The 57,146-nt window shown below is 58.5% G+C and carries 55 protein-coding genes (1 of these 55 cut by a window edge); 42 read left to right on the top strand and 13 right to left on the bottom strand.

The window, feature by feature from the left end:
• The 3 genes in view from D7M11_RS15695 to D7M11_RS15685 are tightly spaced (at most 53 nt apart) and all read left to right on the top strand, a layout consistent with a single transcriptional unit that may run on beyond the window.
• Positions 1–1,450, top strand: partial view of a putative thiazole-containing bacteriocin maturation protein gene (locus tag D7M11_RS15695; protein WP_120748183.1) — the 3' portion only. Its footprint begins 488 nt before the window's first position; only the last 1,450 of its 1,938 coding nucleotides appear in the window; its start codon lies beyond the left edge, outside the window; it ends in the stop codon at positions 1,448–1,450.
• Positions 1,451–1,503: 53 nt separating this feature from the next.
• Entirely contained in the window at positions 1,504–3,414 is a 1,911-nt protein-coding gene (locus D7M11_RS15690; protein WP_240041135.1) for a TOMM precursor leader peptide-binding protein, read from the top strand.
• A gap of 21 nt (positions 3,415–3,435) precedes the next feature.
• Complete coding sequence (locus D7M11_RS15685) at positions 3,436–5,019, top strand: SagB family peptide dehydrogenase (protein WP_120748181.1); 1,584 nt, start codon at positions 3,436–3,438, stop codon at positions 5,017–5,019.
• A gap of 82 nt (positions 5,020–5,101) precedes the next feature.
• On the opposite strand, the gene D7M11_RS36900 is transcribed toward D7M11_RS15685, so the two are convergent.
• Positions 5,102–5,206, bottom strand: coding sequence for a sporulation protein YjcZ (locus D7M11_RS36900; RefSeq protein ID WP_193556206.1), 105 nt, complete (start codon positions 5,204–5,206; stop codon positions 5,102–5,104).
• A gap of 144 nt (positions 5,207–5,350) precedes the next feature.
• Here D7M11_RS36900 and D7M11_RS15680 point away from each other — a divergent pair, with 144 nt between their 5' ends.
• The 5 genes from D7M11_RS15680 (at position 5,351) to D7M11_RS15660 (ending at position 11,816) form a co-directional block, all read left to right on the top strand.
• Entirely contained in the window at positions 5,351–7,318 is a 1,968-nt protein-coding gene (locus D7M11_RS15680; protein WP_120748180.1) for a TOMM precursor leader peptide-binding protein, read from the top strand.
• 126 nt (positions 7,319–7,444) lie between these two features.
• Positions 7,445–7,774: a nucleoside triphosphate pyrophosphohydrolase gene (locus D7M11_RS15675; RefSeq protein ID WP_120748241.1), complete on the top strand. Its 330-nt coding sequence runs from the start codon at positions 7,445–7,447 to the stop codon at positions 7,772–7,774.
• 55 nt (positions 7,775–7,829) lie between these two features.
• Complete coding sequence (locus D7M11_RS15670; RefSeq protein ID WP_120748179.1) at positions 7,830–9,299, top strand: serine hydrolase domain-containing protein; 1,470 nt, start codon at positions 7,830–7,832, stop codon at positions 9,297–9,299.
• Between the two features lie 176 nt (positions 9,300–9,475).
• Positions 9,476–10,714, top strand: a complete 1,239-nt coding sequence (gene pepT, locus D7M11_RS15665; RefSeq protein WP_120748240.1) for a peptidase T — start codon at positions 9,476–9,478, stop codon at positions 10,712–10,714.
• Positions 10,715–10,868: 154 nt separating this feature from the next.
• Positions 10,869–11,816 (top strand): hypothetical protein, encoded by a 948-nt coding sequence (locus D7M11_RS15660; RefSeq protein WP_120748178.1) that lies wholly within the window; start codon positions 10,869–10,871, stop codon positions 11,814–11,816.
• Between the two features lie 262 nt (positions 11,817–12,078).
• On the opposite strand, the gene katA is transcribed toward D7M11_RS15660, so the two are convergent.
• Positions 12,079–13,542, bottom strand: a complete 1,464-nt coding sequence (katA, locus tag D7M11_RS15655; protein WP_120748177.1) for a catalase KatA — start codon at positions 13,540–13,542, stop codon at positions 12,079–12,081.
• A gap of 175 nt (positions 13,543–13,717) precedes the next feature.
• Between katA and D7M11_RS36740 the strand changes: the two genes are divergently transcribed.
• The 4 genes from D7M11_RS36740 (at position 13,718) to D7M11_RS15640 (ending at position 16,757) form a co-directional block, all read left to right on the top strand.
• Positions 13,718–13,885, top strand: coding sequence for a hypothetical protein (locus D7M11_RS36740; protein ID WP_168928309.1), 168 nt, complete (start codon positions 13,718–13,720; stop codon positions 13,883–13,885).
• Positions 13,886–13,997: 112 nt separating this feature from the next.
• Positions 13,998–14,519, top strand: coding sequence for an ankyrin repeat domain-containing protein (locus D7M11_RS15650; RefSeq protein WP_120748239.1), 522 nt, complete (start codon positions 13,998–14,000; stop codon positions 14,517–14,519).
• 275 nt (positions 14,520–14,794) lie between these two features.
• Positions 14,795–15,712 carry an aldo/keto reductase gene (locus D7M11_RS15645; protein WP_120748176.1) on the top strand — a complete coding sequence of 306 codons (918 nt, stop codon included), beginning with the start codon at positions 14,795–14,797 and terminating at the stop codon, positions 15,710–15,712.
• Positions 15,713–15,902: 190 nt separating this feature from the next.
• On the top strand, positions 15,903–16,757 hold the full coding sequence (locus tag D7M11_RS15640) for a DMT family transporter (RefSeq protein ID WP_120748175.1): 855 nt from the start codon (positions 15,903–15,905) through the stop codon (positions 16,755–16,757).
• Positions 16,758–16,839: 82 nt separating this feature from the next.
• On the opposite strand, the gene D7M11_RS15635 is transcribed toward D7M11_RS15640, so the two are convergent.
• On the bottom strand, positions 16,840–17,739 hold the full coding sequence (locus tag D7M11_RS15635) for an AraC family transcriptional regulator (protein ID WP_120748174.1): 900 nt from the start codon (positions 17,737–17,739) through the stop codon (positions 16,840–16,842).
• A 176-nt stretch (positions 17,740–17,915) separates the two neighbouring features.
• Between D7M11_RS15635 and D7M11_RS15630 the strand changes: the two genes are divergently transcribed.
• Both D7M11_RS15630 and D7M11_RS15625 read left to right on the top strand, forming a co-directional pair.
• Positions 17,916–18,944 (top strand): Gfo/Idh/MocA family protein, encoded by a 1,029-nt coding sequence (locus D7M11_RS15630; RefSeq protein ID WP_158606642.1) that lies wholly within the window; start codon positions 17,916–17,918, stop codon positions 18,942–18,944.
• 156 nt (positions 18,945–19,100) lie between these two features.
• Positions 19,101–20,093, top strand: a complete 993-nt coding sequence (locus tag D7M11_RS15625) for a Gfo/Idh/MocA family protein (RefSeq protein ID WP_120748172.1) — start codon at positions 19,101–19,103, stop codon at positions 20,091–20,093.
• A 103-nt stretch (positions 20,094–20,196) separates the two neighbouring features.
• On the opposite strand, the gene D7M11_RS15620 is transcribed toward D7M11_RS15625, so the two are convergent.
• Complete coding sequence (locus tag D7M11_RS15620; RefSeq protein WP_120748171.1) at positions 20,197–21,471, bottom strand: CynX/NimT family MFS transporter; 1,275 nt, start codon at positions 21,469–21,471, stop codon at positions 20,197–20,199.
• Between the two features lie 21 nt (positions 21,472–21,492).
• Positions 21,493–22,170, bottom strand: a complete 678-nt coding sequence (locus D7M11_RS15615) for a FadR/GntR family transcriptional regulator (protein ID WP_120748170.1) — start codon at positions 22,168–22,170, stop codon at positions 21,493–21,495.
• A 253-nt stretch (positions 22,171–22,423) separates the two neighbouring features.
• Between D7M11_RS15615 and D7M11_RS15610 the strand changes: the two genes are divergently transcribed.
• From D7M11_RS15610 to D7M11_RS15590, 5 genes are all read left to right on the top strand, one after another.
• Positions 22,424–23,425, top strand: a complete 1,002-nt coding sequence (locus D7M11_RS15610) for an NAD(P)-dependent oxidoreductase (RefSeq protein ID WP_120748169.1) — start codon at positions 22,424–22,426, stop codon at positions 23,423–23,425.
• Positions 23,426–23,604: 179 nt separating this feature from the next.
• Positions 23,605–24,525, top strand: coding sequence for a type I pantothenate kinase (gene coaA / locus D7M11_RS15605; RefSeq protein ID WP_120748168.1), 921 nt, complete (start codon positions 23,605–23,607; stop codon positions 24,523–24,525).
• Positions 24,526–24,635: 110 nt separating this feature from the next.
• Positions 24,636–25,091: an NUDIX domain-containing protein gene (locus D7M11_RS15600; protein WP_120748167.1), complete on the top strand. Its 456-nt coding sequence runs from the start codon at positions 24,636–24,638 to the stop codon at positions 25,089–25,091.
• A 19-nt stretch (positions 25,092–25,110) separates the two neighbouring features.
• A complete protein-coding gene (locus tag D7M11_RS15595) occupies positions 25,111–25,590 on the top strand; it encodes a GyrI-like domain-containing protein (protein WP_158606641.1) in 480 nt (159 codons plus the stop codon).
• A gap of 331 nt (positions 25,591–25,921) precedes the next feature.
• A complete protein-coding gene (locus tag D7M11_RS15590; protein WP_120748165.1) occupies positions 25,922–26,521 on the top strand; it encodes a DUF2087 domain-containing protein in 600 nt (199 codons plus the stop codon).
• Positions 26,522–26,638: 117 nt separating this feature from the next.
• On the opposite strand, the gene D7M11_RS15585 is transcribed toward D7M11_RS15590, so the two are convergent.
• Positions 26,639–26,908: a YciI family protein gene (locus D7M11_RS15585; protein ID WP_120748164.1), complete on the bottom strand. Its 270-nt coding sequence runs from the start codon at positions 26,906–26,908 to the stop codon at positions 26,639–26,641.
• Between the two features lie 100 nt (positions 26,909–27,008).
• Positions 27,009–29,276 (bottom strand): LuxR family transcriptional regulator, encoded by a 2,268-nt coding sequence (locus D7M11_RS15580; protein WP_120748163.1) that lies wholly within the window; start codon positions 29,274–29,276, stop codon positions 27,009–27,011.
• A 242-nt stretch (positions 29,277–29,518) separates the two neighbouring features.
• Here D7M11_RS15580 and ilvB point away from each other — a divergent pair, with 242 nt between their 5' ends.
• The 9 genes from ilvB to D7M11_RS15540 all read left to right on the top strand — a co-directional run bounded on the left by ilvB (position 29,519) and on the right by D7M11_RS15540 (position 36,910).
• On the top strand, positions 29,519–31,285 hold the full coding sequence (gene ilvB / locus D7M11_RS15575) for a biosynthetic-type acetolactate synthase large subunit (protein ID WP_120748162.1): 1,767 nt from the start codon (positions 29,519–29,521) through the stop codon (positions 31,283–31,285).
• On the top strand, positions 31,272–31,751 hold the full coding sequence (ilvN, locus tag D7M11_RS15570) for an acetolactate synthase small subunit (RefSeq protein WP_120748161.1): 480 nt from the start codon (positions 31,272–31,274) through the stop codon (positions 31,749–31,751). The genes ilvB and ilvN overlap by 14 nt, the downstream gene beginning before the upstream one ends.
• Positions 31,752–31,984: 233 nt before the next feature.
• Positions 31,985–32,491, top strand: coding sequence for a hypothetical protein (locus tag D7M11_RS15565; protein WP_120748160.1), 507 nt, complete (start codon positions 31,985–31,987; stop codon positions 32,489–32,491).
• Between the two features lie 148 nt (positions 32,492–32,639).
• The gene (locus D7M11_RS15560; protein ID WP_120748159.1) at positions 32,640–33,782 is read left to right on the top strand and encodes a winged helix DNA-binding domain-containing protein; all 1,143 of its coding nucleotides are present in this window, start codon (positions 32,640–32,642) and stop codon (positions 33,780–33,782) included.
• Positions 33,783–33,784: 2 nt separating this feature from the next.
• Entirely contained in the window at positions 33,785–34,108 is a 324-nt protein-coding gene (locus tag D7M11_RS15555) for a thioredoxin family protein (protein ID WP_120748158.1), read from the top strand.
• Positions 34,109–34,240: 132 nt separating this feature from the next.
• Complete coding sequence (locus tag D7M11_RS15550) at positions 34,241–35,089, top strand: CPBP family intramembrane glutamic endopeptidase (protein ID WP_120748157.1); 849 nt, start codon at positions 34,241–34,243, stop codon at positions 35,087–35,089.
• A gap of 277 nt (positions 35,090–35,366) precedes the next feature.
• Positions 35,367–36,392 carry an NADH:flavin oxidoreductase/NADH oxidase gene (locus tag D7M11_RS15545; protein ID WP_120748156.1) on the top strand — a complete coding sequence of 342 codons (1,026 nt, stop codon included), beginning with the start codon at positions 35,367–35,369 and terminating at the stop codon, positions 36,390–36,392.
• Positions 36,393–36,462: 70 nt separating this feature from the next.
• Positions 36,463–36,600, top strand: a complete 138-nt coding sequence (locus D7M11_RS36430; RefSeq protein ID WP_158606640.1) for a hypothetical protein — start codon at positions 36,463–36,465, stop codon at positions 36,598–36,600.
• A 58-nt stretch (positions 36,601–36,658) separates the two neighbouring features.
• Positions 36,659–36,910, top strand: coding sequence for a hypothetical protein (locus D7M11_RS15540; protein WP_147433443.1), 252 nt, complete (start codon positions 36,659–36,661; stop codon positions 36,908–36,910).
• A gap of 103 nt (positions 36,911–37,013) precedes the next feature.
• Here D7M11_RS15540 and D7M11_RS15535 read toward each other — a convergent pair whose 3' ends face one another.
• Positions 37,014–37,427, bottom strand: a complete 414-nt coding sequence (locus D7M11_RS15535) for a VOC family protein (RefSeq protein ID WP_120748154.1) — start codon at positions 37,425–37,427, stop codon at positions 37,014–37,016.
• A gap of 641 nt (positions 37,428–38,068) precedes the next feature.
• Here D7M11_RS15535 and D7M11_RS15530 point away from each other — a divergent pair.
• From D7M11_RS15530 to D7M11_RS15510, 5 genes are all read left to right on the top strand, one after another.
• Positions 38,069–39,502 (top strand): RtcB family protein, encoded by a 1,434-nt coding sequence (locus D7M11_RS15530; protein ID WP_120748238.1) that lies wholly within the window; start codon positions 38,069–38,071, stop codon positions 39,500–39,502.
• Positions 39,503–39,629: 127 nt separating this feature from the next.
• Positions 39,630–40,931: an AAA family ATPase gene (locus tag D7M11_RS15525; protein WP_420818379.1), complete on the top strand. Its 1,302-nt coding sequence runs from the start codon at positions 39,630–39,632 to the stop codon at positions 40,929–40,931.
• A gap of 37 nt (positions 40,932–40,968) precedes the next feature.
• Complete coding sequence (locus tag D7M11_RS15520; protein ID WP_120748152.1) at positions 40,969–42,195, top strand: RtcB family protein; 1,227 nt, start codon at positions 40,969–40,971, stop codon at positions 42,193–42,195.
• A gap of 38 nt (positions 42,196–42,233) precedes the next feature.
• Positions 42,234–42,788 (top strand): RNA 2'-phosphotransferase, encoded by a 555-nt coding sequence (locus tag D7M11_RS15515; protein ID WP_120748237.1) that lies wholly within the window; start codon positions 42,234–42,236, stop codon positions 42,786–42,788.
• A gap of 52 nt (positions 42,789–42,840) precedes the next feature.
• Complete coding sequence (locus D7M11_RS15510) at positions 42,841–43,299, top strand: MEKHLA domain-containing protein (protein ID WP_120748151.1); 459 nt, start codon at positions 42,841–42,843, stop codon at positions 43,297–43,299.
• Between the two features lie 77 nt (positions 43,300–43,376).
• Here D7M11_RS15510 and D7M11_RS15505 read toward each other — a convergent pair whose 3' ends face one another.
• Positions 43,377–43,571 (bottom strand): hypothetical protein, encoded by a 195-nt coding sequence (locus D7M11_RS15505; RefSeq protein WP_120748150.1) that lies wholly within the window; start codon positions 43,569–43,571, stop codon positions 43,377–43,379.
• Between the two features lie 151 nt (positions 43,572–43,722).
• On the opposite strand from D7M11_RS15505, the gene D7M11_RS15500 reads away from it, so the two are divergent.
• The 4 genes from D7M11_RS15500 (at position 43,723) to D7M11_RS15485 (ending at position 48,714) form a co-directional block, all read left to right on the top strand.
• Positions 43,723–44,979: an FAD-dependent oxidoreductase gene (locus tag D7M11_RS15500; RefSeq protein ID WP_120748149.1), complete on the top strand. Its 1,257-nt coding sequence runs from the start codon at positions 43,723–43,725 to the stop codon at positions 44,977–44,979.
• A gap of 179 nt (positions 44,980–45,158) precedes the next feature.
• Positions 45,159–46,046, top strand: a complete 888-nt coding sequence (locus D7M11_RS15495) for an AraC family transcriptional regulator (protein ID WP_120748148.1) — start codon at positions 45,159–45,161, stop codon at positions 46,044–46,046.
• Between the two features lie 255 nt (positions 46,047–46,301).
• On the top strand, positions 46,302–47,627 hold the full coding sequence (locus tag D7M11_RS15490) for an ABC transporter substrate-binding protein (RefSeq protein WP_158606639.1): 1,326 nt from the start codon (positions 46,302–46,304) through the stop codon (positions 47,625–47,627).
• A gap of 22 nt (positions 47,628–47,649) precedes the next feature.
• Positions 47,650–48,714 (top strand): M14 family zinc carboxypeptidase, encoded by a 1,065-nt coding sequence (locus tag D7M11_RS15485; protein WP_120748146.1) that lies wholly within the window; start codon positions 47,650–47,652, stop codon positions 48,712–48,714.
• A gap of 479 nt (positions 48,715–49,193) precedes the next feature.
• Here D7M11_RS15485 and D7M11_RS15480 read toward each other — a convergent pair whose 3' ends face one another.
• A complete protein-coding gene (locus tag D7M11_RS15480; protein ID WP_120748145.1) occupies positions 49,194–50,414 on the bottom strand; it encodes an NAD(P)/FAD-dependent oxidoreductase in 1,221 nt (406 codons plus the stop codon).
• 210 nt (positions 50,415–50,624) lie between these two features.
• Between D7M11_RS15480 and D7M11_RS15475 the strand changes: the two genes are divergently transcribed.
• Positions 50,625–51,113 (top strand): RrF2 family transcriptional regulator, encoded by a 489-nt coding sequence (locus tag D7M11_RS15475; RefSeq protein ID WP_120748144.1) that lies wholly within the window; start codon positions 50,625–50,627, stop codon positions 51,111–51,113.
• A 304-nt stretch (positions 51,114–51,417) separates the two neighbouring features.
• The gene (locus tag D7M11_RS15470) at positions 51,418–52,032 is read left to right on the top strand and encodes a transglutaminase-like domain-containing protein (RefSeq protein WP_120748143.1); all 615 of its coding nucleotides are present in this window, start codon (positions 51,418–51,420) and stop codon (positions 52,030–52,032) included.
• 127 nt (positions 52,033–52,159) lie between these two features.
• Here the strand turns inward: D7M11_RS15470 and D7M11_RS15465 are convergent, their stop codons facing one another.
• Entirely contained in the window at positions 52,160–52,657 is a 498-nt protein-coding gene (locus D7M11_RS15465) for a DinB family protein (RefSeq protein WP_120748142.1), read from the bottom strand.
• A gap of 132 nt (positions 52,658–52,789) precedes the next feature.
• On the bottom strand, positions 52,790–53,878 hold the full coding sequence (locus D7M11_RS15460; protein WP_120748141.1) for a phosphotransferase: 1,089 nt from the start codon (positions 53,876–53,878) through the stop codon (positions 52,790–52,792).
• A gap of 276 nt (positions 53,879–54,154) precedes the next feature.
• Between D7M11_RS15460 and D7M11_RS15455 the strand changes: the two genes are divergently transcribed.
• Complete coding sequence (locus D7M11_RS15455; protein ID WP_193556205.1) at positions 54,155–54,961, top strand: aminoglycoside phosphotransferase family protein; 807 nt, start codon at positions 54,155–54,157, stop codon at positions 54,959–54,961.
• Positions 54,962–55,221: 260 nt separating this feature from the next.
• Positions 55,222–55,857, top strand: a complete 636-nt coding sequence (locus D7M11_RS15450) for a phosphatase PAP2 family protein (protein WP_120748139.1) — start codon at positions 55,222–55,224, stop codon at positions 55,855–55,857.
• 42 nt (positions 55,858–55,899) lie between these two features.
• On the opposite strand, the gene D7M11_RS15445 is transcribed toward D7M11_RS15450, so the two are convergent.
• The gene (locus D7M11_RS15445; protein WP_120748138.1) at positions 55,900–56,424 is read right to left on the bottom strand and encodes a GNAT family N-acetyltransferase; all 525 of its coding nucleotides are present in this window, start codon (positions 56,422–56,424) and stop codon (positions 55,900–55,902) included.
• Between the two features lie 115 nt (positions 56,425–56,539).
• On the opposite strand from D7M11_RS15445, the gene D7M11_RS15440 reads away from it, so the two are divergent.
• Positions 56,540–56,890: an ASCH domain-containing protein gene (locus D7M11_RS15440; RefSeq protein WP_120748137.1), complete on the top strand. Its 351-nt coding sequence runs from the start codon at positions 56,540–56,542 to the stop codon at positions 56,888–56,890.
• Positions 56,891–57,146 lie beyond the last annotated feature (256 nt).

The raw sequence follows: 57,146 nt of genomic DNA, 5'->3' as shown, positions 1-57,146 counted from the left end.
CGCCGGCACGAACCGGAAGCGGCTTGCGGAGCTGGAACGTCACGCGCGGGTAAGTGATCCCGAGGTGGAAGTTAAGGAGACGGTTTTGCCGGAGAGAACGGAGGAAGCCTGGAGAGAGAGGGTTCGTCCTTTCTCGTCCGTCCTGTATGTTTCTGCGGACGGCGATGCCGATGAGCTGCGTCTTATACAATCGGCCTGCATCGCGGAGGGGAAGCTGTTCATTCCGGCTACGGTCGTACGGCATACGGGTTTGGCGGGTCCGCTCGTACAGCCGGGCAGCGGCCTAATCTGGGAAACGGCGTACCGCCGTCTGCATCTCACGGCGCTAGAGAAAGATCCGCTGCAGCACGCCTTCTCTCCTGCAGCGGGAGCGATACTGGCCAATGTCGCCGCGTTCGAGCATTTCAAGACGGTGACCGGAGCCGTTCGCCCGGAACTGAGCGACGCCGTCTATACGCTCGATCTGGAAACGTTCGAAGGGAGCTGGCACAAGCTGCTTCCGCATCCGCTCGTTCAAGCGGACGGCCGCGGGCGGGAGGAGACTGCGTGGCTCGAGGATTGGGAGGCAAGGCTGGATGAGGGTACCGTGGGGCATGATGTGGGGGCGTTGTTCGCTTACCTAAACCGGATTACGTCGAAGAGTACGGGCATTCTCCATCTGTGGGAGGAAGGGGAATTATTGCAGCTTCCGCTTTCCCAGTGCCGCGCGATCGCGGCGGATCCGCTGAGTCCCGGGCCTGCCGAGCTGCTGCCGGAGCTTGTGGCGAGCGGCTTCACCCACGAGGAGGCGCGGAGGGAGGCGGGGCTTGGCGGCCTTGAAGCGTATGTGTCGCGACAAACGGCCGGACTTGCGGGCTTCCGCGAGGGCGGCGCCGGGATCGGCGCCGGAGGGAGCACGGCAGAAGCCGTCGCCCGCGGCTTGCAGGCGTGTCTGTCGGAGCGGCTGAGGCGGCGGCATGCGGCCGGAGCGCCGGTCCTCGCGCCGGTGCAGCTCGGCGAGCCTGAGGACGACCGGTGCAAGTTTTATTTGCAGGCGCTCACTAGACTGCGGGGGACGCCTGTGATAGGCGCGGGCGAGGAGCTGGCCGGTTTCCCGGTCGTATGGGTCGGAACCGGGGGCCGCTGGTACGGCAGCGCCGGGCTGAACGGGACGCTGGCGCTCAGAGGAGCGCTGCAAGGGGCGCTGCTGCGAGTGCAAAACGAGTCGCGGTATGAGTCGCCGCATACGGTGGAGGCGGGGGCAGCGCTGGTGGGCCGGAGGGAGCCGCTGCGTCTGGAGGCTCCCGCCTGCGAGCCTGTCGCCCGGCCGGATACCTTGCGGGCCGCACTGAACGTGCTTGCTGCCCGCGGCCTGCGGCTTGAAGCCGCCGATATGGCGGCGGAGCCGGCCCTGAAGGAATGGCCGGGAGCGATAGTCGGCGTCAGGCTGCGGGAGGAGGGAGCGAAGTGAACAGCATCGATAATGGCAAACAAAGCGGCGTCGTGGCGATTTTCGGAGAAGGGATGTTAGCGGATGCCGTCCATGGAGAGCTGGCGGAGACGGTCGAAATCGTCCGTCTGCCCGATATTGGCCAAGACATACCGCTATCTGTCGCTTTGGCGCTCGTGCTGCACGATTCGTGGCAGCCTCGCGACCACGGCCGGGCGGAAGCTTACTTACGGCAGGCAGGCGTTCCGTGGCTGCGCGGCTTTATCGCGTTCGGCGAAGGCATCGCCGGCCCGCTAGTCTCCCCCGGACAGCCGGGCTGCTCCCAATGTGCGGATACCCGCATGCTGATGGCGGGCCGCGACCGGCGGGAAACTTGGCAGCTGCGGCAGCATCTGGCCGAGGGCGAGACCAGGCCGCGCGATGTGTGGGCGTCTCCCGCCGGCTTGCGGCATATGGCGCAGCTGCTTGCCGTGGAGACGCGAAAAGAGCTGCGCGGCGTCCGGTCCCGGCTCCGCGAAAGCATGTATATTTTTGAGCTAAAGACACTGGCCTGCACGAGCCACTTTTTCCTGCCGGACCCGTCGTGTCCCGTCTGCGGCTCGCTGCCGGACGATTCGCCGGAGCTTGCGGCGCTTGCGCCGAAGCCCAGCCCGAAAGTCGGCGGCGGTTACCGCAGCCGCTCTTTGAGTGAGCTGAAGGGTGTTTTGCCGGAGCTGTACGTGGATTACCGGGCCGGTTTTCTGAACGGCAAAATGCTGGATCTCGCCTCTCCCTTCGCCGATGCGAGCGTTAATCTCCCGCTTCTCGGGTATGACGAGATGACGGCGGGCCGCACACATCGCTATGCGGACAGCGAACTTACCGCGATCATGGAAGGCTTGGAGCGGTACTGCGGCATGGCGCCGCGCGGCAGGCGGCCCGTTGTCCGCGCCAGCTACCGCGAGGCGGCCCGGGAAGCGCTGGACCCGGCGTCGGTAGGGCTGTATGCGAAGGAGCAGTACGAGCGGCCCGGCTTTCCGTTCTCCCCCTTCCACCCTGACGAACCGCTGGACTGGGTGTGGGGCTACTCGTTTGGGCGCCAGCGCCCGATTCTGGTGCCGCAGCAGCTCGCCTACTACAGCTCGGGCTGCGGCGGCAAAGGCTTCGTTTACGAAACCTCCAACGGCTGTGCGCTCGGCGGCAGTCTGGAAGAAGCGATATGGTACGGCATGCTGGAAGTGATCGAGAGGGATTCGTTTCTGCTCGCTTGGTATGCCAGGCTTCCGCTCCCGCGCCTCGACCCACGCTCGGCAGACGACGCGGAGCTCGATCTGATGCTGGACCGTTTGCACGCCGTCGCCGGGTTCGAGCTGCATCTGTACGACGCGACGATGGAGAACGGGGTTCCCGCCGTTTGGGCCATTGCCAAAAATACGAAGGCAAAGGGCATTCATCTCGTCTGCGCGGCCGGGGCGCATCCCGACCCGGTACGGGCGACGAAGGGGGTGCTGCACGAAATATCCGGAATGACGCTGACGCTTGACGGCAAGATTGAAGCGAACCGCACGGAGTACGAGCGGATGCTGGAGGATCCGTGGAGAGTTACGGGGATGGAGCACCATTCCATGCTGTACGGCCTGCCGCAGGCGGAAGACAGGCTCGCGTTTCTGCTCGGGCAGAACGCTCCCTTGCACACCTTTGCCGAGCAGTTTGGGCGGCCTTCGGCCCATGCGGATTTGACCGACGATCTGTTGGAGCTGCTTGGCCGGTTCGACCGTCTCGGGCTCGATGTCATCGTCGTCGACCAGACGACCCCGGAGCTGGAGCGAAGCGGACTGCACTGCGTCAAGGTGCTCATTCCGGGGATGCTGCCGATGACGTTCGGCCATCATCTCGTCCGTCTGGAAGGGCTGGACCGGGTGCTGAACGTGCCGATGGCGCTTGGGTTTACGAAGCGGCCCTTGCGCCGGGAGCAGCTCAATCCGCATCCGCACCCGTTTCCGTAGCCCGGACGAGGAGGAAGATCGATGAGTCTGGACGATTTTGTGCGTGAGCTGCATGGCGACCCTCGCAAGTCGCCGCAGCCGGAAGCGCCGGTCGACTGGGACGACGCTCCGCTGAAATATAAGCTGTACCGGGGCTTGCCCGCGATCCCGCTTTGTCCGGAGGTGCCGCTCGCGCTGCCGGGCCGGAGCGCCGCTCCGGAGCCCGGACTGAAGGCGCTGGGGCATATGCTGTGGTATACGTACGGCCTCACGATGTGGAGTCAGACGTATAGGGCCGATCCGATCCGGCAGTCGGCAGAACTCATGCAGACGCCCCGCCGCTATGTTCCCTCGGGAGGCGGGCTGTACCCGAACGAAATCTATGTGTATGTGCGAACGGCAGATGCGCCTGCGGGCGTGTATCATTACGACGCGGCGCACCATCGGCTGCTCCTGATTCGTGCAGGCGAGTTCGATGAATATGTGTCCGGCGTTCTCGGCGGCCGCTGCCGCATACCGGACTGCTTCGCCGTTTTGTTCGTATCGGCCGTATTTTGGCGCAATTTCTTCAAATACGGCGATTTTTCCTATCGGCTGCAAGGTCTCGATACCGGCGCTCTGATCGGGCAAACGCTCGAGTCGGCTGCGCGGTTCGGATTTTCGGCCGGCGTGTATTATCAGTATCTGGACCGGGCTGTCAACCATTTGCTCGGGCTGTCCGAACGCGAGGAGAGCGTGTATGCGATCATTCCGCTTTCTGTGAAGTCCCCGGATACGTGGTTTGCCGCCGGGGGGGACAGGACAGCAGACGGGGGTGAAGGCTCCCGCGAGCTGTGCCGGGAACTGGAGACAGTTCGCCACCGTTTTTACGAGCGTTCGAAACGGATCAAGCCGTATCCGCTGCTGCTCCGCATGAACGAGGCGTCCATGCAGGAGTCCGCAGAATCGTTCCGCGAGTCCGCTCCGACGCTCCATGCCGACAGCGGGCTGCGGGCGTCCTACTTGCCCTGTGCGGAAGCGGCGGAACAAGATTTTGCGGCGATATGCCGAGCCAGATATTCGCCGGAGACCGAGTTTTCGCTTCGCCCGGTTACTGGCGAGCAGGTATCCGCCCTACTGCGCGGAGCCGCCTTCTCTTGCCGGTATCGCAGCGATCTGGGCGGCGCCTCCGAGCACCCGCTGTCGCGCGTTTCGCTGCATGTGTGCCTATACTCGGTGGAAGGCATACCGGACGGGGCCTATCGGTACGAACCGGTCTCGCATGCGCTAAGAAGCCTGCTACCGGGGGATCACCGGAGCAGGCTGCAATACGGCATGTTTTTACACAACATAAACTTGTTTCAGGTCCCGCTTTGTTTCCATGTAACGGGCCGAGCCGATTTTGGCAAGCCGGAGTGGGGCTATAGAGGATACCGCATCCAGCAGATGGAGGCGGGGGTTGTCGTCCAGCGTCTGCTGCTGGCCGCGTCCGCTGTCGGAATGGCGGGGCGGCCGCTGCTCGGCTTCGATGCCGGCGTCTGCGATGTTATGTATGCGATCCGGCCGCAAGGCGGAACGAGTCTGATCCAAATTCCGGTCGGGTCATGCCACCCGGTGACCCGGCTGCAGGGAGCGCTTCACGGCTGACGGTCGGCGCTAGCGGCGGAACAAAGCAAACAAGCCGGCGCCAGGCGCCGACTCGTTTGCTCCTCGCTTTACCGCAAAGAGATTAGAATACAAACGCCCGCGACACGATTACGAGAAGGATGAACAGAACGAGAATGACTCCCGTGCTGGTAAAACCTCCACAGCTGAAACCGCCGATACCGGACATGTTGGTCACCCCTTTGCCCTTCAAGATAACTTACAAACACATTGTATGAACGTGAATCCGTATAGGATTGGACCAATGACTCCTATCGCTTGCATAAATCGCCCATATTCGCCGCCCGGGCTTCATAACGCTGGAGGTGCTGTCGTGAAAAAAACAATCGCGGTTGTCGGCACAGGAAGGCTCGCCGACAGGGTGCGCAAGGAGCTAAGCGGCTCGGACGAATGCGCGGTTGCGAGCTTGCCGGATATAACCGAAGGCGTACCGGAGGCAGCCCAGCTCGTCATTATCGCGTTCGACGAGGAGCCCCCTTACGAATACGGGGAGACAGAGGAACGACTGTGGGGCGGCGTCGTCCCCTGGCTGCGCTGCTTCGCCGGGCCGGATGAAAGCATCGCGGGTCCGCTCGTGCACCCCGGCGCCCCGGGCTGCTCGGTATGCTCCGACCTTCGCCGCCGGCTGGCGGGTAATCCTCCCGGGGAAAAGCAGGAGCTGCTTGACGCCGGCTGGACGGCGGCTGCCGAAGAGGCGAGCCGCGAGCGTAGCTTGTGCGATTACGGAATCGGGCATACGGCGAAGCTGATCGCAGCGGAGGCAAGGAGGGTGCTGCAAGGCCGCGAAAGCCGGCTGCAGGGCCGTGTATGTTTCATCCGGCTGAGTACGCTGGAAAGCACGCTCCATATTTACGAGCCCGACCCGCTATGTCCGGTGTGCGGCCGGTTGCCGGACGATTCGCCGGAGACAGCTCGTTTGACGATCCAGCCGAGAGCGAAGGCTGAGGCGGGCAGCTACCGGTACCGACGCTCGGCTGAGGTGAAGGCGGCCTTGACGCGCGGCGGTTTTACGAGTGCGCGGACGGGGATGATGAACCGGATCTGGCACGACCCAGCCGCATCGTTCGCCGCAGCCTCGGCGAGCCTGCTCTCCTTCGCGTCCGGGAGCGAGGTGACGGCCGGCCGCAGCCATTCGTACGCGCATAGCGATCTGACCGCCATGCTGGAAGGACTGGAGCGTTACTGCGGGCAGGAGCCGCGGGGCAAAAAGACGGTCTGCAGCGGCAGCTACCGCAGCTTGGCGGAGCACGCGCTCGACCCGGTGCAGGCAGGACTGTATGACAGGAAGCAATATGAGCTGCCCGACTTTCCGTTCGAGCCGTTCGACCCGGACGCCGAGCTTGATTGGGTATGGGGCTATTCGTTTATGCGGCAGCGTCCGATTCTGGTACCGCTGTACTTGGCGTATTACAGCGGGTACTTGGGTGGCGGCTTCGCCATGGAGGGGTCGAACGGTTGCGCGCTCGGCGGAAGCCTGGAGGAGGCGATCCTGCACGGCCTATTCGAGGTTGCCGAACGCGACGCGTTCCTGATCGCGTGGTATGCACGCTTACCGCTCCCGCGTCTGGACCCGGACTCCGCTGGCGACCCGGAGTTGTCGCTTATGCTGGACCGGCTGCGGGCGACGGACGGCTGCGAGGTGCAGCTGTTTAACATGACGATGGAAAACGGCATACCGGCCATCTGGGCGCTAGCGAGGAGCCTCAGACCCGGGACGTTGAATCTGCTTTGTGCGGCCGGAGCCCATCTGGACCCGCTGCGGGCGGCGAAAAGCGCCGTTCACGAGCTTGCGGGCATGCTTCCCTTCGTCCGCCGAATGTTCGAAGAGAACCGTGAGGAGACGGAGCGCCTGTATGAGGAGCCGGAACGGGTTGAGCGGATGGAGGATCACGTGCTGCTGTACGGGCTGCCCCAAGCGGAGAAGCGGCTGCGGTTTCTGCTGCGGCCGGGACGTCCGGCGCGCACGTTCGGCGACGCATTCGGCGGCACGATTGCCTCTTCCAGCGCCGATCTGACCGACGACCTGCGCGACGTATTGGAACGGTTTCACCGGCTGAAGCTCGACGTCATTGTCATCGACCAGACTTCGCCCGAGCTGGCGCGCTGCGGGCTGCACTGCGTCAAGGTGCTCGTGCCGGGCATGCTGCCGATGACGTTCGGTCACCGCATGACCCGGCTGGCCGGACTGGGGCGTGTGTATCACGTTCCGGTCCGGCTCGGGTACAGGAAACGGCCGCTTCGCAGGTCGGAGCTGAATCCGTTTCCGCATCCTTTTGCGTGACAGTTTCTCCCTTGCCCCTTTGCCGCGTATATGCAAAAATCGAGAGGAAACAACCCGCAGGTTGCGGCCGAAAACGCGCGGCGGCAGCGGGGCGCACGGCTGAAATGGACAAGGGAGCTGATGAGCATGCCGGTGTATAACAAGCTAGTTCGCGATCATGTTCCATCTGCGATCGCGGCGAACGGCAAGTCGTTTCGCACTCGCCGCCTGAGCGAAGCGGAGTACGCGCAAGCGCTGAAGACGAAGCTTCGAGAAGAAGCGGACGAATATGCCCGGGCGCGGGACGATTTGGAAGCGCTGGAGGAGCTGGCGGACATGCTGGAGGTGATCCGTGCTTTGAGCGCCGTGCACGGAGCGGGCTGGGAGCGGCTGGAGTCGATCCGGTTCCGGAAGGCCGAAGCCCGGGGCGGCTTCGAGGAACGACTTTTTTTGCTGGACGTAGATGATTCCAAGTAGATCGGTATCGGCGGCTGGAACGAAACAAATGCCGGAGTAGGAGGAGGTTTCGCCGATGGAACTGAAATCGGATGTGGAGGGGCGTGTCCGGGTATCCCCGGCATCGCTGCTCGCTTTTCTCGATGGGCTGGAGCAACTGGAGCTGGAAGTGAACAGCTTGATCCTGCTTCAGAACGGACAAACCGTCATGGAGTTTTGGCGGACGCCGTATCGGCAGGATTGCCCGCAGCAGCTCTACTCGCTAAGCAAAAGCTTTACGTCGATCGCCGTAGGCATCGCCTGGGATCGCGGGCTGCTCCGGTTGGATGATCCGGTCGTTTCCTTTTTCCCGGACAAGCTGCCAAACACGGTGTCGCCGAATCTGACCCGGATGACCGTTCACCATCTGCTGAGCATGAATGCAGGCCATCGGGATAACATATATGCCCAAGTGGTGAAAGAGCGGGACTGGGTTCGGGCGTTTCTCGCTCAGGAGGTGGATGCCAGGCCGGGCAGCTTTTACCGGTACAGCACGCCTGCCACGTACATGCTTTCGGCGATTGTCCAGCGGGTGACCGGGCAAACGATGGCGGATTTTCTCGTCCCGGTCCTATGGAAGCCGCTAGGCATTCCGCAGCCTTCGTGGGAAACATGCCCGATGGGGGTTACGGCAGGTGGTATGGGGCTAAGCCTCACGACCGGCAGCATCGCCAAGTTCGGCCTTATGATGCTCGGGAATGGGATGTATGAAGGAAAACGCATCGTTTCCGAAGCCTATATCGAGGCCGCTACGGCAGAACAGAGCGATAACCGTGCCGGGGAGCATCGGGCCGATTCCGCCCAGGGCTACGGCTATCAATGGTTCCGCTGCCGCGAAGGCTGCTACCGGGGCGGAGGCTCGTTCGGCCAGCTGCTGTTCGTGGCGCCGGAGCATCGTATCGTCCTTGCGGCTACCGCGAGCTTCCCCAAGATGGACCGGCTGCAGACGCTGCTTGACCTCGTCTATGAGCATCTGCTAAGCCCGACGGGTGGTGGCGAAACGGCCTCCGATAGTTTGGAGGCTGCTGGGGAACTGCGGGGGCGTTTGGCCGGTCTGAGCTGTCCCGTTCCTGCCGTTCGGCCTGTTCCGGCAAGCCTCCCTTTTACGGACCGGGCGATGTACCGGATGGATGCGAACCCGCAAGGGCTTCAAACGGTGGCCTTCCACATGAAAGGAGGGAGGCTGGAGCTGCGGCTTGCGTATGGGGACGAGCGGGACGGGAGCTTGCAGCTCGACTTTGCGGAGCCGGTTCGTGGCCGGCAGGTGTTCTACAAAGATTTGCTTCTGCATGAGCAGGAGGTTGTCACCTACGCTTCGTGGCTGGACGACAGTACGCTTCAGCTCGTGATCTATTATATCGAGACCCCTTATCGGGTCACGTACGCGATACATTTCTGCGAAGCGGCGATCGATTTGCGCTTCCGAATCAACGTGTCGCTTGGCATACCGGAGTATGACGCCGCCGGTTATCCTGGGCGTGCGGGAGAGAAGCACGATGTGGAGTAACGCTACCGGTTCGGGGTGCGGGGGACTTCCGCTGCTAGTGGCGGCGAAGGTCTGTCTGTGTGCCTTGGGGGGAGTATGGTACAATGATCGTATGTTGCAATGGGTAGTGAGCCGGTGTATTTTTGCCGTAAAATAGCCGTAAGGAGATGATTAAGTACGTGAACGATTTGAACCAGTTGAAGGATGAGATTATAGCCCGTTTTACCGCTTATGTGCAGGTGGACACCCAATCGGATGACGGAAGCGAGACATGTCCTTCCACGCCCGGGCAATTGACGCTGGGCCGCATGCTCGTTCAGGAGCTGCGGGAGATCGGCATGGAGGAAGTGACAATGGACGAGAACGGCTACGTGATGGCTACGCTGCCGGCCAATACGGACAAGCCAGTGGATACGATCGGCTTTCTCGCCCATCTCGATACGGCGACCGACTTTACCGGCGCGGGCGTCAAGCCGAAGGTCGTTGAGCGGTACGACGGAGGCGATATCGTGCTGAACGAGGGGTTGCGCATCGTGCTGTCTCCGCGCGATTTTCCCGAGCTGGCCGGTTACGCCGGTCATACGCTCATTACGACGGACGGGACGACGCTGCTCGGCGCCGACGACAAAGCCGGGATGACGGAAATCATGACCGCTATGGCGTACTTGATCCGGCATCCGGAGATCAAGCGCGGGAAAGTGCGTGTCGCTTTTACGCCGGATGAAGAGATCGGCAGGGGGCCACACCGGTTTGACGTGGCCGCCTTTGGCGCGAAGATCGCCTATACGATGGACGGAGGGCCGCTCGGCGAGCTGCAGTACGAGAGCTTCAACGCCGCCGCCGCACGGATTACGTGCAAAGGGAAAGTCGTTCATCCGGGTACGGCGAAAGGCAAAATGGTAAACGCGGCGAAAATCGCGATGGAGCTGCACGGCCGTCTGCCTGCCGAAGAGGCGCCGGAATATACGGAAGGGTACGAAGGGTTTTATCACCTGATCTCGATCCACGGCGACGTGGAGGAAACGAAGCTGCACTACATCATCCGCGATTTCGACCGCGCGCGGTTCGAGGGGCGCAAGGCGGAGCTTGAGCGCATTGTGACGGAGCTGCGGGCGAAGTACGGCGAGGAGCGCATCCTGCTTGACATGAAGGATCAATATTACAACATGCGCGAGAAAATCGAGCCGGTCATGGAAATCGTCGATATCGCCCGGGAGGCGATGACGGGTCTCGGCATCGAGCCGGTCGTGCAGCCGATTCGCGGCGGAACCGACGGTTCCCAGCTGTCTTATATGGGAATGCCGACGCCGAACCTGTTTACGGGCGGCGAAAACTACCACGGCCGTTACGAATACGTGTCGGTTGACACGATGGTGAAGGCGACTAACGTCATTGTCGAGATCGTGAAGCGGTTTGAGCGTTTAGCGAAAGCTTAGGTTGTTGCGCTAGCGCGAAGAGTTGCGCTGTTTCGGCGGCTGGAATCGCAGTGTAGAGTTGGAAGGCCGGCAGCGGCGGCTCCCTACTGCTGACCGGTGCCGGTGTGAGCGGCGGATTGGAGTTTCCCAAGATGGCGAGGCGAGGAGCGATCGCATGGCGATACCGTTGTTATTCGGACCTTACGGGAGCGCGAAGCTGCCCGGGCATGTGAAGGAGTATGGAGTCAACGCCGTATGGTTTCACGGCTTTCAAGAGGAGGCGTTTGCCGACTGCGCGAAGCTGGAGCTGGAGGCTTGCGTGGAGCTGAAGACGTTCCGCGCCGATTTTGCGAAACGGCCGGAGCTGATTCCGATCGGCGCGGACGGTCAGCCGATTCGGTATGGACGGCTCGTGCAGGGCGTTTGCTTGTCGCAAGCCGACTATTTGGCGGAGATCGAGGAGCAGTTAGCCGCCGGTTTGAGCAAGTTTCGGCCGCGCGGCATTTGGCTCGATTATTTGACTTATGCGGGCTGGTTCGAAACGCCGGAGCCGGATTTGCAGGAGAGCTGCTTTTGCCCGCGCTGCGTCGACGATTTTTGCCGTACCGCGAATATCGACGCGACCTCTCCGGCGCGCATTTTGTCCGAGTATGCATCGGAGTGGAAGGCGCATAAATGCCGCAAAGTAGCCGGTTACGCGCTGCGCTATGCGGCCATGATCAAGCGCAAGCTTCCGGAATGCGTGGTCGGGGCGTACATGTGCCCCTGGACGCAGGAGCAGTTTGACGGGGCGCTCACCCGCATATTTGCGCAGGATTACGGGATGCTGGCGGAGGCGATCGACGTGTTCACGCCGCTTATCTATTGCCGCAAGAGCGGCAGAGAGGCGGGCTGGGGACGCGAATGGCTGGAACGGTCGGGCGAATTCGTTCCCGCCGGCAGCAGCGTACAGCTCATCCTAGATGCGCTCGACTTCCCGGACAGCTTGACGGAAACGGCCCTGTCCGCCGTTCCGTCGCACGGCATCCAGCTGTTTGCCGGGGCATCGCTGTTTCAGGACCCGGACGCCGCAGGGACATTCAGCCTAGCGGTCGAAGCGATCCGGACGCAAGCGGCGCGGTGATGGCGTGAGGACGCAGGCCGTGGAGGGAGAGCTGTAGTGTTCGAAGGAGCACTAACGGGGCGAGAGGCAAGCGGTTAGTGCCCAAAAGAGCACTATGGAGCGCCCTGCGCTAGCGAGGCCGTGCCGTTAGTGTTCGAAGGAGCACTAACGGGGCGAGAGGCGAGCGGGTAGTGCTCGAAAGAGCACTATGGAGCGCTCTAGGCAAGCGAGGCCGTGCCGCACAAAAAAAAGGTTGGGCGCACTAAGGCCCAACCTTTCTGTCTTATTCGCCGTCCTGCGGCACCGGCAAGCCGAGTCCCTCGGCGACGCGTCTGCCGTACTCCGGATCGGCTTTGTAGAAGTGGCCGATCTGGCGCAGCTTGATCTCGTCCCTCTCGACCGGCTTCATGGCGGCCACGATGTTGCGGACGAGGCGAGCGCGCTCGTCTTCGTTCATGAGGCGGTACAGGTCGCCCGGCTGGGTGTAGTGGTCATGATGATCGTACGCCACGCTATCCGCCGTCCCGGACACCGGATAGGCCGACGTCTTGTGCTCGGGAGCCTGGGACGGACCGCCGTAGCTGTTCGGCTCGTAGTAGACGGAGCCGCCGCCGTTGCCGTCGAAGCGCATTTGCCCGTCGCGCTGATAGTTGTTCACGTCCGCCTTCGGCCGGTTGATCGGCAGGGCGTTGTGGTTGGCGCCGACGCGGTAACGATGGGCGTCCGAATAGGCGAACAGGCGGCCTTGCAGCATTTTGTCCGGAGAAGCCTCGATGCCCGGAACGAACGAACCCGGCGAGAACGTAGCCTGCTCAACTTCGGCGAAGTAGTTTTCCGGATTGCGGTCCAGCACCATCCGGCCCACCTCGATCAAAGGATAATCTTTCTGCGACCACACCTTCGTCACGTCGAACGGATCGAACCGGTACGTGTCCGCATCCTGGAGCGGCATAATTTGCACACAAAGTTTCCAGGACGGGAAGTCGCCGCCGGCGATCGCATTGAACAGCTCCTCCGTATGGTAGTCGGGATTCTCGCCCGCCAGCTTTGCGGCCAGATCGACATCGAGATTTTGGATGCCCTGCTCGGTTTTAAAATGGTACTTGACCCAAACGGCCTCCCCGCCCGCGTTCACCCATTTGAACGTATGGCTGCCGAAGCCGTGCATATGCCGCAGCGTCGCCGGAATGCCGCGGTCCGACATCAGAATCGTTACCTGATGCAGCGATTCGGGGGACAACGACCAGAAATCCCAGACGGCGTTCGGATTTTTCAGATGCGTTTGCGGATGGCGTTTCTGTGTATGAATGAAGTCCGGAAATTTGATCGCATCGCGAATAAAGAAAACGGGCGTATTGTTGCCAACCAGATCGTAATTGCCTTCTTCCGTATAAAACTTGACGGCAAACCCGCGCGGATCGCGCACCGTATCGGCTGAGCCAAGCTCGCCCGCAACCGTGGAGAACCGGATGAACATAGGCGTGCGCTTGCCTGCTTCCGATAAAAAGGCGGCTTTCGTGTACTTCGACAAGTCATTCGTCACTTCGAAATAACCGTGCGCTCCGGCGCCTTTGGCGTGGACGACGCGCTCGGGCACACGCTCCCGGTTGAAATGCGCGAGCTTCTCCAGCAAATGGACGTCCTGGATCAGGGTCGGTCCGCGCGAGCCGGCAGTCATCGAATTTTGATTGTCGCCGACCGGGGCACCCCAACTGGTCGTCAAAGGTTGATTTGTATTTGAACTCACCTGCGATCATCTCCTTTTCGAATAAATATGATGCTTCTCTAAACAATATGATAGCATGTACTACTAAAATATCAATATTATTTTATAATTATTATAAATAATAATGTTTGAAACTTTTTCCTGACCCCGCGCGTACTAATCTAAAACCTAAAACCAGCAGGGAGGGAATGCGAACATGTCATTTGACATGATCAGCTTGATGAGCTCGTTCGGCATTTTGTTTTATTTGGTTTTGATCGGGCTTTCGGTTTATTGCTTGGTATTGTTCATCCGCCTTGCCCATAGAGGGATTAAGGCGCTCGACATCTATATAAACGAGAAGCGGGATCAGAACCGCTATTAGATTTTTATGCTCGGACTTGCCAAGGCATGAATGATTGGGGGTGCTTCGGCAGTTGAGAAGCGGTTGTACAAGCTTTTTCATATTGAACAACGAAAGCGAGGGATCGTTTATTATGGACCAACAATCGCGAATCGGGGAACTATTTCGGGCGGCGCAGGGGGGAGATGCAGTCAAACTGGCGGAGCTGCTTGAGGCGCACCCGGGCCTCGCGAACGAAGCGAACGGGGACGGTCTTACGCCGCTAGGCTATGCGGCTCATTTCGGCAACTCGGATGCGGTGCGGGTTCTGCTGGATGCAGGAGCGGTTGTTAATGCCGTGTCGAGCTCGAAAGTATCTTACATTCCGTCGAACACCGCGCTTCATGCGGCGATTGCAGGCGAGCGCTGCCTCGAAACGATCGGGCTGCTGCTGGAGCGCGGCGCAGACACCCGACTATTTGACAGCAACGGACATACCTGTCTGCATACCGCTGCTTTTCACGACGATAACGTACAGTTGATCGCAATGCTGCTTAAGTACGGAGCGGATGTGAACGCCGCCGCCGAAGGAGGAGAAACGGCGCTGTCCATCGCCGTGAAACGGGACAATGGGAACGTTGCCGCTTTTTTGCGGGAACGAGGGGCCAAGGAGTAACTGCGGCGCCGCCCCGAATGGCTGCAATATGGAAACGGAGCAAAAGAGGATGTCTCGCCCCCCGGGACGTCTTTTTTTGTTGAGCCGCTCCGTTCCATAGCCCGGAAAAGCCCTTTGCATCGCGGTTTCCCGGCCGGTACTTAACTGGAGTTTACCTAGTCAAAACGATTTCACTTCTTTTTTTTGACGCTGCGATTTCATAAAATGAAAAAGAATAAAGTAAGACGGGCACGGTATAAACAAAACTTAATACCGAATACAAGGAGGTAACGATAATGAGAAAGATCAAGCTTGGAACCAGCACATTGGAGGTACCGGTCGTCGCAGTCGGCTGCATGCGGATCAAATCGCTGGATAAACGCGAAGCCGAGCGTTTTGTACAGGCCGCGCTGGAGGAAGGCGCGAATTTCTTCGACCATGCGGATATTTACGGCGGAGGGATATGCGAGGAAATATTCGCAGATGCCATCCAGATGAATGCATCCGTTCGCGAATCGATGATTCTGCAATCCAAATGCGGCATTCGCAAAGGCATGTTCGATTTTTCCAAAGAACATATCCTGTCTTCGGTAGACGGCATTTTGAAGCGCCTGAGAACCGACTATTTGGACGTATTGCTTTTGCACCGCCCGGATACGCTGGTAGAGCCGGAAGAGGTGGCCGACGCGTTCGATAGGCTGGCCAGCTCGGGCAAAGTGCGTCATTTCGGCGTCTCCAATCAAAATCCGATGCAAATTCAACTGCTGCAAAAATACGTCACACAGCCCATCGTCGCCAACCAGCTGCAGCTGAGCATTACGAATGCCACGATGATCTCCAGCGGAATCAACGTAAATATGCAAAACGGCTCGGCCGTAAACCGGGACGGCGGCGTGCTCGATTTTTGCCGGCTGCACGATATTACCATCCAGCCTTGGTCGCCGTTCCAATACGGATTTTTCGAAGGCGTTTTCCTCGGCAACGACAAATTCCCCGAATTAAATAAGCAAATCGACGAGATCGCGGCAAAGCACGGGGTCAGCAACACGACCATCGCCATCGCCTGGCTGCTGCGCCATCCCGCCCGGATGCAGCCGGTCACCGGCACGATGAATATCGACCGCCTGAAGGATTGCTGCAAAGCGAGCGAAGTAACGCTCTCCCGCGAGGATTGGTATGCTATTTATCGCGCGGCCGGCAACGTGCTTCCTTAAAGCGCCGGGATCGTCCGAGCGGAACCACTTTCCAAACGGGACCTCAGTGAGGTCTCGTTTGTGCTACAATATGGAAACCGAGAAATAGAGGATGTCTTGATCCCGGGACGTCTTTTTTTTGTACGCTAGCTGCTCTTATTCTCAGTCAAGCGGCCTCATCATAAGTTCTCGCGCGAGGTGAAGTTCGATCATGCTCGGCATCGCGATGCTGCTCGTTCTGGGTTCCGGCTTCATTCATTCCGTATGGAATCTGTACACCAAGCGAAGCCGCAACAAAAACGTATTTTTATGGTACTGCCAGCTCATAGCGGTATTCGCCTTCCTGCCGTGGACAATCCTGGAGCTGGATGCGGTTCGCTGGACCGGCTCGGCGGCGGCACTGCTGGCTGCTTCGATGGTGCTGCACGGGCTGTATGTGCTGCTGCTCGCCGCGGTTTATTCGATCGGCGACTTGTCCCAGGTGTACCCGATCATGAGGGGAACGAGTCCGCTGCTGGTGCCGCTGCTCGGTGTGTTCGTCCTAGGAGAAACGCTGTCTTCGATCGGCTGGGCGGGAGTCGCGCTGATCGTGCTCGGCATTGTACTGGTGAGCGATATCCGTCCCGGGCGAAGCGGGGGCAGTTCGTCCCGCGCTCCGCTGCTGGCTCTGGCCGTTGGCGTGTGCATAGCCGGCTATATCATAGTCGACAAAAAGGCGCTGGAGTACATCCCCGCCATCGTGCTGAACGAGGCTTCGAACATCGGCAATCTGCTGGCGCTTAGCACAGTGGCGCTGCGCTCCGGCGACATGCGGGCGGAATGGTCCGCCAACAGGAATGTGATTGTGCTGGGCGGCATTTTGGCTCCCGCCGGCTACCTGCTGTTCTTGTTCGCGCTGACGCTTGCGCCAGTTGCTCTGCTGGCGCCGATGCGAGAGATCGGCACTGTCTTCGGCGCGGTGCTCGGCGTATGGGTGCTGCGCGAGAGCCAGGGCAGGAGGCGCATCTGGACATCGCTGCTCATAACGGCCGGTGTTATTGTTCTGGGCATATGGGGCGGGGCGTGAAGGCAAGAGTACGCCTATTCGCCAAAAAACTTCCTTACGGGATTGACCAGGCTGACGCAGAGGGCTTTTTGGCGTCGAAAGCTCAGGCAGTCGGGCCGTTTTCTCTAAGCCGATCCCGGAATTGCTTGGGCGTACAGCGATTGTATCGTTTGAAAATTTTATTGAACTGCGCCCGGTCCTCGAAGCCGCTTAACTGCCCGGCCTCCCCGATGCTGACGTCCTTGCTCAGCAGGTAGCGCTCGGCGGTTTTAACCCGCTTGTAATGAATGTGGTCTACGAGAGAGACGCCCATCGTCTTTTTAAACAGCTTGATGAACGAATAATAATTGAGGTTCAGCAGACGGCTTAGATCGGCTGCCTGGATTTTGTCCGCCAAATGCTCGTCGATATAAGTCAAAACGGGCTGAAGCCGGATCAGCCCAGGTGCCTTATTCCACTGCAGCGTCTGCCGGGTGTCGTGTCTCAGCAGCTCGTACAGGACCTGGTTCGTACGGATGCCCACGGACATTTCGTAGCCTTTGGACGTCTGCCGGATTTCTTCGTATATGGCGTGGATGTGCGCGAATACCTGCTCCCGGACGGGTGGATGGTCTGCGAATATATAGTTGAGCTGGGCGAGGCTCTCCAGATTGTCGGCGAACAGACTCCGGTACATCATCATGGACGGAGCGAAAAACGGCAGCGGATCGACCTGAAACACGATGTAGGTGATGGCGGTATCCGCGGCCTTGATCGTCCGGTGCAGCTCGTTCGATCCGAGCAGGAGCACGTCGCCTTGCCGCAGCCTATCGTGCCGCTCCCTCGTCTCGACGGTTATGGAGCCTTCCAGAATAGCCAGAAACTCAATCTCTTTATGGTAATGCCACGGGCCGAACTGAAGCCGTTCCGTCCTGGGGTGGCGAATCTCCCATATTTTTAAGCAGAGTAGAGGATGCTCGTAGTCGACTTGTTCGTTAATGATCGTACTATGTTGAAGTTGCATGACAGCCCCCTTGCCGCTTGATCCACTCTGAGTCGATTATAGCCTCTTCGCGGATAACTTGGTACCGAAACGCCCATCATGCCAAAATCGCCTGCAAACAGGCCATAATAACAGCTTCCCAAGCCGCCGCGCCGTCTTCTATGATGGAGCTAATTGACACTAGGGGGGGCAGCAAGATGTTAAAAATCGGCCTGATGGGCTGCGGCAAAGTAGCCGGATACGGGCATTTGCCGGCAATCGCCAAATCGGCGAAGCTCGATGTGTTCGCCATTTACGATCCTGACGAGGGGCGCTTGTGCGACATGCAGCGCAAATTTGACGTGCCTTTTGCTTATACCGATGTGGACCGATTCATGCAAAGCGGCATCGATGCGGTGGTCATTACGTCCCCGGCCCCGTTCCATCTGCAAAATGTAGTCGATGCGGCCCGCTACGGCAAGCCTGTGCTGTGCGAGAAGCCGCTGGCGATGGATGAAGCCGAGGCGAAGGAAATGATCCGGCTGGCGGATGAGGCGGGAGTCGCTCTATACACCGCTTTCGACTATCGCTTCAGCCCGGTATCGCTGCAGATCAAACAACTCGTGCAAAGCGGGGAGATCGGCGAGGTGCGTCTGCTGAGACTGGTCTATATATGGAATTTGCACGGCAAATACGGAACGGACGAGTTAGGCCGCCAAATCCTGAATCAGCGCCGGGAGGGACGGATGGAGGAAGGGGGACCGCTGGTCGATTGCGGCGTCCATCAGATCGATCTGGCCAGGTGGTGGCTTGGTTCCGAAGTGACCCGGTATGAAGGGGACGGGGTGTGGATCGACGACAGTTTGTATGAGGCTCCCGACCATATGTACGTGCGGCTCGATCATGCGAGCGGCGCCAAGACGATGGTGGAGATGAGCTTTTCGTACGGCCACACGGCGAAGGAGCCACTGGCCCATTTTACTTACGACCTCATCGGAACGGAAGGGATTATCCGCTATGACCGGCGAGAGCAAGTTTTTGAGATGCGCAATTCGAAGGGAACGACCCGGTTTCCGTTTGCGGGCGAGAAAAATTTTGCCGGCATGTACGATGCCTTTGCCGACGCGCTGCAAACCGGCGATCCCGGCATGATGCCGACGGCCCGCGACGGGCTGATGGCTACCTGGATTGCCCGTACGGCTACGGACGAGGCGATCGGCAAGAAACGCGGCGAAACAAGCGAATAGCTCGCAAGCAACCCCGTTGGCATGGCGCCGGCGGGTTTGTTTTTTTGTCGATCGTTCGAGTCGGGTTTTGAAATGGCCGAATAGCTGGTATGATGAAGGCACAGTGACGACGCCCCGATCTGGCGAAAACATAAATTCAAGGAGAACAAGAGAATCATGACACGTTTCGGCATCATCGGCACAAATTGGATTACAAAATTGTTTCTGCAAGCGGCCAAGGAGGCGGACGGGTTTGAACTGACCGCCGTTTATTCGCGGACCGAGGAGAAGGCGAAGGAGTTCGCGGACAAGCATGGCGCGGCGCATATTTTTACAAGCATCGAGGAAATGGCCGGCAGCGGGCATATCGATGCCGTGTACATCGCCAGCCCGAATTCGTTCCATGCGGCTCAGGCGATAGCGTGTATGAAGAGCGGCATTCATGTGCTGTGCGAAAAACCGGTGGCGTCCAACGCCGCGGAGTTTCGGCAGATGGCGGATGCCGCCCGTGAGCATGGCGTCGTGCTGATGGAAGCGATGAAGTCGACGCTGCAGCCGAACTTTTTCGCGATTCGGGATCATCTGCACCACATTGGACCCGTGCGGCGGTATTTCTCCAGCTACTGCCAATATTCGTCCCGCTATGACGCTTACAAGCAGGGGACGGTGCTGAATGCGTTCAACCCGATCTACTCGAACGGCTCTCTGGTCGATCTGGGCATTTACTGCATCTACCCGCTTGTCGTCCTGTTCGGCAAGCCCGACCGGGTGCAGGCGAATGCGGTCATGCTCGAATCCGGCGTCGACGGGGAAGGCAGCCTTCTGCTCAGTTATCCGGGCATGGAAGCCGTGATTCAATATTCAAAGATTGCCAACTCGTCGCTGCCTTCGGAAATTCAAGGGGAGGACGGTCTCATCTCGATCGCCAAAATCAGCCAGATGGAGTCGGTAGACATTCGTTTCCGCGACGGCCGCGAACAATCGGTTACGCGGGAGCAGGCGGCGAATACGATGGTGTACGAGGTTGATGAGTTTATCCGTCTCATTCGCGAAGGCCGGCTGGAGTCGGAGGTGAACTCGCATCGGCATTCGCTTTGGACGATGGAAATTATGGACGAAGCGCGCAGGCAGATCGGTCTTGTATACCCGGCGGACGCCGCTCGTACATAAGGATTAGCTTAGCAGCCTTAGTCCGCGGCCGAAAAGCTTGTGCGAGGGGCATAAGGCTATGCTCCAATAGTCGCCACCTTGCCTAAAAGCCGACGGAGCGCCGTTACCGGCTGTCGTTTACGTACCGATCCTTGCCCGCGAACCAGCCGAACACGAGGATGAGCAGGCTGGCTGCAAGAAGCAGCATAAGCGGTAAAGTCCAGCTCTGCGTCGCGTCGTGAAGCAAGCCGAACAGCGTCGGACCGACCGCGGCGAGCAAGTATCCGGCCGACTGGGCCATGCCCGACAGCTCGGCCGCCTCGTGGGCGCTGCGGGTGCGCAGCGTGAAGAACATCATGGCCAGACTGAAGGCGAAGGCGATCGCGATGCCGAACAGAATCATCCAGAACGGAATGAGTGCATTTCCACCGAACAACAGTCCGGCGATGCTCGTTACGTACAAAAGAACAGTCAAAACAACCAGCGGACGCTGGTTTTTCATTTTTGCGGCAATAATGGGAACGATAAACGTAAAAGGAAGCACCGCGAATTGCAGCAGCGACAGCATCCAGCCGGCGGCTGCGGTGCTCATGCCTCTCTCGCTCAACATTTCCGGCAGCCAGGCTACCGATACATAAAACACAAGTGATTGCAAACCCATGAACAGCGTGACATGCCACGCAAGAGCAGATCGACGCAAGCTTGTTCGGGGTGCTCCGGCAGCGGAGGGCTGAGCTTGCCCGGCTGGCTTCGGACGGCGGCGTGCCTGCGGCGCCCAAAGCAAAGCCGCAGCCAGGGCGAGAATGGCCCAGCAGCCGAGCGCGCCCCTCCAGCCGAGTCCGAGGCCATGGGCCAGCGGAACGCTGATGCCGGATGCGATCGCTCCGCACAAATTCATCGAAACGGAATAAACGCCGGTCATGATGCCGACTTTCGCCGGGAAGTCGCGTTTCACTAAAGCGGGTATAAGCACGTTGCAAACGGCAATGGATAAGCCCAGCAGCATCGTGCCGGCAAACAGCGCCCCCGCTCCGGCCGCGGAACGGATGACGATGCCTGCCGCCAGCACGGCAAGCGACACGAGGATGACGGTCTCCATGCCGAATCTTCTCGCGAGTCTGGAGGCGAAAGGCGATAGCAGGGCGAAGGCCAGCAGCGGCAGGGTAGTGATAACGCCTGCCCACGCGCCGGATAATTGCAGCGATTCGCGAATCGTTCCGATCAGCGAGCCGACGGACGTAAGCGGCGCCCGCAAATTGGCGGCGATGACGATAATGCCGATCACGAGCGCCCAGCCTGCCGCGGCTGAACGGGACGGCGATGCGGCGTTTCCGGTTCGTCCTGCCTGCCCCGCTTGCCGCGTGTTTGGTTCGATATGAAACTTTTGATGTGTTTTCATGATTACTCTTGCCTCCGTTAGTTAGTCCAAGTCGATTTCTTGCTTGGCTTGTTCGATGTAGCGCCCAACGGCCAGTGCCGCCCGCTCGGGGCTTTGCTCCGCAATCGCTTCGACAAGCTCGCTATGCGCCTCTTGATGCCAGCAGGAGCCGCTGGGCCTGACGATTCCCGTTATCGAGTCCCGCATGGCGTCCGCTACATGGGCGTACAGCTCCTGCAGCAGCTCGTTGCGGGCTGCGGCGGCTACCGCAAAATGGAGCTCGATATCCGCGGCGATGAACGCTTCCCGGTCTTCCCGTCCGGCCGCCTGTTCACACGCTCGCATATGGCCGCGCAGCGTCGCAACGTCTTCCTCGCTGCGGCGGAGGGCTGCTAACGTCGCCGCTTCGCGTTCCAGCGCGTGACGAACCTCCAACGTCCTCAGTAAATGTTCACGTCCGATCCGGCGGTGCAGCACGGCTCCGAGCGCACTGGAAGAAGCGACGTAGGTGCCGTCTCCTTGTCTCGTTCGCAGCAGCCCGGCATGGGTGAGCGCCCGGATCGCTTCGCGCAGCGTGTTGCGGCTTACGTTCAGTTCGGCCATCAGCTCCGGCTCGGCCGGGATGCGGAAGCCGATAGGCCAGCGGCCCGATTCGATTAACTCTTCGATTTGCAAGGCGACCTGCTCCACGAGCGTCAGCCTGTTCGTTTTTTTCAGCATATGGGTTGCTCCTTATTTAAACGTAGGATGATTGGCTTATTGGTTATTTAATGTATCATGATTAAGGTCCGATTTCAAGTGCCGAACTTTGGTCTCTAGTCTACCTCGCCGATGTACAGGCGGCTCGCGGTACTATTTCACAGGCTGAAATTTGGATGCCCAAAAAGAAAACGGTACCGTTTTCGGACAAAATCGCTTAGGATACAAAGTAGGCACCTACGTGTAGAACCACTTGAGCGAACGGAGGAACACCATGAACAAAAAAATACTGCATCTGGGTACTTCCAATTCCAAACTGCCGGAAAGCGGCCCTTTTATCGATGAGCTGAAGAAGCTGGGCGATTTCACGATTATACGGAACGGGGAGCAGCTATCGGGCGACGAACGCGCGGAGCTGATTCGCGACTGCCATATTTTACTGACGATGTGGGGCTCGGCGCCGGTTCCGGACGCGATCGCCCGGGACAGGGGAAAGCTGGAGTACATCTGCAACATTACCGGGGAGATGACCCGCTGGATTTCGCTGGATCTGATCGATTCGGGCGTTCCGGTCACGAACTGGGGCGATGCGCCGGCCGACGCGGTCGCAGAAGCGGCGATGACGCTGCTGCTTCAGGCGGTTAAGGACGTGCGGCCGCAAAACAAGCATATGGAGCAGGGCGGCTGGAGGCTGGTGGAGGGCGTGAACCGCGGGCTCGTCAAAGGGCTGCCGATCGGCATATACGGAATGGGCGCGATCGGACGCCGGTTCGTCGAGCTGATTCGCCCGTTCGGGGCGGAGCTGCTTGTGTACGATCCGTTCGTTACCGAGCTGCCGGAAGGGTGCGAGCGCGCCGATTCGCTGGAAGCGCTGTTCGACCGTTCGCTGGCGATCGTTATTCATGCCGGGCTGACGGCGCAGACGAGGGGGACGGTAACGGCCGATTTGCTCGCCCGCCTGCCCGACCATGCGATCGTCATCAATACGGCGCGCGGGGCGATCATCGATCAGGACGCCTTGTTCGCGGAGCTGGAGAGCGGCCGTCTGCGTGCCGGATTGGACGTGCTGGCCGGCAGCGATTCGCTCGAGCCTGGACATCCTGCTCGCGATTGGAGCAATGTATCGATGACGGCGCATTCGCTAGACATCATTAACTGGAACTTGCCGCGTCTGCTGCGCCGCGAGGAAATATGTCTTGAGAATATTCGCCGCCATCTGAACGGCGAGCCGCTTCGTTTTGTCATGAGCCGCGAGCGGTACTTGTTAAGCACGTAAACATTCGCGAATACTGGATCAATTAACCGTTCCCTATAATAGTAACCGCCTCCGGTACGCGTATCGGGGGCCAGTCCGCCTTCGCCTGTCGAATGGACATGCGGCAATGTTTTGCTTGACGCGAGGCCCTCCCTCGTGCATACTGACTTTCAGTTACAACAGGAACGGTGGAGACCAAGATGAACCGGCATTCGCTCTATACGGAATTCAGTCGCGAGGAATGGGCTGCGCTCCGCGATCATACGCCTCTTCCGCTGACGCGGGAAGAGTTCGAAAGCTTAAAAGGGTTAAACGACCAAATTCCGTTTCAAGAAGCGGAGCAAATTTATCATCCGATTACCCGGCTTATTAACTTGTACGTGGCCGCTTCCCAGCAGCTGTACCGCACGTCGGCCGCTTTTACGGGCAGCCGCGAGGCGAAGACGCCGTTTATTATCGGCATAGCGGGCAGCGTGGCGGTCGGCAAAAGCACGGCGGCGCGTCTGCTCCAGCTGCTGCTGTCCAGGTGGACGAATCATCGCAACGTCGATCTCGTCACGACGGACGGATTTCTGCATCCGAACCGGATTTTGCAGGAGCGGGACTTGATGAAGAAGAAAGGGTTTCCCGAGAGCTACGACATCAAGCGGCTGCTGCAATTTTTGACGGAGGTCAAGGCCGGCAAGCCGGAGGTAAGCGCACCGGTGTACTCCCATCTTGTCTATGACGTCATTCCCGACCAGCAGCAGATCGTCCGCAACCCGGATATTTTGATCGTCGAAGGCATCAACGTGCTTCAGGTGAACAAGGAGGCGCGCGTGTTCGTCAGCGACTTCTTCGATTTCTCCATCTATCTCGACGCCGACGAGCGGGATATCGAGCGGTGGTATATTGAGCGGTTCCGGATGCTGAGGGATTCGGCGTTCCGCGATCCGCAGTCGTATTTTCACCGGTACGCGACGCTGACCGAGGAGCAATCGGTGCAGACGGCGACGCAAATCTGGAACGAGATTAACGCCGTTAACTTGCGCGAGAACATTTTACCGTCCAAAGGGCGTGCCCGCCTGCTGCTGCAAAAAGGCTCCAATCACGAAATTCGCAAAGTGCTGCTCCGCAAGTAGGGGCGGCGCTTTTTTTGTCTATATTGGCTTTAGTTAAAAATTTCCTTTACAGCCAGCACGAGGACGTCTATGGTAAAAGTGACTTATCCGAACTGGAAGGAGGGGAAACCATGAGCAAGCCGCTGTTGCGAGCCGAAGCCATTATTGTCCGCCGGGACGGGGCGGCCGTACTCGTCCAATGCGATCGCGATGAGACGTTTTACCGGTTTCCGGGAGGCTCGGTCGAATTCGGCGAAACCGCCGCGGAGGCGATAAACAGGGAGCTGATCGAGGAGTTTGAGCTGCGGGCGGACATCGGACCGCTGGCGTGCTTGAACGAAAGCATCACCCAGTACGACGGGAAACAGCGGCACGACTGCACCGTCCTGCACTGGGGCACGGTTGACGATTCCCGGACTCAAGATGGTTTGCAGCACAGCGAGCGTCCGGACATTCAACTGGTGTGGCGCACGATGGAGCAACTGCGGAAGAAGCCGGTGTACCCTGAAGGAATATTGGACTTTTTGACGGAGAAAGTGGCCGGCGCCGTTGCTCATCTCGTTGTCAGAAAGAGCTATGATGACTAGGCAGGAGGAGGGATTTCACTTGGAATGCAAAGTGCTGGAATGCGGAGAGCGGAAGCTGATTGGCATCGAAATCGTCTGTCCGTTCCAAGAGATGGAGACGGAAATACCGAAGGCTTGGCTCGCGATGAAAAACCGCATCCGCGAACTGAACGGCCTGGTAAACGACGGTATTTTGTACGGCATGTACCCGCAAGAAAGCGATAACCCCGATCCGGGCCAATGCTATTATTACATCTGCGCGGAAGTTCATGCCGAGCAGCCTGTTCCGGAAGGCATGGTTCGGATCGATATTCCACCTCAAAAATACGTTTCCTGCGTGTACAGGGGACCGATTAAACAGTTTTACACCGCCTATGCAAAAGTGAACGCCTTCATCGCTTCCGAAGGATACGTTCATAACCGCAAAGCATACGTGCTGGAATTGAAGGGTCCTCGTACGAATGTACTGGATAAAGAAACGCAGGAAAACGAGCTTGAGCTGCGTATCCCGATCGAGTAAAGGAGCGAAGAGAGGCGCCGTAAATGGAAACACTCCCGTTAAATAGCCGTGGTAGACCTGCTTACCCGAGTTTAGATGGAAAACATCCGGTACATTTGCTGCTGCTCTGGGAAAATCGGGATTTTTGCAGCATTTAACGGGAGAAAATCCAGCTATACACTTCTCATCCCGCTGATGAGCACTAAACAACGGGACATTTTCCTTTTATGATTATCTACCTGGTAACAACACAGCGGCCCTTTTTGTGCGCTGCATCATTGACATTGAAAATTAATTCGAATAATATCTAATTAGATAATCGTCAAATAACATCGCAAGGAGGCGGCGCGGCATGCAATTGGAAAAAATCGTCCGGTACCACAAAGCGGTAGCCGATCCGACGCGGGTGCGCATGCTCGTCCTGCTGGCGGGCGGCGAGCTGAGCGGGCTGGAGCTGGCGGAGAAGCTGTGCATCTCGCCGGCAACCGTCACCCATCATGCGGCCAAACTTCGCGAAGTCAGTCTGATCGGCGAACGCCGCGATAAAAATACGATTTATTTTAAACTGAACCGTTACTTTATGAACGCCTACAGCACGGCCATGCTTGATCTGATTGAGAAAAACAAGGGAGAGGAGGGGGTGCCTGTGGAGGACACGCACAAAAGGCTGCGGTTGTCGGTGCTCAAAAACTTTTTTACCGAGAGCGGCAAGCTGAAGCATATTCCGGCGCAGCTGAAGAAGAAGCTGATCGTGCTGGAGCACCTAGTATTGAAGCTGGAAGCGGGGCGAAGTTATACGGAAAAGGAAATCAACGCTTTTATAAGCCAGTTTCACGAGGACTTCGCGACGATTCGCCGGGAGTTCATCATGCACCAGTACATGTACCGCGACAACCAGATTTACGAGCTGAACCCGCGCGAATTGTGGGCCAAATGGGAGACGCTGTCGTGACGGACGGCAAACGGATACGAAAACCGAAACGGTATGCGCGATGCCGGGTTATGCAAAAGAACCTCTGACGCCGCAAGAGAAAGCGGGCTCAGAGGTTCTTTCGCGTTTATGCTTTGATCAGCTCAGCGGGAATTGCAGCGCGTTCCACTCGCGCAGCTCGAGCGTGCGCGCGCCTTCGACCACAACCGGGTCGGCTTCGGCAAGCGCCTTCGCTTCTTCGGCGGAGTCGGCGCGGTAAATGACCATGCCGCCTTTTTTGTCGGCGAAAGGTCCGGCCATAACGACTTTGTTTTCCTTGAACAGCTTGTCGAGATATTCGAGATGGGCGGGACGGAATTGGGCATTCAGGTCGGCATCGATGATCGTGAGATTGGCGACGTATAACATAACGGCGTGGACTCCTTTCGTATGGGCGTGTTGGCACCCGGGCATAAGCTCCTCTTGCATTGTACCTTTTCAATCGCGTGGTGAAAAGGGGGAAGCCGCTTCAGTCGGGCGGCTTGCGGAGGGGACGGGCAGCCGTCAGCGCTTTGGCGAGCTGGGTGCGGTTGCGCAGCCCGTGCTTGTGCAGCATCGAGTTGACGTGTTTTTTGACTGCGGCCACGCTCATGTACAGCTCGGCGGCGATTTCGGCATTCGTATGACCTTCCGTCAGCAGGTCGGCGACTTCCTGTTCCCTAGGAGTGAGCGAGACCGCTGCCGAGCCGCCTACAGTCGTGCCGAACCCGGTATCCGACCGGGCCCTCTCGCCTGTCCAATGCGCCTTGGTATCGTCTCCGGCAGCGGCCGCAAAAGCGGCAGACTCGTCTTCGTCGCTTCTGTCACCGGAGATCAGATCCGGGTAGTCGCATACCCGGTCGAGGAAGGCCAGCATGGCAGCGCCCCGCGTATCAAGCCGGTACGTCGGCGTGAGCGTCGCTGCGTCGTAATCGGCGTGCTCGGCGCCCGGGACAGGCGCGAAGCCGAGGCTCCGGTACGCTTCCGCGAAATAAGGAACGTGCGGCGGCGAAGCGAGCAGAACCGTGCCTGACATCATCTGCGAAAGCTTCAGGCGGACGATGTCGGACCGCAGCTCCTCGTTCTCGTAGTCGATAACGTCGGTGGCGTATAGGAAGAAGCCTCCATCATGCAGTGCGTCGTTAGCGGTCGCGGAAACTGCGGCGAAATAGGCGCGGGACAGCGGGGCCTGCTTCAAATAAGGCAGAGTGCTGCTGCGGATCGGCACCGCCGCCGCCAAGCCGACCGTTTCGCCGCGGGGACAACGCAGTAAGCGAAGGGCGCGGCCGTCGCCGAGGCGGATTAGCTCCCGCACGTCGATATGATGGAGCGGGAGCAGGCTTTGGACGGCGGAAAGCGAGAAGCGGAACAACTTTCCCGTTTCCGGGTCCGAGCAGCGGACAACGCTGTCTCTAGCGCTATCTATTCGGCGCCGGATATACGTTTCGGCATCGGCGGCATTGTGCGGGCCGATCGTTTCCCAGTAGTTGCGGGAGGCGCGCGAGTGACGGAAGTGCGCCCTCAAAATTGGATTGCCGATCTGCCCGAGCAGCTCGGCCGCTTCTTCGGAAATGTCCCGGCCTTGCCGCAGCCCGGCGGCGATCCTACCGCGAAGCGAACGGACCGCGCTGCGCACATACTGGCGGAATCGCTCCGGGAACCGTTCGCGGAACGAGTGGCGCACGGTTTCCCGAACCAGCTCGTGCATCCGCCATCCGCCCGCGCCGCGCTCGACGAACGAGAGCCGGACGAGACGATCGAACAAGGACGAAGGTACGTCGCGTCCAATCAACAAGATCAAGCTTTCCTGCTGGAACGTGCGGGCGATGGAGGCAGCCATAACCAACTCGCGCAGCTCGTCGTCCTGCGCCTCTTGCAGCCAGTGGCGGACAAGCTCCTCGACTTGCGTATCGAGCCGGTCCGGCAGCGCGGCAGGCGGATACAGGCTGCCATATCCGGCGCGGTTATCCAAATAGGTCGCCGTCGCCATCGCGAGCGACAACGGATGCCCGAGCGTTCGCAGCCACAGGCGGTCGCAAGCCGCCTCCTCAGTCACGCCGCATCGCGCCAAGTAGTCCATGGCCTCGTCATAGCTCCATTCGGACACGGACAGGGCGACGGCCAGCTTCCGCCAGGGCGGGAGTCGCCAAGGTCCTTCCAACGAAAACCTCCCTGCAATAACGACGAGCATATTGGCATGAAGTTTCGGAAGGACCGTCTCCCGCAGCCAGTCGTCCAAGCTCCCGATTTCCTCGTAATGGTCGAAGGCGAGCACCATTCTTCGCGAAGCGGCAAGCCGATTCAGCCGCGCGGCGAACCGGTTCGCCAGCGCGGCGTCGGAAGCGGTGTCCTCGGCGTAGGCCGGCTCCAGGGTTGCTTCGCCACCGGTCGAAGCTCCGTCGCGTACGCCTGCGCCCGATCCTCCCAATGTCGCCCCCGTATCCGGCGGCAGCTGCGCGAATGTTAGCGCGGCTATCTGCTCGGGCCCCCGCCGCACTTGGCGCAGATCGACCTGAACGTACAGCGCGCCCCTTCCGGCGGCGATGGCGCGGAACCGTTCGAGCAGCACCGTTTTGCCCATGCCGCCGGTTCCGTACACGCTCAGAATCCGTTCGTTCCGCTCCGGCAGACGGGTCAAATAATCCGTAAAAAACCGCAGTTCGAAGGAACGGCCGACGAATTCGTCCTCGCGAAGCCGCTCGATCCGTGCGCCGAGCGTCATATCCGGGTGTAGTCCCTTGTCTTCTTCGCGTTCCATAGTCGGCAGCTCCTTTCTGCGGCGTTATGGCTGATGGATAAAGGCTTATCAAGGCCGGCAGCATTATTGTTGTTCTCATGGTAAACGGTCGAGGCGGTATCGGTCCAGTCCCTTTTTAGCCGCGCCGGGAGAAGCTTGTTTTGTAGCCGAAAGGATACGCCGGATGTCACCCTATGGCTAATACCAAACCGTTTCCCCGCATGTTACCGTAACGGTAATCTGGATGAAAAGAGGATGACGGTATGAACAACAACGAACGCGAACGATTGTTGCAGCCGGATCGGGTGACCGGGTCGGACATTTTGCTGCGCTCTTTGCTGCTGGAAGGGGTGGAGTGCGTATTCGGTTACCCCGGAGGGGCCGTGCTGTACATTTACGATGCGATGCACGGCAATCCGCAGTTCCGCCACCTGCTGACGCGCCACGAGCAGGGGGCGATCCACGCCGCCGACGGCTACGCCAGATCGACGGGCCGGATCGGCGTATGCCTCGCCACATCGGGCCCGGGAGCGACGAATCTCGTCACCGGCATCGCGACGGCGCATATGGATTCGGTGCCGCTCGTCGTCATAACGGGCAACGTCCCGACGTCGCTTATCGGCACCGATTCGTTTCAGGAGGCGGACATCGTCGGCATGACGTTGCCGATCACGAAGCACAGCTATATGGTGCGGCGGGTGGAGGATCTCGCCCGTACGATCCGGGAAGCTTTCTATATCGCGGGAACGGGGCGAAAAGGGCCCGTGCTCGTCGATATTCCGAAGGACGTATCCGCGGAGTTTACGGAATTCCGCTATCCGGAGCAGCTTCTTATCCAAGGCTATTCGCCGCTTTCCGCAGACCGGACGGAGCTGAACCGTCAGGTAGAGCGGCTGCTGGATGCGCTAGAAACGGCACAGCGGCCTGTGCTGCTCGCGGGGGGAGGCGTCGTTGCGGCGGAGGCGAGCGACGAGCTGCTCGCCTTCGCCGAGCGGACGGGCATTCCCGTCACGACGACGCTGCTCGGGCTAGGTGGATTCCCGGGCGAACATGAGCAGTGGCTCGGCATGCCCGGGATGCACGGCACGGTCGCGGCGAACCGGGCGCTGATCGAATGCGATCTGCTTCTCTCGGCCGGGGCCCGCTTCGACGACCGGGTGACGATGCGTCTGGACGGCTTCGCCGCGAAAGCGGTGATCGCCCATATCGACATCGACGCGGCGGAGATCGGCAAGCTGGTGCCTACGGCCATAGCCGTCCATGCCGACGTTCGCGATGCGCTTGGCGCTGCGAACGCTCGTCTTGCCGGGCGACGCGGGAGCGGAACCCCATCCGCCGAAAAGGCGGCATGGCTGCGGGAGCTGCAAAGCATCAAGCGGGACTATCTGCTCCGCTACACGGACAGCGAGTATCCGCTCAAGCCGCAGGCCGTGATCGAGATGATCTCCGACACGACGAAGGGGGAGGCGATCGTGACGACCGACGTCGGTCAGCATCAGATGTGGACGGCGCAATTTTACCGGTTTACCCGTCCGCGATCGCTGCTGACGTCGGGCGGCCTCGGGACGATGGGCTTCGGCTTTCCGGCGGCGATCGGCGCGCAGATCGGCAGCCCGGACCGGCTGGTCGTATCGATCAACGGGGACGGCGGCATGCAGATGTGCGCCCAGGAGCTGGCGATCTGTGCCATTTCCCGCATACCGGTCAAAATCGTCGTCATCAACAACGGTACGCTCGGCATGATCAAGCAGTGGCAGGAGCTGATCTACGACCGCCGGTACAGTCATATCGACTTGTCCGGCAGTCCGGACTTCGTCAAGCTGGCGGAGGCGTACGGCGTGAAGGGGCTTCGGGCGGCCAGCAGAAGCGAAGCCGCTCGGGTGTGGCAGGAGGCGCTCGCTACGCCGGGGCCGGTGCTCATCGACTTCGTCGTAGCGAAGGAGGAGCTTGTCTACCCGATGGTGCCGCAAGGCAAACGGCTCGCCGACATGATCGTGGGGGAAGGGGGCGAGACCCGTGGCCAAGCATAAAATCGCCATACTCGCGCAAGATCACCCAGGCGTGCTGCAGCGCATCGCCGGCCTGTTCGGCCGCAGAGGCTATAACATGGAGAGCATCACGGTCGGCAGCTCCGAGCGGGCGGGGCTGTCCCGAATTACGATCACGGTGGCCGGGGACGAGCGGGAAGCGGAGCAGATCGTCCGCCAGCTCGGCAAGCTGATCGACGTCGTCGAGGTCGCAATTCTGCGCCACAGGGCGGTGATCGCCCGCGAGCTGATGCTCGTGAAGCTGGCTGCCGAGCCTGCAAAGCGGCCGGAAATATTCGCCGTCGCGGAAACATTCCGCTGCCAGACGGTCGATGTCGGCCCCCGCTCGGTCATCATTCAGGTTGCGGGAGAGCCGGAGAAAAACGACGCGCTGCTTCAACTGCTTGAGGCGTACGGCATACTGGAGCTTACGCGCACGGGCGAGACGGCGATGCTGCGGGGAGAGTAGCTGCAGCAGTATATGAACTGGAGTTTTTCCATCTACCTCCCGGTAACCGGCATACCGCCGATAGAAACGGGAGTTTTTCCATTTAGGAGAAAGACGGACGAATGGTTCGGCAGTAAGACGGAGCGGGCAGTCAGCCCTAAGGCTTTTCACATCGCAATCGCGGGGCGTTTTTCGCCGGATGTGGTAATATAGGTATAGAACCGCATTTGCTCAGATCCGGAGGTGGGGCATTTATGAAGCCACGGCACGATACCGAGAAGCTAGCATTGGAGAGAGCTGCGATTCGCGAATTTATCAGGCTGTTCAACTCGCGTCATTCCGTCAAGCTGCGCTTGCTTTACCAGCACGACCGGCCGGACGCCGTCCTGCAAACCTCGCGGGGAGATAAACTCGGCGTGGAAATCACTCATCTGTTCTACGACGCGGCCGAAGCGAAGGCGCTGCTCGGACGCCCGGACGGGAGCTTGAGCGGACCGGTTACGCTAGCCCATCTCATTGCGCAGCTCAACGAGCTGATCAAGCGCAAGGAATCGAAGAAAATGGCATACGATCCGGCGTATCCGATCTCGCTCCTCATTCGCAACGCTTCTCCGACGTTTCGCTTATCGGAAATTTGGGCGGCGCGAGACCACATTCGCAAGCCGAACGATAGCTTTATCGATACATGGTTTCTGACCCGGGACGGCACACCGGATTGGAAGCTGATGAATCTGGACGATCTGCACACGGCGGGCGGCTAATCGTTTGCCGGGCGCCGGCTGCCCTAAAACCTCCTATTTGTGAGTGGCGGGGCGGCCGTGGTATACTTGCAACCGATACAGTAAGGAAGCTGCCGTATGCTCCGGCATCTGAAACGGGCGGCTCCAAGACAACGGAGGAATAGACGATATGCCCGCAAAACGATTAAGCATGCAGCAGGTCGCCGCTTGGCGGCTGACGCGCCAAAATCTGCTACGACGCACCGGCAAGGAGGGCTGGCTCGATACGGTACACCGTATCGGCGGCATTCCGTCCCGGATGATGCAGGCGGTTGAATTAGCGGTATGGGCGAGAGCGGATGGGGTCAAGCCGGCCGATATCCGGCAAGCGCTGCGGGAAGACAGAACGCTTGTGGAGTGCTGGGCGATGCGGGGAGAACGTTATGTGCTGACGTCGGTCGAGCTTCCCCGCGTACTGTCCGCCCTGCGGGAATACACGGCGGACACCGCGCGCAAGTCACAGCGGGTGAACGGACGCCTGGTTTCCCAGCGGCAGACGGACGATCTGCTGGAGGCAATCGGCGCAGTGCTCGGACAGGAGCCGAAAACGCTGGAAAGCTTGGCGGGAGCGGTAGCCGCGAGCAAAGGGCAGGAGGAGCTGCGAGCGCTGCTGCTGGAAGGCTCCGCCGATTTGCTGCGTCCCGCTGCGCGGGAAGGGCTGCTCGCGTTCGGCCCGAAAGAAGGCGAGCAGGATACGTTCGTTCGCCCCGATCAATGGATCAAACGGTGGAGCGCGCCGTCCGAATCGCCGGAGGCGATTATGCGCGAAGCGGCGAAGCGTTACTTGGCCGTTTACGGTCCGGCCACGTTCGAAGAGTTCGCCCGGTGGTGGAATATCGACACGTCTGCGGCCAAAAGGCTGATGCGCTCTCTGGAGGGCGATATCGCCGCCGTCATCGTGGACGGCCGCGAAGGCTGGATACTCCGCTCGGATGTGGAGGAGCTGCATGCCGCATCGATGCCGGAAGGAACGGTTCGGCTGCTGCCCCACTTCGATCCGTATACGGTGTCGATGGCGCACGCCAGCTCGTCCTTCATGAAGGAGCCGTACCGTCCGCTTTTGTACCGCGGCGACGGGATTGTGGCCCCGGCCGTTCTCGTGGACGGTCGCGTAGAAGGCATCTGGACGCTGGAAGCGAAAAAGAATCAAACCGAGCTGCAGGTGAACTGGTTCGAGGCGTCCAAAGTCCGGTCGCAAACGCGGGCGAAGGTGGAGGAAGAAGCGGCGCGGCTGCTTGATTTTTACGAATCCGATCTGATACTGAGGTGTTAACCATGGAGAACATTACGAGCACCGAGCAATTCCGCGAATTGATCGGCCGGGATCAAGTTACAATCGTCAAATATTACACGTCGTGGTGCCCGGATTGCAAAAATCTGGACCGGTTTATCGGCGGAGTCATCGGCGACCATGCCGACAAAACGTGGGTCGAGATGGATGCGGAGCAGTTTCAGGAAATCGCCGAGGAGAACGAAGTCCGCGGCATCCCGAGCCTGCTCGCCTACCGGGGCGGCCGGAAGATCGGCCATCTGCACAGCAAATTCGCGAAGACGCCGGATCAAGTGCGCGAGTATTTGAACGGCTTGTCCGATGCGTAAATCGTTGTATCCGCCAGCGGCGGCGCAGCGGATGTGAAGTTCAATCGAAGGGCCTCGGGCGAGGTCCTTCGTCTTATGTAGGGAAACCGGCGGCTGGAAACGTATGGAACCCAAGCGGAAACGGGTGAGATCATGGCGGTTGCAAAAGGGGCCGGACGGATGGTCAGCCTCGTCCTATTCATCATCGTCGCCTTGGCGTGCGGCTGGCTTGGCGTTGGGCTGGACTCGCTGTTGACCGATCAGCCGGAAGGCGGCACGCTGGGCATGGCGCTATGGCTCGTGCTGCCGGTGCTGACGATGCTCGTGCTGCGAACGGTCGATCGCGATTGGGCGGGCATGGGCATCAAACCTTTTTTTATACGAAATCTAAAATGGTATCTGGTTTCTCTTGCGATTTATCCGATTGTGACGCTCCTAACGGTTGGCCTCGCTTTGCTGACTCATTCTGCCAATCTGGCGGACTTTGAACTGAATGCGTTTGCACAGCTTGCCGTTTATGCGATGGCGGGCAGCATGGTGAAAAATATATTCGAAGAGTTCGCCTGGCGCGGCTATTTGACGCCGAGGCTGATCGAGCGGGGGCTTGCCGACTGGCTCGTTTACGTCCTGTCCGGGCTCGTTTGGGCGTTATGGCACGCGGCGTACTACCTCGTATTTTTGCCGGATGTTTATTTCGAATCGGTTTCGAGATCGGGGATGCTGCTGTCGGGCTGCTTGTTTTTGATCGCCTCTGCCATTATGTACGTCGAAATGTACCGGCTGACCGGATCCGTTTGGCCGTGTGTAGTTATGCACTCCGTTCATGCCGGAGTTCCTGCGGCTTTGATGGGGCCTGGCGGGGCCATAACCTTTACCGGGCTTGGCGGCTTTTGGCTGAATCCGCTCACAGGAGCGGTTGCAGCGGCGCTGTTCCTCGGCATCGGTCTGTGGCTCAGAGCCAAAAGAATCAGACAGGAACAGGGCCGCGGGCTTTTCGGTTAGTAACGCGCCTGTTCTTGTTTTGCAGGCCTTTTCTTGCCGGCTGCTTGTTGCAGGCGGCTTTTTGCCGGTTCTTAAAGGAACTGGGGATGGTTGCTCTCGCTCGCAAGGTTGCAAAGGCTGGTCTATGTATGATAGTTTCGGGTACATAGCACACTATATAAGTTGAACTCAGGTTGTGAAAGCCTGTTCCGTTTCTCCGCTGCACTCGCATGTTCCTTGAAGATTGGCAGTTCAACTTCTATGAAACCTTTCACCAACCCGAGGGAGGATTTTTACGATGAATCGTTTGTTTACCCCGTTTTCCCTGCTCAATCTGGAGCTGCGAAACCGCATCGTTATGCCCCCGATGTGCCAATATTCCGTACAGGCGAAGGACGGCAAGCCGAACGACTGGCACTATGTGCACTACGCGTCGCGGGCGGTCGGGGGCGCGGGCCTCGTCATTATGGAAATGACCGATGTGGAGCCGGACGGCCGCATCACCGATTACGACCTCGGCCTCTGGTCCGACGAGCAAATACCGGCGTTTGCCCGGGTGATCTCGGCCGTTCACAGTCACGGCGCGAAGGTCGGCATCCAGATCGCCCATGCCGGGCGGAAAGCGCAGGACGCGGAAGTGCCGGTCGCTCCGTCGGTTATCCCCGTAGACGCCGGCTCCAAGACGCCTCGGGCGCTTACAACGGCAGAGACGGAGGCTATGGTGGACAAGTTCCGCGCCGCCGCCGTACGGGCGATAGCCGCAGGGGTGGATACGATCGAACTGCACGGGGCGCACGGCTACCTCATTCACCAATTTCATTCCCCGGCGCTTAACCGGAGGGACGATGTTTACGGCAAAGACTTGTCCTTATTCGGCGTCCAGGTCATTCGCGCGGTTAAAAGCGTGATGCCGGCCGGAATGCCGCTTGCGCTGCGTATATCCGCGATCGAATATATCGACGGCGGGTACGGTATTGGGCATGGGCTCGACATCGCCCGCAGCTACCGCGACGCCGGTGTCGATCTGTTCCATGTATCGACCGGCGGGGAAGGGCCTGCCGGCCAGCGCAAGCCCGGCAACTATCCCGGTTACCAGGTGCCGTTTGCGCGGGCGTTCAAGCAGGAGCTCGGCGTGCCTGTCATAGCGGTCGGCATCCTGGACGAACCAGCTTTGGCCGATTCCGCCGTCGCTAACGGCGATGCCGATCTGGTCGCGGTAGGGCGCGGCATGCTGCGCGACCCGTATTGGGCGATTCATGCGATCCGGGCTATCGCTGGCAAGGAAGCGGCTCCATCGCCGAAGCCGTATGCCCGGGCTTTTTAGAGTGCAACATTCCCGCCTACATCTTCGTTCTTTCTCTTAGGAAAACGAATCGGGAGGGAAGTGAATAGCTGTGTCCGACAAGCGCAAGCTTATTTTTGTCGTTGCATGGGCCGCAGTTGTTTTGCTGCTTACTGGCTGTATGCAAAACCAAAACAAGTGCGGGTGCGGAGAAGAGCCGGTCGAATCCGGCGCTCCGGCGAAGACGTGACGGGATACAAGAGAAAGGCGAAATGCAGACGTACTGCGGATTGCCGGGAGGGGTCGCTGTGAGCGAAAAGAAGGAGTACAATTACGAATCGGCGCGTACCGTCATTCAACAGTTGTCCGAACATGCGGGCGACGGGTGCGGCGAACTGCTGCAATGGATCGACGAGCTGGAAAGCCGGGAAGCGGGCGACCGGGCTTATACAGAGCGGCTCGCCGCCGAAAACGAACGGCTGAAGCGGGAACTCGTCAAGCTGCGGGCCGCCCAGGCCGGCATCATGTCGAGCCGGCTGAAGGATGCTTTGCGGGAGTAGAGCGGGGTATCTGTCCAATGCATCATAGGAAAACGAACAAACGTCGGTCCTGCGTGCGTCCAAAATAGCGCGCAAGACCGACGTTTTGTCGTCGTCGCCGCGATTACAGTTTATGTTCGCCGATCGTGTTGAACAGCTCGATCAGTTCTCCGTCCGGTCCTTTGAAGAAAGAGAGCCGAACCGTAAAATCGCCGATCTGCACCGTCTTCGGTTCAACGGTTACTTCCTGTCCGGCCGCCCGGACGCGTTCGGTCGTCTCGTCGACATTCCCGCAGCGCAGAGCTACGTGCAAAAAGGCTCCTTCAGGCTTTGCGCCTTCCGTTCCCCCGGCAAACACCTCCAGATAGTTGCCGTCCCCCGTATCGAGCAGCGCCCCCCGGCGGTCTCCCTCTCCCCAGCGCGTCCGCTCGCGGAAGCCGAGCACCTCGGTGTAGAAGCGAAGCGTCGCTTCAAAATCGAATACGCGAATCGCGACATGATGAAAACCGCCGCCGCCGATGACTCCATTGTTTCCCATTGCCATTCCCCCTGCATCCAGTATTTTCTTCCCACCCCAGTATAGCCCGAGCCTTGTCCATGCTCAATAAGTACTTTGCGCGGCACCGCCGGGAGTGAATTTTGTTTTAACGAAACGTTCCATAGCGGGGGCGCTTTCCGATCCGTTATGATAAAGACAGCCTTACGAAAGGAGTGATGCAAAAAATGACAACCAAGGTGATTTCGGTTTAACCGAAACAGACGGGCCGTGGCGGAAACGCCGCGGCCTGCTGCTTCGTGACGGACAGTTTGGCGTTGCCGGAGCGACGCTTTAATGCGATAAAAAAGTTTTATGGTACTGAAATATTTTATTTATTAAACCTATTGACAGCGGGCGGGAATGCCCGGTATGATGAGAACTATATTTTGGAAGGAGGTCGATGAAGATGATTCGCGCGATTCGTTTATTGACGCAAGACAGCTCCCTTTTCGCTTCCCAAACCGTTTCTGTCCGTTCGTCGTTCATCGGCCACGCCGGGTGTTCGCCTACGTAACGGCCGTGTTTGCTGTATGCATGCCGGCCTTATCGCTAGAAGAAATCCTGCCACGGACGTTCGACGTCCGTGGTTTTTTGTTGTTCTTATTTTTAAGTGTAAAGAGAGGTTCATTTATTTTATGTTTATGATAACTAACGATACGAATCATGATTACTACCGGCAGGTGGAGCTGCCGGCGGGGCAGTTGCACGTCTATGCCTCGGAGGCGCTGTTCGGTGCCTTGGATTACAAAGTGTTTCATATGGCTAACAATAATCTGCAAATACCGGGATCGGTTTATATGAGCTATACCCCGGACGTCCATGTGGGAGTCGGTACGTGCATCGGCACGACGGCGGTCTGGAACGCGGAAGGCGGATACGTGTCGCCTTCGATCGTCGGCAGCGACATCGGCTGCGGGATGCGCGTTCACCTGACGAATCTGCACGGAGATGAGCTGCGCGACGTCAGACTGCGCCGCAAGCTGGTGAAGGCGATTGAGGCTTACTTACCGATCGAGGAGCACCGGCGCGGGCATTTCTCGGATATCCGGCTTGAGCATATTATCCGCAAAGGGCTGCACGGACTGCCCAAAAAATACGTGCCGGACAGCTACACGCCGCGCAAAGCGACGGCGCTGACGCATGTCGAAAGCGCCAAATTCGGCTTCGATGAGGCGTATCTGGACCGGTTCGCGGACCCGGTCTGGCATCGCTCGCACCGGCAGCTCGGCACGCTAGGGGGCGGCAATCATTTTGCCGAAATTCAGCAAATCCGCATCGACGACGGCAACTGCGCCGTCGCGGAGGCATGGGGGCTGTTCGACGGCCAAGTCATCGTGATGATCCATTCCGGCTCCCGTTCGTGGGGTGGGGCGGTCAATCAGCTGTGCTCTACGGAGATTGCCGCAACGATGCGCGCTTATGGCCTCGGCACGGCCGATCCGAAGCTCTTCTTCGCCCCGTTGGACACGGAGGCCGGGCAAACGTACATGCACTTGCTGTACTCGGCGCTCAACTATGCGGTCGTGAACCGGCATCTGATCGCCTACGGCATCCGGGAGGCGTTCCGCGACATGTTCGGCCCGAAAACGGAGCTGTCGACGCTGTACGACCTGATGCACAATTACGCTTGGGAGGAAGAGCATGACGGCGTCGCCCGCTTCGTTCATCGCAAAGGCGCAACCCGGGCGCTGCCCGCCGGGCATCCGGACAATCCGCAGCCGTACATGGAAACGGGCCATCCGGCGCTCATTCCCGGCTCGATGGGCACGTCGTCCTACTTGATGGTCGGCGCGGCCGGCGGCCTGGCGAATTATTATTCGATCTGCCACGGAGCGGGCCGGGCGCGTTCGCGCAGCGCGACGAAGCGGCTCGTCACGGTCGACGAATTCCGCTCGGCGCTGCGGGTCGGCACGGAGTCGGAAATCGTGGTCAATCAGCGCACGCTGGAGTCGATCGTGGACGAGTCGCCGCAAGCGTACAAGGACGTCGACCAAATTATCGAAAGCGTCGTAGGGGCGGGACTTGCCTCCGTGGTAGCCAAGTGCACCCCGCTCGCGACGATCAAAGGAGCTTAAGGAGATTTACGCTATGAAGCAAACCATTCCCGATACGGAGATCAAAGGTAACGCTATGACTTTTAACGATAGGAACCAAAAGGTTAACGATAGAAAGCAAACGGTCAGCGGAGCGCAGCAGCGGCCTATGGACAGCGGCAGTTGCAGAAGCGAGATCAGCCTCATTGCCTATGGAGAAGGAAACGGAACGGAGCTTTCCGAATATACGGGTTATGCCCATGTTATTCACCGGATTCGCAGCTGTCTGAACGACAAATACCGGACCGAGTTTCATCTGTATGTGGACGAAGACCACGGCAGGGGAGACTTCTGGGAGCTGCTGGAGGAGGATGTCCGCGACGGGAGCGGTGAAGTAGAGTATGTAACCCGCATCTTCGATCTGATCGAATCGCGCGCTTTCTCGTTCCGGGCCGAGCCGGAGCAACCTGGCTACCGGGTGTACCCGTCCTTGCGCAACAACGTATTCGCATACCCGCAGCATGGCGTGGCGCTTGCGCGCGTCCCGGCATTCCGCGAGCACGGCATTTATTGCGAAGACTTTATTTTCGCGGCAAACGACGAAGCGCTGCACGGCTTCCTCGCTTATATGCAGCGCCGGCGTCATGGCGGCGATCGCAATCGGGTGATCGTCTTCAGCGATACGCGCCACGGTATCGATTCGGCGCAGGAGCCGATAACGCGGCGAATCGGGCGCGACGAGGTGCTGCTGGACGAAGCGGTGAAGACGGACATTTTCCGCTCGATCGATCAGTTTTTTGCCGAGGACCGGGGCTTTTTCCGCGAGTACGATATTCCTTACAAACGGGGGATCTTACTGTACGGCAAACCGGGCAACGGCAAAACGACGCTCGTGAAGTCGATCGCGGGAAGCGTCTGTGCGCCTGCGGCTTATTGGCAAATTACGGAGCATACGAGCAGCGATTCGATTCAGGAGGTGTTCGAGTCGGCGGTGAAAATGGCGCCGATGGTGCTCATCATCGAAGACATCGACTCGATGCCGGAGATGGTCCGCTCGTTTTTCCTGAACACGCTGGACGGCGCGACGTCCAAAGAGGGGATATTCCTAATCGGCACGACGAACTATCCGGATAAAATCGATCCGGCGCTTATGAACCGCGCGGGCCGTTTCGACCGGGCGTACGAGATCGCGCTGCCGGATGAGTCTATGCGCGCCCGTTATTTGCGGCAAAGAGGGCTGGCCGCCCTGCTCGGGGAGGAGGCGCTGCCCTTGGCGGCGAAGCTGACGGATTCGTTTACGCTCGCCCAGTTAAACGAGCTGTATGTATCGGCGGCGCTTCAGTGGCACTACGAGCGGGAAGTCCGGATCGAGGCGCTCATTCGCGGCATGAAGGCGGATTTGACGAAAGGGCGCACGAATACGTGGATCAAGGAACCGTCCGACGGGCGTGTCGGCTTTATCGGCGCGTGATGGAGCGGATCAATTTGCTACTAAGGAGATGAGAGAAATGGCATACCAGCATATAGACGGCGTTCGCGTCTGGGGCAACCCGGATGATGGGGCGCTGTCCCAGGCCAAAACTTGCGCCGCGACCGGCAACGTCGTTCGGACGCTGCTGATGGCGGACCACCATAAAGGCTACAGCCAGCCGATCGGAGGCGTCGTCGTTTACGACGGGCAAATATCCCCGTCCGGCGTCGGCTACGATATCGCCTGCGGCAACAAGGCGGTCCGCACAAAGCTGTCGGCGCGGGACGTTATGCCGCATTTGCCGCGGATTATGGACGGCATCGCCCGGCGCATTTCGTTCGGCGTCGGCCGCGTTAACAGCGAGAAGGTCGATCACGAGCTGTTCGACGATCCGGACTGGGCGGTCTACCGCGCGGTCGGCACGCAGGAACACGACAAGCTGAAGGCGCTTGCCCGCGATCAGCTCGGCACGGTCGGCAGCGGCAACCATTTTGTCGATTTGTTCGAGGAGCCGGCGACCGGCGCGCTTTGGGTGGCGAACCATTTCGGCAGCCGGGGCTTCGGGCACAAGACGGCGAGCGGATTCATCAACCTGGCTGCGGGACGGGAGTTTCTCGGCAGTGCGCCGGGGGAGAAAATGGACCAGCCGCCCGTGCTGCTGGAGCTGGACAGCGAGCTCGGCGATATGTACGAACGGGCGATGCGGCTGGCCGGCCGGTACGCTTATGCAGGAAGAGAGTACGTGATCGGGCAGGTGCTCGCGCTGCTGGGCACGGAAGCGGATTTTGAGGTGCATAACCATCATAACTACGCATGGCGGGAAGAGCACGAGGGGCGCTCGTGCATCGTAGTGCGCAAAGGAGCAACGCCTTCCGCTCCCGGGCAGCTCGGTTTCATCGGCGGCAGCATGGGCGATATATCCGTCATCGTGCGCGGCAAGGATACGAACGAGAACCGGGAGGCGTGCTACAGCACCGTCCACGGAGCCGGACGCATCATGAGCCGCACCCAAGCGGCGGGTAAAATGAACTGGAAGACGCGCACGCGCATCGGAGGCGCTATTACACCGGAGCAAATGAAACGCGCGGTCCGCGACTTCGGCGTCGAGCTTCGCGGTGCCGGAACGGACGAAAGCCCGTTCGTGTACCGGAAGCTGCAGGAGGTGCTGGACGCTCACGCCGAAACGATCGAGGTGTTGCACGTGCTGAAGCCGATCGGGGTGTGCATGGCCGGAGCGGACGAATTCGACCCGTATAAAGATTGACGGGCGGGCAGCCCGGGAAGGAAAGAAAGGATTTAAACATGTTAAGCAAAGAGAAAGAAACGAAACTAAGCAAAATGATGACGAAACTATTGCGTCACGCTCCCGGAGCGTTCGGCCTTACGCTGGACCCGCAGGACGGCTCCGTTCCCGTGGAGCGGCTGCTCCAGGCGATTCGCGGCAAAGACGGCTGGCGGGAGCTGACGCTGGAGCAGATCGAGACGGTCGTCCGCCGTTCCGACAAGCAGCGATTCGAACTGGCGGACGGCCGCATTCGCGCCCGTTACGGGCACAGCTACGAGCGGGTCGCCTACGAGGAAGGCATTCCTCCGGCGGTATTGTACCACGGCACGAGCAGCGGCGCCGTTCCGAGCATTTTGCAGGAAGGCATCGTTCGGATGGGCAGACAGTACGTTCATTTGTCGGAGGGGCTGCATTTTGCATCGCTCGCGGGCAGCCGCAAGGGGACGCTATCGATCGTAACAGTAGATACGGCGAAAGCGAGGGAGGAGGGAGTCCGGTTTTATTTTGCCGGTAATGAAGTATGGCTGGCCGACTTCGTCCCTCCTTCCTGCTGCGCCGTTAATAACGTATAATGAGGTCGGGTCCGGCAACGGCCCCGCTTTATTCGAAGGAGGCCTGAACGAGATGTACAGCGGCCCTGGCGCAACGAACGAACATGCCAAACTGATTATGGACAGCTACATAAGATTGACCGGCAAGTCTCTGCTCGAGGAAATGCCTGCTGCTGGAGAAGAATTCGAACGGTTGTTTGCCGCTCCGCTCGTTGTGCTGTCTCACGGCACGGAAGCCGATCCGATCCTGAATTTCGGCAGCGGCAAGGCGCTGACGCTGTGGGAGATGGACTGGGATACGTTTACCCGCACGCCGTCGAGACTGACCGCAGAGCCGATGGTGCGCGAGGATCGAGCCAAGTTTTTGGAGGCGGTCGGCGCTAAGGGATATATCGATGGTTATACCGGCGTTCGCATATCCAGAACGGGCCGCAAATTTTACATTATAGAGACGACCGTCTGGAATTTGGCGGACGAGAGCGGGACGTTCCGCGGACAAGCTGCGGCGTTCCGGGAACATAGCTATCTTTGAGGCGCGCGCATATTAACTAGGCCAACCGGAAGCTTCCGGCTGGCTTGTTTGCTTTTGGCGGCCTTTGTTTTACCAGCCTATTCCTCTCGCTTAATGCGCTGCTGCTTATCGTCCGGGTGTTCAAGGTGGCCGTTATTGTTTCCGCGACGCACAGCCGCAAGGAGTATAACCAGTACAATTAGCGCAGTGAGCACGGCGCCTGCAGCACCGAGGATCCCGAACGGCCCTGCTTTTTCCCATAATGCTTCAACAAACCTGTCGGTTAGCTGCATCCCCCGCTACCTTCCCTTCGATAGATGAATGGAAATTCATGTTATGGATAGTATAGCTGAAGCTCAAAAACGAAACAAAAGTGAAACTAAAAGCCGGATCGCCGATCCTTTATACTTGGCTCATAACAGAAACGAGAGAGGGAGAAAAATTATGAGCGATCAACGGATAGGTTATGCATTTCAACGAGAGGTACCGGTACATGCGTCGGCGGACGTCGTCGTCATCGGCGGCGGTCCGGCCGGAACGGCGGCGGCGATTAGTGCGGCACGCTGCGGCAAACGCGTTATTTTGCTGGAGAAATCGGGGCAGCTCGGCGGCATGGGGACACTTGGCAATGTGAGCATTTTTATGCCGATCGGCAACGTGACGGGCATTTACCGGGAAATTATCGCCGAAACGCTGGCGCAATATTTGCCCGAGGATCACGATAAATCGATTGCTCCGCAATATTCGCCGTTTCTGCTGCGCCATTACTTGAATGAGAAAATGAAGAAGGAAGGCGTGAGCGTGTACTACCACGCCGATTTCGTCGGCACGCTCCATGAGGGCAGACGCGTGAGCGCGGTCGTCGTTTCGACGCGGGAAGGACTGCGCGCGTTCGAGGGCAGCCAGTTTATCGATTGTACGGGAGACGCGCGTGTGGCGATCGATGCCGGAGTACCTTATGTATCGGGGCGCGATGAGGATGGACTGACCCAGCCTATGACGCTCATGTTTATGATGCAAAATACGGGCAAGCCGGTAACCCCGGTGCTGCCGGAAGGCTGCTACGAATATAACGACGTCTCCGAGCTGCCGCAAGGCCGCCGCTTGTATTGGGAGCGGAACAACGACGGCACGCTGCTCGTCAACATGACCCGGGTGAAAGGGAACGGCGCCCGCATCGAGGATATCAATTACGCAGAGACGGAGGCACTCCGGCAGGTGTTCTCGGTCGCCAACTATTTGCAGCGCAACGGCTTCGAAACGTACGTATTGTCCCACATAGCGGGCCAGGTCGGCGTGCGGGAGACGAACCAGATCGCCGGGCTGTACACGCTGACCGAGGACGACGTAGTCGGCGGCAGACGGTTCGAGGATGTCGTCGCCCAGACGAACTACGAGATCGACATTCACAGCCCGGACGGCAAAAAAACGACGGACGAGCGCAAGGTGAGCGGGTACGATATCCCTTACCGCTGCATGGTGCCGGAGAGCTTCGACAATCTGCTTGTGGCGGGCAGGGCGATTTCGGCTACGCACGTGGCGATGTCCTCCATGCGCGTACAGCCGACCTGTTACGCGCTCGGCCAGGCGGCCGGCATCGCGTCTTCTCTGGCTATCGAAAGCGGCCGTCCGTGCCGCGATGTGGACGCGGCCGAGGTGCATGGGAAGCTGCTCGAGCAGGGCGTTCGCTTCAAGAAGTAATCGCCCGGGCGGAATAGCGGTACGTTTTTTCCTACTATATAACCTTAGTCCGATTTTGATCGGGCTAGGGTTATTTTTTTGAGAATCGGTATTCAGGTTGCGGATAACCCTCATTGTCTGTTATATATCAAATTATCCAGGTACGAGAGGGCCATCCACGCAGGCGAGGGGGAGACAGTATGATTGCAGTGAAGGCGCTAGAAAACGACTTTTACTTTTTCCGCTATTTGTCGACGCGGGATGAATATTCCGAACCGGTCCACTACTTTCATACCCATCAAGGGATCGAAATTTTGTACGTATACGAGGGAAGCGGGCACGTCATTGTGGAGGATCGCTTCTACGCCGTCCGCCCCCGTACGCTGATGATTTTCAAACCGTTCCAGGTTCATTACCTCCATATGGACATACCGCCTCAGTACACGTGCTCGCTGATTAAAGTGAAGCCGACGTTTATAGATTCGTGCGCGTCTATTCTGCCTCGCTGCCATGATCTTATTACGGGCTTTTTAAGCGATAGCGACTGCCCGCAGTTATTCGAGCTGAACGAGCGGCAGCATACCGCGCTTCACGAACGGTTCCGCAGCCTGAATGAAACGCTTGTGGCGGACGCCCATCAGGTGCATGAGGAGGCGGTCATTCTCTTTTTTCTCAGCTTTTTCGTCGATTTGACGACGACGATTATGCCGAACGCGGCTGCCGGACAGCCGGTGAAGCCGCTGCTCAGAACGCAGCGAATCGGCGAGGTGCTGAAATGGATCGACGCTCATTACAAGGAACCGTATTCGCTCGATAAGCTGGCGGAAGACCTGCATTTTTCGGTCAACTACATGTCCAAATTGTTCCGCCGGCAGACCGGGAAGAGCATCTCCGAATATATAACCGCAAAAAGACTGGAGCAGGCGAGGATGCTGCTGCTCGCCGGGCAGTTGTCCGTGGAGGAAATCAGCGAGGAAACGGGATTCAATTCGCCGTCTTATTTCATCCGCACGTTCAAAAACCGGTACGGGACGCCCCCTCACCAGTACAGGCTGAATGCGTCCAAAACGTATGTCATGCCCGAGTGAGGGCGGAATCGTGCAATTTTTTTACGGGTTTCTGCAATTGGAGTTGTTGTATGCTTAAGGAGCAGGAGCAAGGAGCAAGAGCGGCCGGAACGGCTTCGCGGATGCCGGCAATCCGCGAGCGGGGCGGGAATGGTTATGTCTATGAAATCGCATACATTTATAAAATAAGATTTTATTTCCATTTTATTCGTCTTTCAGCACCAGGCTCCATCCAAACCGGCAATGTCAATGAAGCTACACAGAGGAGGTCGAAGTATGGTTTTTAAAAAGCAGATAGGCGTGCTCAGCGCCGTCCTAGTTGCCTCGGCGATGGTGGCAGGCTGCGGGGAAGGCAAGGCAGGAGACGCCGATGGCGCGGCGAATCCGAAAACGGCCGAGAATAAGCCTAAAGAGCCGGTTGAACTCAAAATCGTGCCGTACTGGCTCGCGATGAGCGATCAGGAATTCGAGGAACTGCTGTTCCGGCCTTTGAAGGCGAAATACCCGCATATTACGATAAAGGTCGACCGGACGGACCCGGTCAAATTGGCAGCCGCAGGGGAGTTCCCGGATATTTATTACGTCGCCAACGTCCGGTACAGCACGTTCAAGGACCTGGATATTCCGTACGATATGAGCGCAATGGTCAAAAACAAAGCGAATCCGATTGACTTGAGCTCCTTTGCGAAGCCGAACATCGACTGGATCACCGAGCTAGGCTCGAATGGGGAAATTTACGGTCTTCCGTTCGATCTGAACCATTATGCGCTGTTTTACAACAAAGATCTGTTCGATAAACGGGGCGTCCCTTACCCGAAGGACGGCATGACGTGGGCCGACATGCTGGAGCTGTCGAGAAAGCTCACGTTCGTTGACGGAGGTGTGCAATACCGCGGCTTTTTACCGCCCAATCCGAATGTATTCTCAGGGACGAAAACGATGCCCGTATACGACCAGACGACGAAGAAAGCGCTGCTGAACAACGCCGGCTACAAATCGATTCTGGAGCTGATCAAGCCGTTCTACGAAATTCCCGGGATGGTCGTAAGCGGCGAATTTCCGATCAAAGGCGCCGATTTCCTGCAGGACCGGACCGTGGCGATGATGGGCAACTGGATTACCGATACGGCGAGCAGCATGCAAACGAACAACATTCAAATGAACTTCGACCTGGTCGGCATGCCGTCGTTCCAGGACTTGCCGGGCGTAACGATTCATCCCGGGGCGAAAATGATGGGCATCTCGAAAACGAGCAAGCATAAGGAAGACGCTTATCTCGCGATTCAGTTTTTTACTTCGCCGGCTGTACAAAGCCAAATCAACCGCGGCGGAAGGCTCACCGCGCTGGCCGACGAAAATATCCGCAAAGATTTCGCCGCTGGTGTGGATGTGCTCAAAGGCAAAAATGTGCAGGGTGCGCTGAAGGTGAAGCCGGCAAAAATGATTCCTCCGCACGCATACAACGCAACGATCGACAACTTCTTCAACGCCACCGCCGCCGACCTCGCCAAAGGCACGAAGGATATTAACACGCTGCTGCGGGAAGCGCAGGAGGCTGCGGACAAGGCGATAGCCGAAGCGGAAGCGGCGAAGAAAAAATAACACCTACGGTGGAGGCTCAAGAATGGGTGAATCGCAAGCGGTACCGGCATATTGGAGAAGCAGTCTGGAGCATATCGAACAAACGGTTTCCAGCGTGAAACGGGGGCAGGCGGACGTATTCGCCCGTTCTGCGGGCGGCCGGGACATTTATGCCGTCTATTACGGGGACAAGCAGGATTTCGGCAGGAAGGCCAACTACAATTCGGCTTGCGGCGCCGGGGATCTGACGGCGTATGCACATAAAACGAAAGCGACGAAGCCAGTGATCGCGATCGTTGGAGGCATTCACGGAGGCGAGCTGGAAGGAGTAGCCGCCGTCCTCAACCTGATTCGCACGCTTGAAACGGGCGCCGATTACGGCGGGAGAGCGGATCGATTTTTGCACGACTGCGCGGAGCGGTTCCGGCTAGTGCTTATCCCGTGCATGAACTCCGACGGCCGGGCGCGCATTCCGTTTGATACGCTCGTAGGGATGCCTTTGGCGGAAATGCGATACTACGTTCAGGGTACGTGGAAGGACGGCACGTTGTGCGGCTGGCCGGGCTGTAAGGCCGTTCATCCGATCGACGGCGCGGCGGCGCATCTCGGAGGTTATTTTAACGACGATGGCATCAATCTGATGCATGACAACTTCTTTGCGCCTATGGCGAAAGAGACGAGGGGACTCATGGAGCTGATCGACCGTGAATCGGCTGATGCCACGGTGCTTCTCCATGGCGGCTCCAATTCGGTGAATCATATTTTGCCAACACAGTATGTTCCGCCTTCCGTCGCGGATAAGCTGAATCGATTGGTCGACCGGGTCCATGCCGGGTATCAGGCGAAGGGAATCCCATTTCGGCCGTTGCACGGCAGAGGGACCGATGAGCAGCACGGCTTTCCGCCTTCGTTCAATCTTACTTCGGCGCTACATCATGCAAGCGGCGGGCTGTCGATGACATTCGAGTCGAACATGGCGCTGGACGCTCCCGGGGTGAGGTACAGCTACGAGGATATGTTGGAAGGACACTACATTTTGTTCGAAGAGCTGCTCCGGTTTATGGAGGACGGCGAATGCCCGATATACGCGAATGGTGCTAGTACCTGACAGAAGGGGTTGCCTTGGGCAGCCTCTTTTTGCGTTAGCGGCCCGGTAGGAAAGTCCGAGCCTTGCGACGAACTTAACGAAATTGTTTAAGCGGTGTTCGATATAACGGTCTTTCGAGACTCTTAATTTTCTCGATAACAGTAAGTTGGAGAAATAAAGCGCTCTTGGGACTCTTATTTCCGCGATAATAGCAAGGAAGAGCGGTTTCGGCACAAAATAAGAGCCCCGGAAGGCCGCTATCCCTTAAGCGAATACCAAATCAAACGGATATAGCGCGCCCGAAAGACTCTTATTCCATCGCAGCAGGTTGTCCGTTATACGGTTGGGACTTTTTTTGGCCGAGGAAGGCACGCATCGCGAGCTGCTGGGCAAGGGCGGTATCTATGCCGAGATGTATCGCAATCAGCAGTCGTGGTACACAGAAGAAGCCGCGCCCGCGTAGCGTAAGAGCTGCTGCGGGTGCGGCTTGGCGCGATGTGTTATTGCTCGGCTTGCAGCCGCTTCTGTACTTTGCCGTCGATAAAGCTGGCCGAATTCCATGCCATTACGCGGAATTTCCAGCCCAGCGAGCGCTTCAGCACGATATCCCGGCCCCATCCGCGCGCCCAAACAAAGCCGTTGCCCGGACCGAGGCCGATGCAGTACAGCGGGATCCCGAACGGTTTGTGCTGCGGTCCGGTCTTGCCTTGAAGCTCGGCCTTCACGATCTGCCCGAGCCGCTTGGCTTGCGGAACGGCTTCCTTGCAGGTCATGCCGTCCGTCTTACCCGTAACCGGATCGACGATGTTGGCGCAGTCGCCGATTGCGTAGATGCGGGGATGGCCTTGTACGCGGTACCAGGGGTCGACGCTCAGCTTTCCGTTCGGCTCCAGCGGTAAACCCAGCCGTCCAAGCAGCGGATTCGGCTTCAGGCCGAGCGTCCAGACGCACACTGCGGCTGGGAGGGCGGAGCCGTTATCCAGCTGCAGCCTGCCGTCCGCGAAGTGACGGGCTTTGATGCCGTGATAGACGTTCACCCCCCGCTCCCGCAGCATCGCTTCGAGCTGTTCGCCCGTGCGGACCGAACCTGCTTCGAACAGCCGCGGCCGGTTGTTGATCAGCTTGACCTCCACCAGCCTCGGATCGAGCCCTGCCTTCTCCGCTTCCGCTTTCATCCAGAAGCCAAGCTCGGCTGCCGTCTCGATTCCCGTAATGCCGGCGCCAACCACGGCTGCGCTTAGAAGCTCGCGCTGAACGTCAGGGCGCGTTTCCGTGCGGGCGAGCTGAAGGTGATGCAGAATTTGCTGGCGCACCTGCTCGGCGTTTGCCGGATCGGATAGCGAAATGCCGCCCATTTCCTCCGGGACGCGGTTAATGACACTGCCGAGCGCGAGCACCAGCCGTTCGTAGGGAATGCTGCCGCCGCTTCCGTCCGGATAAGTTACATTTATGGTCCGGGCGTGAGGATCGATCGCATTCAACCCAGCTTGGACAAACTCGATTCCTTTCTTCAGGAGCATGGAGAAGGGGACTTTAAGGTGACTGCGGTCTGTCACGGCGGCTTTGAACAGAAGCACCTTGCGGAAATGGTACGACTCCTTGTCGATCAGCAGAATTCGATAGCCGTCCGCCTCCTCGCCGGGAAGCTGCTTCCGGATATGGTTGACGGCATGCAAGCCTGCATAACCTCCGCCGACGATTACAATGTTCTTTTTGTCCATGTTTGTCCGCTCCTTTTTTTTTGCGATAATTACGATAGATATTGTCGTTGTTCGTGTGTAATAAAAACCGAGACTGCTTCAGCTGTCGTCCCGGCTATCGCAAATGATCGCGTGTTGTGGTAAAGTAATTAAGATAACATCTATCGCAATTGTATCAATTCCACTACGTTTGTCAACCCTAAACTTCGACGACTTGTGAAAGGATTGGATATGAAAAATTCTTTGGCTCTCGAATATGCCCTTCACGGTGCGCTGCTCTTATCCGCCCTGCCCGCCCGCAAAAGCGTTTCGCTCAAGCAGCTGTCGCGGCAGCTCGGCATTTCGACGACGTATCTCGCGAAAATTTTTACCCAGCTCGCTAAAGCAGGGATTGTAACCTCCAGTGTCGGAAGTAAGGGCGGGATTAGTCTGGCCAAAGCGCCGGACGACATCAGCTTCTTCGACGTTTATCTCGCCATCAACGGCCGCGAGCATATGTTTCAATGCTCGAACGTCCGCGCCTTGTCGCTCGGCTACCAGCCGTCGCCGGGCATGTGCGAAATTCACGCGGCGATGTGGGAGGCCGAGCAGAAAATGTTCGAGCATATGCGCGGAACGAAAATGTCTGCGATCGCGGCGGCGGTCGCAAGCAGGTTTACGCCCGAGGAAATCGGCAGGCATCTGGCGGAGCTGGCCAAGCTCGGCGAACCCGAAGCGTGACGAAAAGGCTGCTGCATTTAGCAGTCTTTTGGGCTTCTTATTTGGTTGAGAAGCAGCTTTTTTTAAAAATAGAGTGTTTTCCAGACTCTTATTCCCGCCGCATCAGCTATGAAGAACGATGTTGGCACAAATACGAGTCTCGAAAGACTGCTATCCCTGAGTAATCGCCAAATCGAGCTGGTATAAGATGCCCGTAAGACTCTTGTTTTTCTTGCGTCCGGCATCAAGTCCGTTTTTATTGAAAAATAATTAGTATTGATGCATAATTATTCACTACAAGACAAAACAAAAAGAGGTGAAGGCGATGCAGCTATCGCTCGTCCCCGAATGCTTGGACGTGGACGCATATTTGCAGGAAACACCGGAGGTCGACTACAGCCATCCGGCGATTCGGCGGGAAGCTGAGCGCCTGTACGAGAGGGCGGGGACGGATGTCGATACGATTCGGGCGGCGTACACATTTGTACGGGATTGCATCTCGCATTCCTGGGATATTCAGAGCCGGAAAGTAACCCGATCGGCATCGGAAGTGCTGCTCGGCGTAGAAGGCATCTGTTATGCGAAGTCGAACTTGCTGGCCGCCTTGCTTAGAGCCGGGGGCATCCCGACGGGCTTTTGCTACCAGCGGCTGACGCTCGGGGATACGCCGGATACCGGGTACTGCTTGCATGCCTTAAACGCCGTCTATGTGGCGAGCGCGGGAAAATGGGTCCGGATCGATGCGCGGGGCAATAAACCCGGCGTGTCGGCCGAATTTTCGCTGGCGGAGGAAAAGCTTGCGTTTCCGGTGCGTCCTCACCTTGGAGAAGTCGATTATCCCGCAATCTATGCGAATCCGAACTCGAAAACGATGGATGTTCTTCGCGTGAATACGGACTGTCTCGTTATGTATTTGAATCGTTTGCCGGATGAACTGTAAAGGTAGCGGAAGGTAAATGCGATTAACCATGAATGAGAGTAATTTGGTCTTAGCGAATCAAAAATCTAAACGACAAACGCGCCCTCCCGAATGAGAGGACGCGCTTTGCACTTTTACCATTCTAATTTTAGTTGGGAGCCGGTACTCCCATTGCCGCCCATTCGTCCTTGGAAGGACCGTAAACCCCGGCCACCGGAACGCCGGCTTGACGCATCAAAATCGTAAGCTGACCGCGGTGGTGAATTTCGTGGTTGATGAACGCGCCGAGCGCCAGACCGATTTTCCATTCGCTGCCGAACATATTGGCCGTTTGCTGCAGCGTTTCATCCGTAAATTGCGATTGAACCGCGTCGATCACCGCCTCCACGCTGTCCCGGTATCCTTGCGCGATGCCGGCGGCGGTATTCGGGTTGCTGTCCTCAGAAGGAGGGGCAAATTTCAGGCCGGTTTGCAGCAGCATGCCGCCGGCGGTAACGAGATGCCACGCCAGAAAGCCGAGCGTGCGGTAGCCGGGAGCGATCTCTTGCGCAAGCGAAGCGTCGGTCAGGGCGTCCAGCAGTTTTTGCGTGCCTGCCGCCTCGTTGCGGTAATCTTCGATAAAGCTTTGAACGCTGGTATATAACATGTCATTTGCCTCCTCTTAAATAGTTCATTCTTCTACAACTTTATTATAATTGCCTATTCCTGACAACATCAGTCAGGGGAAAATGCTATTTTTCGGCTGGCCGAAAGTAGCTCCACGCTGCTGCAGCTTGCCCTACAAATGCCCAAACCGGTCGGACAGCTCACGGTCGTGTACGGCCAGCCAGTCCACCTCTGCGGCAAACCGGGCGGAAGGTCCGTCGTCCGGAGGCGGGCCGCCGCGAATCCACCAAACGCTCTCCATCCAGCCGCTCATGCGCAGCGAACGGACCAGCGCTCCGCGGGGATAGTGCCGCTCGTTGCGGTAGCCCTCCAGAAACGCGGCGGCGCGATCCGGGTCCAGACCGTTCTCGTCCAGGGCAAGCGACATCAGCGCCCGGGAGATGTCCAGCTCGGGATAGTCCGATTTCATCCGGTCGAAATCGAGCACGGCGCCTACCCGGTCCGCCCCGAACAGCAAATTGTCCGCCCACAAATCGCGGTGGGCGTATCCCCTCTCGCAGGCGCTCAGCGGCCCCAGGTCGATCATCCGGCTCGTTTCGATCTGCCTTACAATGAACGGGATCGATTCGGCCGAGCCGCTCTGCTGCACTTGCCGCAGGAGGTCGCTCCAATAGGCAAGCCGTTCCTCGCGGCCGGGAGGGATGAACTGGGGAACGGATTCCGCTCCGGCGGCAGACGGCGCGTAAACGTCAAGCAAGCGGTGCATCCTCCCTGTGACGCGGCCCAGATCGTAGAGCTGGTCCGAGCTGCCTTGCCCCGGGGTCACGAGCGAGCCTTCGCAAAACGACATGACGATAAACTTCTCCCCGCCGCTCGACGTATGAATCATATCGTCCCCTGCGGCAAGCAGCTCCGGGCAGGGCAGTCCGGCCGTTTGCAGCCGGTTTTGCAGCGATAGAGCTTGAAGCAGATCGGTATGGTTATGTTTGCGCAGCCGCTCCGGGTTGTACATTTTGAGCAAAAAAGGACCGGATGACGTATCTAGCTTCCACTTCAAATGGAGCCACCCGCGGCGGATCGGCTCTGCCTGCCGGACGTCTAGACCGAATAAGCTTCGGCACCGCTCCAGCAAGTCCTCCAATACTGTCTCTTCGGCTAAATGGGCGTGCATGCCGTCATCCCTCGTTTCCGGTTCATGGTAGACAAACACTTCTACGGAAGCAGGCGTAACCCTTCTCGATCCCGCGATATTCCCCGTCAAGCCTATTCGTCAAGACTCCTTATCTGCGCGGAAAGAAGGCGAATACAGGCAGGAGCCTCTTTTCTTGTTCAACTTTGAATTTTTCATAGGGCAAGTGTACAATTATACAGAAATCTCCATTAGGTTCACCAGAGATGACGGAATGCGGGTCAAGCATGGGAGACACATGAGGGGGAGAGACGCATCGAAACGCTACTCACGGAGCCGCTGAAACAAACGATCGTCGGCGTTCACGGTGATCGGGGACGGACATGGATAGACGGCTTTGCCGAATTGGTGCGGTTTTGCGAACAGAAATGGCAGCTTCGCGTGCTGGAGCCGTATCCGCCATCCTATCATTTCGTAGCCCCGGTTGTTTGTGCGGACGGCACCGAGGCGGCACTGAAGCTTGGGGTGCCCGGTAAAGAAATGGCCTCCGAAGCGCTCACGCTTCGTACGTATGCGGGAGAAGGGGCGGTACGGCTGCTGGATGCCGATCTGGAGCGGGGAGCGCTGCTGCTCGAGAGGTTGAAGCCGGGGAAGACGCTGCACAGCATCAAGGATGACGAGGAAGCGGTGCGGATTGCGGCGGGCGTCATGCGCCGAATCGTCCGTCCCGTACCGGAGGGCGGTTCGTTTCCGTCGACGCAGGATTGGGCGCAAGGGCTGGCGAAGCTTCGCGCCCATTTTGGCGGAAGCACCGGACCGCTGCCAGAGCGGGCTGTTGGTCGCGCGGAGAAGTTGTTTGCGGAGCTGAACCGGACGATCATGCGCCCGCTGCTGCTTCACGGCGACCTGCACCACGGGAATATTTTGCAGGCGGAGCGGGAGCTGTGGCTCGCCATCGACCCGAAAGGGCTCATCGGCGAGGCCGAATACGGCGTCATCCAGTTTTTGCTGAACCACTTGCCGGAACACGGCCGTGTGGACATACTGACCAGGCGGATCGACCAGTTCACAGCCGAGCTCGGCTTAAACCGCGAGCGGGTTGTGGCGTGGGCGTTCTGCCATACGATGCTGTCGGCCTGGTGGGATATTGAGGATAATACGCCGGGTTGCGAGGAGACGGTGCAAACTGCGCTTTTGTTCGAAACGATGTTGTAGCGGCCCTGCCGTCCTGTCGGAAGAAAACGCAGACTCTTTCCTGCCGGAAGAGCTGCGTTTTTTCGTCTGGCTTGTAAGGGGGAATCGTCTCGTCGGCCGTTTTTTACGCTGTGAAGCCCATCTGCATATGCTGAAGATGAGCCATTTTGGACGATGGCAATAAATAATATTTTACAAAAGCTGCAACCAATCGGTACAATCATCGTTGTATAGATATGTGAAAGAGATGAAGACGGGAGACGAAAAGGGGTTCGTTTACAATGAAAGCCAAGCTTTCCTATTATGTGCCGCTGCTGTGGTTGTTATCCATTCCAATATTGAACGTATTTTACGGCATTCTGAATCGCGAAGGACCGCGAGTCCGCAGTCTGATGACCGTCGTTGACGTGCATACTCCGTTTATTTCGTATTTCGTTATTCCGTACTTGATCTGGTATCCATTCATTCTCGGCATGTTTGTCTATTTGTTCGTCAAAAACCGGACGGTTTACTACCGCACGCTCTTTTTGCTGTGCACCGGACTTGTGGCCTGTTATATCACTTATTACTTTTTCCAAACGGTAGTCGTTCGGCCCGAAATCACAAACCAGGTGCCGCTGCATGGGTTCGTTAATTTTGTATACGACAACGATAGGCCTTACAACTGTTTCCCGAGCATTCACGTGCTGAGCACTTACTTGATCCTGATCGCCGCGCTGCGGCACATCCCGATGAAATCCCTGATGCGTTGGGCCATCCGGCTGATCAGCTGGTCGATTATCGTATCGACGGTGTTCGTCAAGCAGCATGTCGTGCTCGACATTGCCGGAGCGATCTTGCTGGTGGAGTTTTTGGCATTTGTGATGAATCTGCTTGTACCGATTTCGAAAAAATCGGCCGTATCCGCATCTGCGTAAGGAGAAGAGAAGGCAAGCGAATAGAAGGACCTGACGAACCGGTCAGTCCTTGTCCGCTTGCTTTCTTTTTGTCATGTACAGCACCAACTCGTCATCGACTCGAACGGCTTCACCAGGCACGACAGGCGTGTTGGCATACATCACGCCTTTGCCGTCGGGGATATAGCCTCGCCTCGCATACATACGCTGGGCGCTTCCATAGCTCGCGTACAAGCCTACGCCGATCCCGACGATATCGCCGCGCCCGAAGGCAAGCTTCTCCACCGCATCCATAAGCGCGCTACCGATCCCGATCCGCCGCAGCGACGGGACCACGTCAAAGTTGTTGATTTCGGGGATGCCCTCAGCGGCGAACGGCGGGTATTTCGAGACCGGCAGCAAATGAAGCCAGCCGGCAAACCGTCCCTTGTACAAAGCAAGCAGCGTAACGCGCGCTCCCGCTTCGTTTTCTTCACCGCATCGCTCTACATAGGCTCTTGGCTTGCTTATTTGCTCTCGTTCCAGCGCCTCGTATACGAGCTTCACGTCGGAGCTCGTCATAGGCCGAATAACCGCTTGCTCATTCATACCATTTGCCCCCTCTCGAATTGTTGTTTCCGCTGACTTCATAAGTTTATTAAACTATGGTACGGCTCGTTGCGGTAGGGAAACTATCGTTATAGCCGATAAGGAGGAGTATTATATGAACGGTTTACTGATCCGGGAGCCTTGGATCGACTTGATTCTGGACGGGCACAAGAGCTGGGAAATACGCGGATCGAACACGTCCATTCGCGGGGAGATTGCTCTTATCCGCAGCGGGAGCGGATTGATTCTGGGCACGGTGCAGCTTGTGGACAGCCTGAAGCTGGATCTGGACACGTACCGCGAGAGCGGAGAATTGCACCACGTTCCCCCGCACAAGTGTCAGACGCTTCCGTATACAAATACGCACGCCTGGGTGCTGCGCGATCCGGTGCGCTGGCCCGAGCCCCGGCCCTACAAACATCCGAGCGGCGCCGTCATTTGGGTCAAGCTTGGGCGCGAGCCGTAACTAGCCGCTGCTTAGCGGGTTGGTGATTTTGACAATAAAGCTGCATCGTCCCCGAACCGTGCCGTCGTTGATTCAGCGCAAAGCTGGCCGCGAACGGTTTTTTTGGTGTTCCACAATGCCGCTAAGGTCATACGAAGAAGGAGCTTCCCTCGTGCCTGTAGGGATCAGCCTTCCTCCGGCCAGTTATACAACGGAAGTATTTGTTCCGTTATTGTACAGGGGGTGGGGTGAAAACGATTGTTAACGGAAGTTCCTG

Source organism: Paenibacillus ginsengarvi (genome assembly GCF_003626695.1).
GTDB lineage: Bacteria > Bacillota > Bacilli > Paenibacillales > NBRC-103111 > Paenibacillus_AB > Paenibacillus_AB ginsengarvi.
This window is presented reverse-complemented; position numbering and strand designations above follow the sequence as displayed.

Bases quoted from the DNA above. Each gene is read 5' to 3' on its own strand.
- D7M11_RS15685 (WP_120748181.1), top strand. From the start codon at position 3,436: ATGAGTCTGGACGATTTTGTGCGTGAGCTGCATGGCGACCCTCGCAAG.
- D7M11_RS15690 (WP_240041135.1), top strand. From the start codon at position 1,504: ATGTTAGCGGATGCCGTCCATGGAGAGCTGGCGGAGACGGTCGAAATC.
- D7M11_RS15530 (WP_120748238.1), top strand. From the start codon at position 38,069: ATGATAACTAACGATACGAATCATGATTACTACCGGCAGGTGGAGCTG.
- D7M11_RS15620 (WP_120748171.1), bottom strand. From the start codon at position 21,471: ATGAAAACACATCAAAAGTTTCATATCGAACCAAACACGCGGCAAGCG.
- D7M11_RS15470 (WP_120748143.1), top strand. From the start codon at position 51,418: ATGCAGCTATCGCTCGTCCCCGAATGCTTGGACGTGGACGCATATTTG.
- ilvB (WP_120748162.1), top strand. From the start codon at position 29,519: ATGAACAACAACGAACGCGAACGATTGTTGCAGCCGGATCGGGTGACC.
- D7M11_RS15585 (WP_120748164.1), bottom strand. From the start codon at position 26,908: ATGTTATACGTCGCCAATCTCACGATCATCGATGCCGACCTGAATGCC.
- D7M11_RS15465 (WP_120748142.1), bottom strand. From the start codon at position 52,657: ATGTTATATACCAGCGTTCAAAGCTTTATCGAAGATTACCGCAACGAG.
- D7M11_RS15485 (WP_120748146.1), top strand. From the start codon at position 47,650: ATGGGTGAATCGCAAGCGGTACCGGCATATTGGAGAAGCAGTCTGGAG.
- D7M11_RS15635 (WP_120748174.1), bottom strand. From the start codon at position 17,739: ATGCAACTTCAACATAGTACGATCATTAACGAACAAGTCGACTACGAG.
- D7M11_RS15645 (WP_120748176.1), top strand. From the start codon at position 14,795: ATGAGAAAGATCAAGCTTGGAACCAGCACATTGGAGGTACCGGTCGTC.
- coaA (WP_120748168.1), top strand. From the start codon at position 23,605: ATGAACCGGCATTCGCTCTATACGGAATTCAGTCGCGAGGAATGGGCT.
- D7M11_RS15555 (WP_120748158.1), top strand. From the start codon at position 33,785: ATGGAGAACATTACGAGCACCGAGCAATTCCGCGAATTGATCGGCCGG.
- D7M11_RS15660 (WP_120748178.1), top strand. From the start codon at position 10,869: ATGGCGATACCGTTGTTATTCGGACCTTACGGGAGCGCGAAGCTGCCC.
- D7M11_RS15450 (WP_120748139.1), top strand. From the start codon at position 55,222: ATGAAAGCCAAGCTTTCCTATTATGTGCCGCTGCTGTGGTTGTTATCC.
- D7M11_RS15610 (WP_120748169.1), top strand. From the start codon at position 22,424: ATGAACAAAAAAATACTGCATCTGGGTACTTCCAATTCCAAACTGCCG.
- D7M11_RS36740 (WP_168928309.1), top strand. From the start codon at position 13,718: ATGTCATTTGACATGATCAGCTTGATGAGCTCGTTCGGCATTTTGTTT.
- D7M11_RS15545 (WP_120748156.1), top strand. From the start codon at position 35,367: ATGAATCGTTTGTTTACCCCGTTTTCCCTGCTCAATCTGGAGCTGCGA.
- D7M11_RS15590 (WP_120748165.1), top strand. From the start codon at position 25,922: ATGCAATTGGAAAAAATCGTCCGGTACCACAAAGCGGTAGCCGATCCG.
- D7M11_RS15505 (WP_120748150.1), bottom strand. From the start codon at position 43,571: ATGCAGCTAACCGACAGGTTTGTTGAAGCATTATGGGAAAAAGCAGGG.
- D7M11_RS15600 (WP_120748167.1), top strand. From the start codon at position 24,636: ATGAGCAAGCCGCTGTTGCGAGCCGAAGCCATTATTGTCCGCCGGGAC.
- D7M11_RS15475 (WP_120748144.1), top strand. From the start codon at position 50,625: ATGAAAAATTCTTTGGCTCTCGAATATGCCCTTCACGGTGCGCTGCTC.
- D7M11_RS15500 (WP_120748149.1), top strand. From the start codon at position 43,723: ATGAGCGATCAACGGATAGGTTATGCATTTCAACGAGAGGTACCGGTA.
- D7M11_RS36900 (WP_193556206.1), bottom strand. From the start codon at position 5,206: ATGTCCGGTATCGGCGGTTTCAGCTGTGGAGGTTTTACCAGCACGGGA.
- D7M11_RS15490 (WP_158606639.1), top strand. From the start codon at position 46,302: ATGGTTTTTAAAAAGCAGATAGGCGTGCTCAGCGCCGTCCTAGTTGCC.
- D7M11_RS15515 (WP_120748237.1), top strand. From the start codon at position 42,234: ATGTTAAGCAAAGAGAAAGAAACGAAACTAAGCAAAATGATGACGAAA.
- D7M11_RS15520 (WP_120748152.1), top strand. From the start codon at position 40,969: ATGGCATACCAGCATATAGACGGCGTTCGCGTCTGGGGCAACCCGGAT.
- D7M11_RS15510 (WP_120748151.1), top strand. From the start codon at position 42,841: ATGTACAGCGGCCCTGGCGCAACGAACGAACATGCCAAACTGATTATG.
- D7M11_RS15535 (WP_120748154.1), bottom strand. From the start codon at position 37,427: ATGGGAAACAATGGAGTCATCGGCGGCGGCGGTTTTCATCATGTCGCG.
- D7M11_RS15625 (WP_120748172.1), top strand. From the start codon at position 19,101: ATGACACGTTTCGGCATCATCGGCACAAATTGGATTACAAAATTGTTT.
- D7M11_RS15675 (WP_120748241.1), top strand. From the start codon at position 7,445: ATGCCGGTGTATAACAAGCTAGTTCGCGATCATGTTCCATCTGCGATC.
- D7M11_RS15480 (WP_120748145.1), bottom strand. From the start codon at position 50,414: ATGGACAAAAAGAACATTGTAATCGTCGGCGGAGGTTATGCAGGCTTG.
- D7M11_RS15580 (WP_120748163.1), bottom strand. From the start codon at position 29,276: ATGGAACGCGAAGAAGACAAGGGACTACACCCGGATATGACGCTCGGC.
- D7M11_RS15670 (WP_120748179.1), top strand. From the start codon at position 7,830: ATGGAACTGAAATCGGATGTGGAGGGGCGTGTCCGGGTATCCCCGGCA.
- D7M11_RS15550 (WP_120748157.1), top strand. From the start codon at position 34,241: ATGGCGGTTGCAAAAGGGGCCGGACGGATGGTCAGCCTCGTCCTATTC.
- D7M11_RS15630 (WP_158606642.1), top strand. From the start codon at position 17,916: ATGTTAAAAATCGGCCTGATGGGCTGCGGCAAAGTAGCCGGATACGGG.
- D7M11_RS15440 (WP_120748137.1), top strand. From the start codon at position 56,540: ATGAACGGTTTACTGATCCGGGAGCCTTGGATCGACTTGATTCTGGAC.
- D7M11_RS15495 (WP_120748148.1), top strand. From the start codon at position 45,159: ATGATTGCAGTGAAGGCGCTAGAAAACGACTTTTACTTTTTCCGCTAT.
- D7M11_RS15650 (WP_120748239.1), top strand. From the start codon at position 13,998: ATGGACCAACAATCGCGAATCGGGGAACTATTTCGGGCGGCGCAGGGG.
- D7M11_RS15565 (WP_120748160.1), top strand. From the start codon at position 31,985: ATGAAGCCACGGCACGATACCGAGAAGCTAGCATTGGAGAGAGCTGCG.
- D7M11_RS15525 (WP_420818379.1), top strand. From the start codon at position 39,630: ATGGACAGCGGCAGTTGCAGAAGCGAGATCAGCCTCATTGCCTATGGA.
- D7M11_RS15560 (WP_120748159.1), top strand. From the start codon at position 32,640: ATGCCCGCAAAACGATTAAGCATGCAGCAGGTCGCCGCTTGGCGGCTG.
- D7M11_RS15615 (WP_120748170.1), bottom strand. From the start codon at position 22,170: ATGCTGAAAAAAACGAACAGGCTGACGCTCGTGGAGCAGGTCGCCTTG.
- D7M11_RS15445 (WP_120748138.1), bottom strand. From the start codon at position 56,424: ATGAATGAGCAAGCGGTTATTCGGCCTATGACGAGCTCCGACGTGAAG.
- D7M11_RS15640 (WP_120748175.1), top strand. From the start codon at position 15,903: ATGCTCGGCATCGCGATGCTGCTCGTTCTGGGTTCCGGCTTCATTCAT.